Here is a 57671-nt window from a genome sequence, read left to right as displayed (position 1 = left end):
TACGACGCCCGCGGCCTGACCCGGATGTTCGAGCACCTCAGCGCGATATCGACGGCCATGAACACGCTGGGGTGGTCGAATTACGCCAACGATCACGAGGACGCCAACGGTCAGTTCGAGCAGAACTTCCAGTTCGCCGACGCGCTCACGACGGCCGATCGCGTGATCACGCTGCGCTACCTGCTGTCGATGCTGGCGTCCGAGCGTGGCATGGTGGCCACGTTCATGCCCAAGCCGTTCGCCGAAAAGACCGGCAGCGGAATGCATCTGCACCTCTCGCTGACCAGCGGTGGCGCACCGGTGTTCCCGGCCGACGAGGACGCCCGCGGGCTCGGCCTGTCCGAGACCGCCTACGCGTTCATCGGGGGCATCCTCGAGCACGCGTGCGCGCTGCAGGCGGTCGTGGCTCCAACGGTCAACTCCTACAAGCGCACCGGCGCCACCACGACGGCCTCCGGGGCGTCGTGGGCCCCGAGGATGCCGACGTACGGGGGCAACGACCGCACCCACTACATCCGGGTGCCCGATGCCGCCCGCATCGAGTTGCGCGGCGCCGACGGTTCCGCCAACCCCTATCTGGCCATCGCGGCGGCGCTCGGCGCCGGACTGGACGGCATCAAGCGCAGCACCGATCCCGGCGGCCTCGGTGCGCAGAACCGGCCGCCGTTACCGCCCACGCTGCTGCACGCCCTGGAGGATTTCCAGGGCGATCCCCTGGTCACCGGCGTGCTCGACGCCGCCGGGCAGGGCGTCGCCGAATATTTCGTCGGCCTCAAGCGCGACGAGTTCTTCGCCTACCACGGCAGCGTCACGCCCTGGGAGATCGAGCATTACCTGACCGCCTTCTGAGCTGGCCAAGGAGACAACCGATGTGTGGAATCGTCGGGCTGCATCTGCGCAACCCGGAACTGTATCCCCGGCTGGGAGAACTGCTCAGCGGCATGCTGTGCGAGATGGGCGACCGCGGCAGCGATTCGGCGGGTGTGGCCATCTACGGCGATCCCGTGCTGTCGCCACCGGGACACGGCTGCGTCTCGGTGCTGCAGGCCGATCCCGACGCCGCCGGCCTGGGCGCCGGTGTCCACGTGAGCCGGCGCGGCGACACCCGTCTGGTCACCGCCGATATGTCGCCCCAAGCGCTGCTCCAGAACGTGACCCGTGCCTACCCGCAGGCCCTGATCGCCGGGTTCGGCTCGGACATGACCGTGCTCAAGGGCGTCGGCCATCCGCGCCGCCTGGTCCGGGAATGGGAACTCGCCGCCGCGAGCGGTTGGCAAGGCGTCGGCCACACGCGCATGGCGACCGAATCGGCCGTGACGCCCGCCGGCTGCCACCCGTATGCGGTCGGCCCCGAGCAGTGCCTGGTCCACAACGGCTCCTTCGCCAACCACGCGACCATCCGCCGCGAACTGCGCGCCGCCGGCGTGCATTTCGACAGCGACAACGACACCGAGGTCGGTGCGCGCTTCGTTGCCAAGCAGCTGGCCGACGGCCGAGACATCGAGACCGCGCTCAAGGAACTGTGCGCGCGATTCGACGGCTTCTACACGCTGCTCGTGTCGAACCGCGACTCGTTCGCCGTCGTGCGCGACGCCATCGCGTGCAAGCCGGCCGTCCTCGCCGAAACGGACGACTGGGTGGCGATGGCCAGCGAATACCGCGCCCTCGCAGGGCTTCCCGGGGTCGCCCGGGCCAAGCTCTGGGAACCCGAACCCGAGGTGATCTACGCATGGCAGAAGTGACGTCCGCCCCGGCCTTCGACCTGCGGGCGACGCCCCTGCGCGAGGTGAACGCCGCCCTGCACGGCCCGAACGCACACGGCGAGTACACCATCGCCCACCCCGACGGCGCCCACAACGTCGCCGTCGGAGTCGACGCGCCGGCGCGGATAACGATCGACGGCCACGTCGGTTACTACGCCGCCGGCATGAACCAACAGGCGGAAGTCGTCATCATGGGCAACGCGGGCACCGGGGTGGCCGAGAACATGATGAGCGGGACCGTCTGGGTCAAGGGCAACGCGTCCCAATCCGCCGGCGCGACCGCCCACGGCGGGCTGCTCGTGATCGAGGGCAACGCCGCCGCGCGGTGCGGGATCTCGATGAAGGGCGTCGACATCGTGGTCGGCGGCAACGTCGGGCACATGAGCGCGTTCATGGCCCAGGCGGGACGGTTGGTAGTGCGGGGCGACGCCGGCGAGGCGCTCGGCGACTCCATCTACGAGGCGCGCATCTACATCCGCGGCGACGTCGCATCGCTGGGCGCGGACTGCGTCGCCAAGGAGATGCGCGACGAACACCACCACGAACTGGGCCAGCTGCTGAAGGCCGCCGGTTTCGACGGCGACGACACCGCGGCCTACACCCGGTACGGCTCCGCCCGCGAGCTGTATCACTTCCACGTCGACAACGCCGCGAGCTACTGATGACATACACCGCCGACGATCGCGCCCGCCTCGGCCTTCGGGAGTCCGCCACCTACGACCGCCACACCATCGCCGCCATTCAGCGCGCCGCCGAGACGGGCATCTACGACATCCGGGGGTGGGGCGCCAAGCGTCCCCTGCCGCACTTCGACGATCTCCTCTTCCTCGGCGCGTCGATGTCGCGTTACCCGCTGGAGGGCTACCGCGAGCGCTGCGGCACCGACGTCGTCCTCGGGAACCGGTTCGCCAAACACCCTCTGCACCTAGACATTCCGGTCACCATCGCCGGGATGTCGTTCGGGGCGCTGTCCGGGGCGGCCAAGGAGGCCCTGGGGCGCGGAGCCAGCGAGGTCGGCACGTCCACCACCACGGGCGACGGCGGCATGACGCCCGAAGAACGCGGGCAGAGCAAATACCTTGTCTATCAATACCTGCCGTCCCGCTACGGGATGACTCCCGACGATCTGCGCAAGGCGGATGCGATCGAGGTGGTGCTCGGGCAAGGCGCCAAGCCCGGTGGCGGCGGCATGCTCCTCGGCCAGAAGATCTCCGAACGGGTCGCCGGCATGCGCACGCTGCCCGAAGGCATCGACCAGCGGTCCGCGTGCCGCCACCCCGACTGGACCGGGCCCGACGACCTGGCCATCAAGATCAACGAATTGCGGGAGATCACCGACTGGGAGAAGCCCGTCTACGTCAAGATGGGCGCCACCAGAACGTATTACGACGTCAAGCTGGCGGTGCACGCCGGCGCGGACGTCGTCGTGATCGACGGGATGCAGGGCGGCACCGCGGCCACCCAGGAGGTGTTCATCGAGCACGTCGGGATTCCGACGCTGGCCGCCATCCCCCAGGCCGTCCAAGCGCTGGCCGACCTGGGGGTGCACCGCGAGGTTCAGTTGATCGTCTCCGGCGGCATCCGCACCGGTGCGGACGTCGCCAAGGCGCTGGCGCTCGGCGCCGACGCCGTCGCCATCGGGACGGCCGCGCTCATCGCGCTCGGCGACAACAGCCCGCGGTATGCCGAGGACTACGAACGATTGGGCAGCGCGGCGGGATTCTTCGACGACTTCCAGGACGGCACCGATCCGGCGGGCATCAGCACGCAGGACCCCGAACTGGCGGCCCGCCTGGACCCGATTGCAGGCGGGCGCAGGCTGGCCAACTACCTCCGGGTGCTCACCATGGAGGCCCAGACCATCGCGCGCGCGTGCGGCAAGGCCCACGTCCTGCACCTGGAGCCCGAGGATCTGGTGGCCGTCACCATCGAGGCGGCTGCGATGGCGCGCGTCCCGCTGGCCGGCACGGCCTGGGTTCCCGGCCGATGACGAGCACCGCGGACGTCGTGATCGTCGGCGGCGGCATCGAGGGCGCCGCCGCCGCGTGGGCGCTGAGCCGCCGCGGGATCACCGACGTCGTCGTGGCGGAACGGAGCACCGTCGGGTCCGGGATGACCGGCAAGTCCAGCGGCGTCGTCCGGTGCCACTACGGCGTCAGCTCGCTGGCGGCGATGGCCAACGCCGGGGTGGAGGTCCTCGAGAACGCCGAAGAGATCTTCGGCACCGACATCGGCTTCCACCAGACCGGGTACGTGGTCGGCGTCGGTGACCCCGACGCCGAGTCGCTGCGCAAGAGCCTGGCCGCGCAACAGGCCGTCGGCGTGCAGACCGAGGAGATCGACCGCTCCGAGGTGGCGCGCATGTGGCCATTCGCCGACCTGACGCCGTTCGCGGCGTTCGGCTGGGAGGCCCGCGGCGGCTACGGCGACGCCTATCGCACCGCGCAGGCCTTCGCGGCGTCGGCGCGCGCCGCGGGCGTGCGAATCCTGCAGGGCGCCAACGTGACCGGCTTGGCTGTCCGCGGCCGCAGGGTCACCGGCATCCGCCTCGCCGACGGCACCGAGATCGCGGCGGGCGCCGTCGTCGCCGCCACCGGCGTGTGGACCCGGCCGTTCCTTGCTCCGTATGGCATCGACGTCCCGATCCGCGTGGTGCGCGAACAGATCGTCACCATCGCCCCCGGGGTCGAAACCGGCCCGGTGCCGGTGTTTTCCGATCTCGTCTCGTTGCAGTACGTACGGCCGGAGGTCGGCGGGGACATCCTCTTCGGCAACAGCGATCCCGCGCTGATCGAGGACGCCGACCCGGACCACTACGCGAATCGGGCCACCGAGGCGTTCGTCGAAGTGACGGTGGACAAGGTGGGCACGCGATTCCCCGAGTTCTCGGCCGCGGCGGTCAGCGGAAGCTATGCGGGATGCTATGACATCACGCCGGACTGGAACCCGGTGATCAGCCGCACGGACCTGGACGGGTTGATGGTCGCCGCTGGCTTCAGCGGCCACGGTTTCAAGATCGCCCCCGCCGTCGGCAGACTGGTCGCCGACCTGGTCGTAGATGGCAGGAGCACCGACCCGCACGTCCCGGCCGACGACTTCCGGCTGTCGCGATTCGCCGAGGGCGCGCCCTTGAAATCTCCGTATCCCTATGTCGGTGCCAGCCAGATGCGCTAGACAGGAAAGCGATGAGCGACGTCCCCCTACTGCGCAACAAGTCGGGCACAGCCCGCGACCGCAACCCCCGGGAGCCGGTCGAGGACCTCGAGTTCGAGGCCGCGATCGGCCGGAACGTTCGGCAGCTGCGCCTGGCGCAGGGGCTGACGGTCGCCGACATGGCCGCCCGGGTGGGCATCTCGAAGGCGATGCTGTCCAAGATCGAGAACGCGCAGACGTCGTGCAGCCTCGGCACGCTTGCGTTGTTGGCCAAGGGTTTGGACGTCCCGGTCACCAGCCTGTTCCGCGGGGCCGACGTGGAGCGCCCGGCCGCCTTCGTCAAATCCGGAACCGGCGCCCGCATCGCGCGCGCCGGCACGATGGAGGGGCACGAATACCAGCTCCTGGGATCGCTGCGCGGCGAACACAAGCGGCTGGAGTGCCTGCACGTCACGCTGTCGGAAAAAAGCCAGACCTATCCGCTCTTCCAGCACCCGGGCACGGAGTTCATCTACATGCTGGCGGGGATCATGGATTACAGCCACAGCCGCTCGGTCTACCGGTTGCATCCCGGCGATTCGCTGCAGTTCGACGGTGAGGGCGCGCACGGCCCGGTGGACCTGGTCAAGTTACCGATCCGGTTTCTCTCGGTGATCGCGTTCCCCGACTCCCAGGTCTGACGGCGGCTGAAATCTCCGTCATCCCGCCCCGCTTGCCGACGTCGACGCCGGTTCGGCGGCGAGCAGAGCCAGCCGCTCGATGGCCCAGGCGGCTTCGAACTGCGCTGCCGGTTCCAGAATCGAATCGTCGAATGTCGCACGGGGCGAGTGATTGACGGGGGCACCAGACTTCGTCGATCGGCCCGCTCCCAACATCACGAAGGTCCCCGGCACTTGGTCGAGCACCCAGCAGAAGTCCTCGGAAAGGCTATAGGGGCGGTCCAGCGTTCGGATGTGCGGCAGACCGACCACCGCGGCGGCGACCGAGCGTGCGATTTTGGTTTCGGCGGCATCGCACACGGTCGAGATGGTGTCCTGCCGGACACCGATCTCAACGCGGACGCCGTGTGCCGTGGCGATTCCGTGCGCCACGTCATGCACGATCCGCAGCGCGTTTTCTGCGGTCGCCGCCGAGAACGTCCGCAGCGTCCCTCCTGCCATGGCGGTTTCGGCGATGACGTTGTGTTGCCGGCCTGCGGCAAGAATCCCGAAGGTCAGCGTCACCGGCTCGAACATGGAGATGCCCCGACTGAGCGCAACCTGCACCGACGAGACGAATTGTGCCGCGGCGGGTACCGGGTCGACCGCCAGATGCGGGGCTGAGCCATGGCCTCCGCGTCCGCGGAAAGAAGCGGTGACGATGTTCGATCCCGACAGCACCGCACCCGAACCGAATGCGAAGGTGCCCAGCGGCAGGTCGTAACTCAGGACATGTATCCCCAGTGCCGCGTTCACTCGTTGACCGGATGCTTCGAGAACACCTTCGTCCAGCATCAATTGCGCACCGCCGCAGGCTTCTTCACCCGGCTGGAACATGAAGACCACGTCACCGTGCAACTCGTCACGTCGCGCCACCAGTTTCCTGGCCGCGCCGACCAGGGCCGCCATGTGGAGATCGTGACCGCAGGCATGCATCGCGTCACCCGTCGCAGCGAAGGGCAAGCCGGTGGCCTCGGTGATCGGCAGGGCGTCCATGTCGGCGCGGATCAACACCGCCGGCCGCGGTTCGTCACGGTGCGGTCGGGCGCCCCGCAGGACGGCAACTATCGAGCTCAGCGCAGAACCCGTGCGCACGTCCACGCCGAGCCCACTGAGTTCGCGCAGCAGGATCGCCTGTGTCTGGGGAAGGTTGAGGCCGACTTCGGCACACGCGTGCAACTCTCGGCGCAGGGCCCGGAGTGTGACACTCACGATTGCGCAGTCCGGGTGGGCGATTCGCCACGGAGCACGACGGCGCCGGCGCCGGTCGCGATCTCGACCTGGTGTATGCCGCGTCCCTCACCGCGGCACAGCACTGACGGTTCGATTGGCTTACCCGCGAACCAATCGTTGAGGGCGTCTTCCGACTCGCCGATGGTGAGCGATTGCACGCCGTGCGGTGTCACGCGGTGGTCTGCGCGAAGGCCTTGCGGGTGCCCGCTGCCCGCCTCCCGCGCCAAGAGGAATGGCAGGCCGGGTGATTCACGGGCATCCTCCATACCGGCGTGGTCGATGCCGATTCCGCGACGGGTGAGCCGACCGGTGGTCAGACCACGAGTCTGGGCGGTTGCAGCCAGGCAGTCCGCGCTGACCTCGACCGCCCATCCGGCGAACGCCTCGTCCCGCTCGCGTAATGCGGCGAGAACCAGTCGTCCAAACGCATTGCTCTCCGCGAGCTTTCGATCGTGGACGGTAACCAACTCGAGGTAACCCCGCCCGAGCGGAACGATGTAGTTGGCCGTTCCCAGACCGTCATGGACACCGCCTTCCACGGCGACGAGGCCTGCGTGTTTCGCGAGGCTGCGCGCGGAGCGCACCGGCTCGTTGGTGGCAATGATGACGTGGTCAAGCCGCAAGTGCGGGTTACCTTTCTGCGGATCTTTGACGGCCCGGACGCAACAGCGATGGGCGGCTGTACCCTAGACGCCGGTTGCCGCGCCTGCCATCCCGTGGGGGTGGAAGGACGGAGCCGCGACAACCGGCGCAAGGAGCTACTTGTTGTTCGCCTCCTGGATCAGCAAGGCGGCAGTGCGCTTGAGCGCGTCGCGTTGCTTGGTCATGTCGGCGATCGCCCGGCGCAGCTGGTTGAGTTCGTCCCGTTCGCTCACCGCCTCGTCCTCGGCGGCCCTGCGGTCCTGCGCCACCCAGCGGTCCGCGAGATCGGTGTTCAAGCCCGACTCCCTATCCAGGGCGGCAACGACTTTGGCCCGCGCACCGGTCCGGGAGCCCTGGCCATCCCGAGGCGCGTTGACCACGCTCGCCACCGGTCCGCCCAGCGGGGGCATGCCCCCGTACATGCCGCCAAGCGGGTGGGCGGCCGCGCCGCCGAGGTCGGTGATGGGCAGTGCGGTGGCCGCGAGGCGGACCGCCGGCGACGCCCCGGTCCACGCCGGCGGCACCGACAACTTGCCGACCGAGGCCGCCTCCCCCACACCCGCCGACACCCCACTGGACGAACCGACCAGGGTCGACCCCGCGCCCGATCCGCCGGAAACCGAAGACGCCGCGCTGGCCGCCGCTGCGGGCGGCGTCAGGGCTGAGATCAGCGGGTTCCACGCCGTCGCCACCGGAGGCGCGAACGTCAACATGGCGCCGGAGGCGTCGAAGTTGAGCCCCTCTGAGAGGATCTGGGGTCCGACGGTGAGGGTGCTCAGCGAGTTGAACAGCTGCACCGGAGAGCTGTTCAACAGATCGAGAAGCGGGTTGTTGTCCAGGGTGAATCCCGACGACAGCCCTTGCAGCAGATTGGGAACACCGGACAGCGCGGATTGGGCGTTCGACTCGCCCGCCGCGGCGGTGGCTTGGGTGACCGCCGCGCTCTGCGCCGAGTCACCCGTCGGGTTGGTGGTCTGCGGTGGCGTGTCGAACGGCACCAGTCGCGTCGCGGTCGCCGATGCGCCCGCATAGCCGTACATCGCCGCGGCGTCCTGGGCCCACATCTCGGAGTATTGCGCCTCGGTGGCTGCGATCGCCGGAGTGTTCTGGCCCAACAGGTTTGTGGCCACCAACGCCGACAGCAGCGCACGGTTCACCTCGATCACCGGCGGGGGCACCGTGGCCGCGAACGCCGCCTCGTAGGCCGCGACCGCCGACTCCAGCTGACTCGCCGTCTGCTTGGCCTGCCCGGCAGTGGCGCTCATCCACGACACGAATGGCCCGACCGCCGACGTCATCATCATCGAGGACGGACCCACCCACGGTCCGCTCGTCAGCGCGGCAAGCACCTTTTGGTACGAGGTGGCCGCCGAGTTCAACTCCGCGGCCAGGGCCCCCCATGCCGTCGCGGCCATCACCATCGGCGCGGGCCCCGGGCCCGCGTACAAACGACCGGAGTTGATTTCGGGCGGCAGTCCCGCGAAATCCAGAGCGCTGGTCACAGCATCGCCTCCTTGATCAGTCGAGCTGCCGCGTCACGTTCGGTCGCCAGGTCGGCGATCTCCTTGCGCAGCTTGTCCAATTCGTCGCGTTCCTGGCTGCTCAAAGCGCTGGCGACATGGCGGCGGGCCGGTTGCTGCTGCGCTGGCCGACTCGCCGCGGCGCCCTCCCCGGCCTGTTGGTCGCCGGGCAGCGCCGGGACCACCTTCTGGGCCTGGCCCGTCCGGACCCGCGGTTGTTCACCCCGGGGCGCATTGACCAGGCTGCCCACCGGCGGAACGCCCCCGAAGAAGCCGCCCGGCGCAGCAGCGGCTCCGGCCGGCGCCAATCCGTCGAGGCCCGCGGTCGCCAATGGCGACGCGCTGCCGACCAACCGGATCGCGGGCGAGGAAACCCAAGACTCGGGCACCGACAACTTGCCGACCGAGGCCGCCTCCCCCAGGCCCGCCGAAACCGGCCCGCCCGAATAGGAACCGGCGAGCGTGCCCAGCCCGGCCGCGGGTGCGACGTCAGAGGCTGCCGCGACCGCTCCCAGGTCGGGGGCGACATCCGCAGCCGCGGCCGCCGGCAACGCGAGGCTGTACAGGCCACCCAGCAGCGGCGTGATGCCCGACGCGGTGAACAACGGGCCACTGACGACCAGGGTCCAGTTCCCCAAGTTCGTGCTGAAGACGTTGAGGGCCGCGCCGGTGGGCGAGGAAAGGACGGTCTCCAACCACGCGCTTGGATCGAACGCCCCACCCAGACCTAGGCTTTGGAGCGCGCTGGGGACGAAGTTGAGCAGCTGGCTCAGGCCCGAGTCCGCGCTGGGGCCTGCGGCGGAGGCCGCGGCCTGGCTGACCGCGGCGGCCTGGGTTGCGGCGCCGGCCTGGTCGGTGGTTTCGGGCGGCGCGGTGAACGCCGTTAACTTCGTCGCGGTCGCCGAGGCACCGGCATAGCCGTACATCGCCATGGCGTCCTGGGCCCACATCTCGGCGTACTGCGCCTCCGTGGCGGCAATCGCCGGAGTGTTCTGCCCGAGGATGTTGGTCGCCACCAAGGCCGCCAACAAGGCGCGATTCACCTCGATCTCCGCGGGCGGGACGGTGGCGGCAAACGCCGCCTCGTAGGCCGCAACGGCCGATCCCAATTGACTGGCCGTTAACTCGGCCTGGACCGCGGTGGTGCCGACCCAGGCCATATACGGTGCTACCGCCGCCGCCATGGTCATCGAAGACGGGCCCACCCAGGGCCCACCGGTTAGCTCGGAAATCACCCCGTGATAAGAGTTCGCCACTGAGCTCAACTCCGCAGCTAAGCCGTCCCAGGCCGCCGCGGCCGCAACCATCGGCCCCGCGCCCGCCCCCGCATACATCCGCCCAGAATTGATCTCCGGCGGCAACACCGCAAAATCCAACACCGGCTTCCCCATCTGACTAGATTCCTTGCGCCGGGCTTAACACCGTTTGGCAGCAATGATTTTCAGGACACACATGAGTTTGCTCTAGATCAATGTGTTGCAGTCACAGTATGTTTCACGTGTTGCAGCAAAGATGCCATCGGTAACGGCCAGATTAACTTTGATTCACGGCGGCGTCCGCGGCCGACTGAGCCGTTGAATCGTGTTGGTGTTCAACCATTTTGGATAGGCCTAAAATTCTTTCGATCAGCCGATAGATTTTGTATATCATCGCTGCAACAGACGGCGCGGGTCGCTGGATGACGGCTGCCCTCATTTGCCCCGCACGGTAACCCATGTCACCTCTATGGGGCATCGAACTTCGAGGCGCGGCGTGTGCGCAACAGCCCTGGATGGCCCATCGAGATTCCTCCCCCGCTTTTCGCACGGCGAGACACGGGCCTGCTGCGGGACTACGGCAGGACGGCAACGGCCCGGATGGGAGAGCCCGTGCCACCTACGATGTTCAGCGGCAGACCGTAGAACAGGAACCGTGTGTTGACCAGCTGTCCCAGATTCGCCAGATGCTCGGTATTCACCAACCCGTACTTCTTACAGACCATGTGACCGCTGAAGCTGCCGTCAGCGCTGTGGTCGATCGCGCTGCAGTCGGTCCCGATGTTGACCACACCTTTTTTCGCCAGGTACTCGAGCCCGTCCCAGGAAAAGCCGGGGTTGTGGTTGATGTACTGGGGAGTCGGAAAGTGACGATCGCCGTAGTCGAACCAAGCCAGCACGATGTCACCTGGCCTGATCGCCTCGCCCGCCGCGACGAGTTTGTCCTCGGCGCGCCTGACGACGTCCTCGGTTGCCCAGCCCCGAAAGTCGGGATCGGGGTCGATGAACTGAGCTTCAGACATGTCCAGGCAGACCGCCGAGCCCCAGTACATCTCCAACGGAAGCCGGTCGATGGGCATGCCCGCGGGATCGTATTCGACAGTCGCATCGGTGTGTGTTCCCGCGTGCTCACTGATGATCAGATTTCTTGCGTAGAAGCCGATCTCGGTCTGGTGCAGCTCCTTGAAGCGTTCGTGGTCCTGGTTCACCGGGGTGAACGTCTTTTGATGACCGAACCACATGGGCATGCCCTCGTATAGGGGCCGGGTCAGATCGACGATCGTGTGTGGCCGGTCGAGTAATACGCCGCCCAGCAGCGGAGTGCTTGCCGGCGGCGTCGCCACCCGGGATTCCGTCAGCGCACGCCGTTGACCTTCGGCGATCAGTTCGGCTCGGGTGGTCACCGTCATGGGCCTGGCCCTCCTTAGGCTTGACTGTCCAGCGCTCGAAACGACTGGTTGAAATAGAGCAGCGGGTCGTGCTGGGGGCCTGACTTCGACCACCGCACCCCGCCGACCACGAGATCGTGATCGACGATTCGTATGCGCGAGACCACGGTGCAGTCCAGGTTGTACAGCGCGTCGGCGATCTGCGGAGTGGACACCTCGGGGTCCTCACGATGGATCAATATCGCCCGGTCGAGGAATTTCGGTGTGCCGGGCTGGGCCGACGTCGCGGCCAGTTCGGCCTGCGCGGCGGACAGGATGTTGATCCCGAACCGGCCGTGTTCGGCAATGGCCGCGGCCGCGGCCGTCCTCGACTCCAGCGAGCACACCAGCCGGGGCGGATCGGCCGACAGTGACGAGCACGAACTGATCGTCACACCCCAGGGTTGGCCGTCCACTTCTACGGTGATGATGACCACGGCGCTGGCCAGCACCCGCATTGCGGCGATGAAGTTCGGCGTCTGCTCGGATGTGTCGTGCGCGGCGCTCGGGGTAGGCCGACGGCTCTGGTCGCGAGGCGCGTGTCTCATCCCCACCCTCAGGCAATCCCGACATAGTCGCGAACGAGGCGGGCAGCCGAGCTACGGTCGGTCTTGCTGTACACCAAGCCTTTCACGAATGCCGGTGGGGTGGCGTTGACGTTCTCGAACAGCGCAACGCGACCGGCATGGGCACCGCTGAGGAGGTCGAACACGAAGTTGAAGAAGGTGTTCTTCTCGCGCGCGGTGACGCCGGTTCCCGGGAAATACTCGTCCATACGCGGTCCGAATTCTGGGTGATCCCAGACCTTTTCGGGCCAGCGTGCGATCAGCGCCTGACCGCACAGATCCTGAACCTGATAGGTGATGCGCGGGTAGTTCTCGATCGAGTACAGGCGCCCGGCGGTCACGAGACCCGGATTGGGCACCTGGACGCCGTTCCACTCCACCGATTCGTGGATTGTGGCCAGCGCATAGGCTTTCAGTGTTTGCGCGTACAAGGTGACGTCGGCGACGGCGTTCTGCACACCCGGCACCTTGTCGGTGCCCAGAATCTCCGTGATCACCTGTGCCACGCCGGCGAAGATCTCCGCCCGGAAAGCCAGACGCGTCATGATTGACCACAGCGAGAACGCGCAGCTTTCGTAGTACAGCGTCAGCAATTCCAGGTTGTGGGCGCTGAAGACGTATTCGCGCGGCAGAAAGACGTTGTCGAACATGATGATCTGGTCCATCTCCTCTCCGGCATGGTCGAGGGGATGGTCCGCCCGCGCCGAGTGCATGTTCGCGGTGGGTTCGCGCAGCAGCAGAGCGACTCCGGGACTGTTGACCGGGATTGCCGCCCAGATCGCGGCGTCGGCCCCCAGGCCCGCTCCCAGGGTGGTCGACAACGTGAAGAAATGGCCGAGCGCGCCCATGCTCCCGGCCACCTTGGCGCCGTTGAGCACGATTCCGTCGGGGCTTTCATCGACGATCCGGAGCTGCGAGGGCCGCTCGTTACGGGGGATGTTCTTGTCGGACTGCGGATCGGCGATCAGGTCCGTGCTCAGCAGGTTGTGGTCCGCGGACAGCGTCACGAAGTTCCGGATATTCTGCGCGAATGCGGGGTTCTCGGCCTCGATTCGGTCGATCGTGGAGAGAAATCCCAGCGCCATCATGGCGCCATAGTCAACGGGGCGGCCGTAGACACCCATGGTCCGTTTCGTGATGAACTCGGTGCCGGCTTTCTTTGCCAACAGGTGATCCCGCGTCGTCGGCACCTGCCAGCCGACCCCGCGGCGTCCACCGTCCTCTCCGGTGAAGGTCAGGATGTCACGTGATTCCGGCGCGAACTGCGCATCCAGGATCGCGGCGGTCGTCTCGACCGCGCGCAGATCGGGATGGGTAGTGACGTCGGCGATTTCTTCGCCTCGGCAGTCAATGACGCGGCGTCCGTCGCGCAGCGTTTGCTTGTAGAGGTCGCCGGTGAGAAGGTGCGGCTCCGGGCTCTCTTTGAGCGCCTCGACGACCTTGTCGATGCGGAGGCGTTCCGCGTCAATCGGTGCAGACATCGGTGTCGGTCCCTTCGGTGATCACGGCAATGGCTTCGGCCTCGATGAGGAACCCGTCGTACATGAGTCCGGAAACACGCACGGCAGTGCCGCATGGTCCGGGATTCGGCAGGTATTGCATGCGGACGTTGGTCATTTTCGTCCAGTTCTCCTGCACCTCGTCGCCGGTTCCCTCGAAGCAATAGAAGGTGTTCAGCTTGACGACATGGCTCCAGTTGGCGCCGGCCGCGGCCAGCGTTTTGGTGATGTTCTCGAATACGTTCCGGGTCTGGACTTCGATGTCGTCCTCGCCGATGACATTGCCCTGCGCGTCGGCGGACAACTGGCCGCCGATGAAGACCACATTGCCGATCTTCCATCCCTGAGAGAACGGCGTGGGCATATGCCAGCTCCACGTGTCATCGGGCATCAGGCGTTGCCGAACAGCGTTGCTCGGGATGTCAATGCGGGTCATCGGAATTCCTTTCTGTTGGGTGCCGGCGCCATCAGGACGGTGTGTCGGTCGCCGGGCGGTAATGCGGACCCAACAACAGCGATTCCGGTACCGGGCGCCGAAGAGTACCGTCCCGGTGAGGGCCGTCGCGGCGCATGAGGAGGAAGTAATACACCGCGAAGGACACGAAAGTCCCGACAATCCAGGCGATGTCGACACCGTCCAGTCGGCGCGCCACAATCCCGGTGTAGAGGTTTCCGGACATGAAGGGAACTTGCACGAGCACGCCGATCACGTAGGCGACCACGGCCGCGGTGTTGTAGTGCCCGTAGATCCCCCCGTCGGGCCGGAAGAACGACTCGACGTCGTACTCCGCTTTCCTGATCAGGTAATAGTCGACGAGATTTATCACGCTCCACGGGATAAGGAAGTACAGCAGAATTTGGATGAAGTTGCTGTAGCTGACCAGGAAGTCGTCGGAAAACGCAGCGGCGATGTAGACCGACGAAAGCGTCACGATGCCTGCGATCGTGATCCGACTGCCCGCCCCGGGCAGCCAGCTGGTCTTGAACGTCTGAATGGTGGTGGCCACGCACAGCGCGGGCCCATAGAGATTGACGGTGCACGCGTCCAGCGCCCCGAGGAAGAAGACCGCTATGACGAACACTCCGGCGCCGGTGGGCAGCAGGGCATTCAAGCTCTTGAGGCTGCCGTCGGATATCTGGCCGAGTAAGGCCCCGATCACCATCATCGGGATCGCGCCGGCGACCGAGCCGAGATAGGTCGCCCAGAATGCGCCCGACGCCGATACGCCGACGGGAAGGTAACGCGAGTAGTCCGAGACATAAGGGGCATACGCCAGCTGCCAGATGGCGGCCACCGACAGCATCCCCATGAATCCGTGGACGGTGAACTGCCCCGATGTGGCTGCGGGCGAATTGGATACGCCCTGCATGAGCAGGTATGTGAGGCTGATGATCGATGCAACCGCGAACGCCGGCATGAGGAGCCGGTTAACCTTGTGGATCATTTCGTAGCCGAAGACGACCAGTAACAGCGTGATCGTGCCGCTGATGATCAGCGCCGGCGTCGATCCCAACCTCGGGAATATCACCTGCAGCGACGAGGCGGCCAACACGAGGATCGAGGCCAGAAATCCGACATACATCAAGACCACGACCGCCAGCACGAGTAGTGAGCCGCGCAGTCCGAATTGGCCACGGCTCTGCACCATCTGCGGTACGCCGAGCCTCGGGCCCTGAACCGAATGGAGAGCGACGAAGACCGCTCCGATCAGGTTGCCGGTGGCTATGGCCACGATCGTCCACGCCGCGGACAAACCATAGACAGTTGTCCCCAGCACACCCGTCACCAGGGTGAGCGGCATGATCTGCACGCCGAACCAGATCGGAAACAAGGCGCGTGCGCGGCCGCGACGCGCGGCCTGCGGGACCGGAGTAATGGTTACTTGTTCGACTTGCACGGTGCGGGTGGTCGATTCCATCAGACAACTGCCCTTCTGCGCAGAAGTTGAAGTGGCACAGCAAAACCCAGGGTGAAATCGCTGTGTGAAGCGGGCTGAGCCGTTCCGCCCAGGCCGCACATCATCGGTGAGCGTGCAGTTAGGGCGCATCGAAACCCGCATGACCACGCTGCCTTCACGGGTTCCCGGCGTGTACGGCAAGGTTAATTTTGTCCGGTCAACGGGTAAAGCCTGCATAATCCGGATGCAAGCCCCGTAACAAGACGTAAACAACCGATACAACGTCGTTCATATTTAGTTTGGCGAGTGCCCAGCGGCGAAACTGCCGTTGGCGCCATTTCAGATCGTTGGCGGTGTGTTGACCCACACGATCTGGGCCACCTTTGAACCACGATTGCTATAAGAGTGCTCGCGCATGCTGTCGAATGTCATCGCGTCTCCAGCGTGCAGGTCGTACACCTGATTTCCGTCGAGAATCAACTCGATCGAGCCTTTGATGACATAAAGGAACTCTTCGCCGTCGTGTTGCAGAGTTCCTTCGGTGCCGGCTCCGGGTTGGACCGTCACCATCAGCGACTCGAGCACCGAGTCGCCGCTATACAGCTTCTCCCAGGCAAGACCCGGCGTACGCATCGGCAGCAGCACCCGCTCGCCCTTGCGCACCACGAGCGACGCGCTGGGTTCATCGGCCTCCAGCATGCTTGCCAACGTCATCCCGAATGCGCGGGCGAGCTTGTGCAGCGTTCCCACCGAAGGCATCGATTGCCCACGCTCCAAGCTGTTGATCGTCGACACCGCCAAACCTGATCTATTTGCCAGATCCCGCAACGACCACCCTGCTTCGCCACGCAATTCGCGGATACGTTGGCCGATTGCGTTTGCCGGCGAGACCTTATCCGGGAAATGGGCGTTGAGATTAGCCTTTATCGCGGTGGCCGACCACCCTTCCTGGTCAACCAGGCGCTTGAGTTCCCGCAATCGGTCGACTTCGGCCGCCGAATACAACCGGTGGCCCGACGGCGTCCGCCGCGGGTTGAGCAAACCGTCCCTTTCCCACATGCGGATGCGGCTCGGTGACGTGCCGATCAGCTTGGCAACCTCTCCGACGTACCGGGGTCTTTCGACGGACATATGACGCTGCTCTTCGAAGGAATGTTGAAAAATACGGGGCGCACACCAGCCTAACTTCGCGCAGCCGGTGGTGTCCTGCCCGGGCGGCGAACCCCACGGGCGGTTCGCACAGCAACCTTGCGACTGGGCTTACCGATAGAAACACCGCTGCCGGCGCGTGACGCCCGCGGCCACGCAGCAACTCGTACGGCGCTGCGGCCCAGCATGATTGATGTACGGAGTATGCGCCAACGCCGAAACGTGTTCGAAACACCACGATCATCACGGCGATCCAAACTCTCGCTACTTTTCGATCAAGCGATAGAAACAAGGCGGTGAAGTTGAGCGGCAGCAGGGCACCAACGGTGGAAGACCTCTGCGGAGTCTGGGCGCGACGTTCGTTGGAGTGGGCTGACGGCCGCTCGGACACCACCACCCGCGTCACGTGGTTGCAGGGTTGGCCATGGTTCGTCGACCTGCGCCAGCCCGCGGTCGTGGCGCGGGCGGACGTCCCGGATGGCACGACCATGCCCGAGTTGGAGGCGTTCGCCGGGCGGCTGGTGCAGACCTGTCGGGCGTCAGCCGAATTCACCTGGGAGCGCATGGTCGACTGGTCACCCCAGAGCCCGCCGGACGTCGGGCGACTGAGTTGGGACGGCGACACTCTCATCGAGGAGGGTGTCCTGCAGCCCTACCGGGAGGTGTGGGTCCGCACGGAGCGGCACGATCCCGGCGACTCGGCCACCGCGTTGCTCCAGGATGACGCCGGCCGCGAGGTGCTCCTGCTGCGCTCGGCCTGCTTCTTCGGGTTCGCGGTAGGGCGTCCTCCGGGCACCGACACCCGGGCGACGGGCGGCGGACCGGACTGCGAGATCTCGATCGGCGCAATCAGCGAAGGCCACTGGCGAATCCGGTTTTCCACCCGAAGCGCAACCGAAGGCATTCCCATCTCGGTCCAGATCGACGACCAACGAGCGCGGGCCATCGTTGCCGCCCCCGTCGGTCCCCGCTGCCTGCTCGCCGGCACCTGGCGGATCAGCGGCCTCACCGGCGACCCGGCCCTGCTTCAGACACACCAGGAGTGATCATGCCCAATCCAACGTCTTTCGATACGGTGCCCGAGATCGACATCTCGGGCCTGTCCTCCCAAGATCCGGCGGTGAGAGCCGCCGTCACGCGAGAGCTGGGCGAGGCCGCGCGCCACGTCGGCTTCATGTACGTCAGCGGAGGCGGCGTGCCGGATGCGGTCTTCGACCGCATGCACGAGGCGTCACAGGCGTTCTTCGACCTGCCGATGGACGCGAAAATGGCGGTCCACATCGGGAACTCGACGAATCACCGCGGATACGTGCCGGAAGGCGGAGAGGTGTTCGCGGGTGGAACGGCCGACAAGAAGGAGGCCTACGACTGCGCACGGCACCGCCCCGATCGCGCCGGCGCCACCGCGCTCAGCGGCCCGAACCAGTGGCCGACGCTACCGGGCTTTTCCGACGCCGTCAGCGAGTATTACGAGGCGGTGTTCGAGGCCGGGCGGGCGATCATGCGCGGATTCGCCCGGTATCTCGCCGAGCCGGAGGACTTCTTCGATCGGGTGCTGACGGATCCGCCAAGTCAGTTGCGGCTCATCCACTATCCGGTGGACGAGAGCGCCGTCGACCGCCCCGGAATCGGCGCGCATACCGACTACGAGTGCATTACTCTGTTGAAGGCCACACAGTCCGGCCTCGAGGTACTCAACGGTGCCGGTCAGTGGATCGACGTGCCGCCCCGCCCCGGCTGCTTCGTGGTCAATATCGGCGACATGCTGGAGCTCTGGACCAACGGGCTGTTCGTCGCGACCACCCACCGCGTGCGCAAGGTGGTCGCCGAACGGTACTCCTACCCACTGTTTTTCAGCGTCGACTACGACACCGTCGTCGAGCCGTTGCCGAAGCTGCGGTCACCCGGTCAACCCTGCCGCGAAGGGCTCCGCGCGGGTGACCACCTCTTCGCGCAGACGGCACAGAGTTTCGTCTATCTGCGCGCCCGCATCGACGCCGGCGAGCTTTCCCTGCCGGCAGGGTCGCTGGCGTTGTCGTCGTTTGGCCATTCCGAAACCACACCCTGAAGGGACGCCCCATGACAACCGATGTGATCGAACCACCCACCGTCGACGAAGGCCGTGACCTCGCCACATTCGGCTACAAACAACAGCTGCACCGCAAGATGGGCCGGTTCGCCTCCTTCGCGGCGGGCTTCTCCTTCATCTCGGTGTTGACCGCCGTCTTCCAGCTGGCCGGCCTCGGCTTTTCCTTCGGTGGACCGGCTTTCGTGTGGACGTGGCCGGTGGTCCTCGGTGGCCAACTCCTCGTCGCGCTGTGCTTCGCCGAACTCGCCGCGCGCTATCCGCTTTCGGGTGCCATCTACCAGTGGTCCAGCCGCCTGGCCAATCCGACCTTCGGCTGGTTCGCGGGTTGGATCATGATCGTCGGCCAGATCGTGGTCATGACCAGCGCGGCCATCGCCCTGCAAGTGGTGCTGCCTCAGATCTGGAGTGGCTTCCAGCTGATCGGCGGAGACCCCTCCCCCACCTCCACGTCAGGTGTGCACAACGCAATTCTGTTGGCGTGCATCCTGATGACGCTGACCACCGTCATCAACATCATCGGCATCAGGTTGATGGCCCTGATCAACAACATCGGTGTGGTGTCGGAGATCAGCGGTGCCACCGCCATCATCGTCCTGCTCATCGCACACGGCGGACGGTCGGGCGGTGTCCTGGTCACCACCGGCACCGTCAGCCACGCGGGCTACTTCGGCGCCCTGCTGTGCGCTTCCTTCACCGCCGCCTACGTCCTCGTCGGATTCGACAGCGCCAGTGAGATGTCTGAGGAAACCCGCAACGCGCGCCGGATCGCGCCCCGCACCACCCTGCGCGCGCTGTCCGCGGCGGGGCTGCTCGGATTCGGGATCATCGTCGCGATGGTCCTCGCCGCCCCCAGCCTCACCGACGGCAAGCTCGCCGACGAGGGGCCTGCCTACGTGGTCGCGACCGTGCTGTCGGGGACCACGGGGAAGATCTTGCTGACCATGGTCGCTATCGCGATCTGCGTCGCGACGCTGGCGATACAGACCGCGGGGTCGCGCATGCTGTTCTCCATGGCCCGCGACGGGCGCACGCTGTTCCACGGTGTGCTTTCCCATGTTCCGCAACGCACCGGCACTCCGGCGGCCGCCGCCATCACGATCGGAGTCAGCGCCACCGCCGTCCTGATGCTGAACCTCGGACCCCAGGCTGCCTTCGTCGCGATGGAGTCGACCTGCATCATCATCATTTATCTCGCTTACCTGATGGTCACCGGCGCGATGCTGGTGAAGCGCCTACGCGGCCAACGGGTGTTCAACGCCGACGCCGTCGACGACGACGGTCGCCGCGCCTTCACCATGGGACGCGCCGGCGTGTGGCTCAACGCGGCGGCGGTCGCCTATGGCGCCGCGATGTTCGTCAACCTGATCTGGCCCCGCCAGTCGATCTACGACCCTGCGGGCGGTCACTGGTATCTCCAGTATTTTCCGCTGATGTTCACGGCCGGAACGGTTGTCGTGGGCGCGGTGATCTACGCCGCCGTCCACGGGACGCCAAACCCCTTGAGAATCCGGCAGTGGACGCTGGCGCCGTCCGTCGACTGAGACGCGGCGCGCGCATCGCCACCGGACAACAACCTGCAGAAGCACGTTCGGCCTGGAGAGCACGTGCGTGGGCGGCGGCCAGTTGAGCTCGCGCAAGCTCTCGCGAGCAGACGCAAAAGCCTGCCGACACGCCGCACGGCGTGAGCTTTTGCGTCTGCTCGCGCGAGGAAGTGGCGCCCCCGGGCATCAAAAAGCGCGGGCAGACGCGCGCAAAGACGGGCACGCCGATCGGCGTGCGGTCCGACAGGATTCGTGTAGCCTGAGTCGCTGAAACGTTCCTGCACTCGCTGTGGAGGCCCCGGTGAAACGCCCCGAGGTCAACGCTGTCCGGGTGGCGAGTCAGGGCCGGGTCACCATCAAGGACATCGCGCGCGTCGCCGGTGTCTCGGTGACGACGGTGTCGGATGCCCTCTCGGGCAACGGCCGGCTGACGGCCGACACGCGCCTGCGGGTGCGCGGCATCGCCGACGACCTCGGCTACCGGCCGAGCGCGGCGGCGCGCAGCCTGGTGGGCGCCCGCACCGGCCTCCTGCTGATGTCGGTGGGCGCGTCGGGAACCGAGGCCTCCTCGCTCTGGAACATCGACTTTTTCGCCAACCTGATGACCGCGGCGGCCATCCGATCGGCGGAGCGCGGGTTCGCGTTGGCGCTGTCGCCGGCCTCGGCGCCACCCAACCTCTCATACGACGGCGCGATCGTCGTCGATCCCACCGCAGGCCACGACGGCTTGCTAGCGCAGGCCGCGCGCGACGGCAGCCCGGTGGTGACCGTGGGCCGGACACCGGCCGGGCACCCGTGGGTGGACAACGACTACCCGACCCTCGTCCCGGCGATCCTGGACCACTTTCGGGCGGCCGGCGCGCGCAGACCCGCACTGCTGGCGGGCGACCCGGCGACCTCGTACGTCCGTGACACGGTCGAGCAGTACACCCGATGGTGCGAGGCCCATCGCTGCGCCGCGCGCATCGCCTACGTTGACGACGGAATCACCGAAGAGTCCGGGCGGGCCGCCGCGAGACGGTTGCTGTCGCGCCGCACGCGCTCGGACGCCGTGCTGGCCACTCTCGACCGACTCGCGCTGGGCGTCACGGCCGCCGTCGAGGAACTCGGGTTGTCGGTCCCCGACGACGTCTTGGTCGCCGCGCTCGGAGACAGCGCGACGATCGAGCACTCCAAGGTGCCGATCACCGCGATCGACCTGATGCCACAGCAGATCGGAGCCGTGGCGGTCGATTCGCTGATAGCACGCATCACCGGCGGCCGCGACGTACCCAATCAGGTTGTGCCCGGCCGCCTTCGGCCCCGGGCGAGCACCGATCGCCGGCGCGGCGCGTCATGATCGCGGTATAGCTCCGGCCGCAGGTACCTCAGATAGTCGACATCGGCGGGCGGATCGGCCCGCAGCGGCACCTCAACGACGGAGACGCGGCGCCCGCCGCCCAGATCTTCGACGATCCGCCCGCTCGCGTCCACCACCCGTGAGCCGCCGACAAATTCGAATCCGGACTCCGAGCCCACGCGGTTCACATAGACCAGTGGGGTGCGGTTGTCCAGCGCCCGCGCGCGCGCGGCGACCAGGTGATCGGCGTGGTAGGGCGCCATGTTGGCCGCAATGGCGAAGAAGACGTCCGGCCCCTGAAAGGCAAGGGTGCGCGCCACTTCGGCGATCTCCAGGTCGAAGCAGATCATCGGGCCGATGCGCGCCGCGCCAACGTCGACGCAGGCCAGGCGCTCACCCGCGCCGAAGGCCGCGGCTTCGGTCCCGAACAGGTGTGTCTTGCGGTAGTTTCCGGCGACCGAGCCGGCGGAGTCGACGATGAGCATCGAGTTGTACACGGCCCCGTCGTCGCCGCGCTCGAGATAGCCGCCGGCGAAAGCGGTCCGGAACTCCGCGCAGACGCGGCGGATCGCCGAGATCGGGGCCGCGTCGAGCCCCATGGCCAGCCCCCCGAGACGGTGCAACTGATAACCCGTCAGGAACAGCTCCGGGAAGACGGCGACGTCGACGGCGGGCCGCTCGGCGAGGAGGACCCGGACTCGCTCGACGTTTGCGTCGATATCGCGCGAGGCCGGGCTCTCCTGCACCAGCAGGGCGAGCAGCCGGTCCGGTCGGCCGCCGGTCATCGGTCGGTCGTCAGCCGTCCAGGCCGTAGCCCGCTGGCGAAAGCCTGCGGACGCCATCGCGTTCGACGACGTAGTTGTCTTCGAGCTTGAGCAACAGGAAGCGTCCGTCGACGTCGAGCCCGGTCTCCGGCTCCAGGGCGATGACGCTGTTCTCCACCAACACCTGGTCGCGGTCAACCATGGATCCGCGGTAGATCGTGGGCAATTCGCAGGCGCGCAAGCCCACCCCATGCCCGATCGCGTAAGGGGTGGTGGGCAACCCCTCCGACCGCAGGTAGTCGTTCACGGCGTCGTCGATCTGCGACACCCGGACACCCGGTTTGGCGGCATCGGCGGCAACCTCGTGCGCTTTCAGCAGCTTCGCGTACACCGCCTTGATCTCGGCGCGGGTGTCACCGCCCACGAACCCGGTCCGCGCGATGTCGGAGGCGTAACCGTGGCGACCATAGAGTCCGACGTCGAAGAAATACGGGTCGCCCTCGGCGAGCACCGTTCCCTCGGCGAACCAACCGCCGTCTCCGCGGCCGTGGTTGCACAGCGAGTGGCTCAAGAACTCCGGGCCGCTTTCCTGCAGGCTCGCCATGATCGCGGCCAGCACGTCGTGATCGGTCATTCCCGCCTCGGCGGCCTTGAAGCCCGCCTCGGCGCCCCGCGAATTGACGATGCTGGCGTCTTCGAGCAGCTTGATCTCGTCGGGTGTCTTGCGGATGCGCAGGTCATAGAGCTCGCAGCCGACCGGGACGAATTCCGCCCCGGGGAGCGCGGTTTCGAGCCGCCGGAGAACGGCGGGATCGATCAGTTCGAACCCGACCTTCTTGGCGCCCGTCAGTGCGCGGGCCAATCCCGCCGTCCACGTCTCGGGATGCCCGACCATCGGCGCCCAGGACGGCATAGGATGGATCGTGCTGATCCAGGGCAGCTCGTCGAACGGATCGGCTTGGGTCTGGTCGACCCACGGCGCGAAGATCTCGGCCCGGCCGTCCTGGTCGACCACGGCGGCGAACCAGTCGAATGCTTCCGAGATGATCTGGGTGCGGTAATCCGTTGCGTACCGGATGTGGTCGAAGCCGGTCAGCAGCAGGTGCGACAGGCCCTGCCGCCTCATCAGATCGGCGATTCCCTCGCGACGATCGTTGCGCAGCCGATCGACGTCGACGGCGGACCAGTCGTACATGATGGCGGACTCCTCGTGATTCTGACCGCAGATCGCCGGGCGCGATTCCGCGTGGACGGACGTCTCCAGGCGCCGCGGCGGGAACGATCGGGCTCGTGCAGGAACGTTTCTTCACCGACGAAGCGCCATCCCGACTGGACACGGGCGGGATGGACGCAATGATTGCAGAAACGTTCCTTCATGTCCACCAGCACGGACCGTGGTGACGCGAAAACTGTTGGGGAACAGCCCAATGCGTCGGTTACATCGGCGAAATATGACAGAAATGGTGGCGACACGTCCGCCGCTTAACGTTCCTGCCAGGTTCCCGAGGGGAATCTGCGCCTAGGGTTCCGCTCGCACGAGGCCTGGACCGAGGGGCCGCACCCGCACCACCCGCGGGCACACCAGGGGACAAAAGCCCGGAAGGATTGCGGAGCCTTCGCTCCGAAATTTCGGAGGGCAGCAATGCCTCTGGTCAGCGGTGGGCGCCCGGCGCACCTTTCGCACATCCCGAGAATGCCTCCATCGTGAGATGGGGTGAGTGCACCTCGGTGCAGCTCGGCCGGCTCAACTTGGCGGATCGGGTCGGGCTGGTCCCGGTGGGCGCCATCGAGCAACACGGGCCGCACCTACCGACCGACACCGACACCCGAGTCGCGCAGGCGATCTGCGACGCGGCCGCCGCGCAGTGTGAGGCCGCGATCGTGCTGCCCGCCGTGTCGATAGGGTGCAGCCTAGGCCACGGGACGGCTTTCCCGGGAACGCTGTCGTTGTTCCCCGAAGAGCTGACGCGGCTTCTGATTCGCGTCGCCGAGTGGGCTGCCCTGAGCGGCCTCAGTCGCCTGATCTTCGTCAACGGGCACATGGGCAACGTCGCCGCCCTGGGAGCGGCGACCGATAGGTTGCGGTTCTCCCGCCCCGACCTGAAATCCAACTGGATCGACTGGTGGAACGCCAGCCGCGAGATCACCGCCGAGGTGCTGGTCGACGGCGAGGACATCCACGCCAACCGGGCGGAAACCTCCCTCGCCCTGCATGTCTTCCCCGAACTGGTCGACCGCGAGGCGATGGCCGGCGCCGACGACCCGGACCGCACCGGCGGCCTGACCTTCCGCTACACGGCAGAGGTGTTGTCGGGCAACGGCGTCACCGGTTGTCCCTCGCGGGCCACCGCGGCCTTGGGCGAAACGCTGTTCGAGGCGATCGTGGATGTTGTTGCCGCCAAGGCCCTTGCCGGGATCGGCGAAGGGCCGCCGCGACCGCGGCCGCACGGCCGAAACCCCGCACTCATCGAATCAGGAGGCAGTTGATGGATACGGTCAACGTCGTCGAGCCCACCCACCGGGAACTCGCGGAATCGCTCGCGCGCCGCGGCGTGAAGTATGCGCTCGGCTCGTGGATCGATGTGCACGGCCGGCCCAAAACGAAGGCGGTGCCGATCGATCACCTGCCCAACATGCTGGCCGGCTCGGAGCGCTTCACCCCCCGGGGCATCACCGGTTTCGGCGCGATGGACCCGCAGGAGGAGGAGTCCGTCGCGATACCGGACCTCAGCACGCTCCGGCAGCTGTCGTGGGACAAACGGTTCGTCTGGATGGCCGCCGACATCATGTTCGGCGGGACCGAGCCGCTCGATCAGTGCCCGCGCAGCATCCTCAAGGCCCAGCTGAACAGGGCACGCGAACTGGGATTCGAGTTCAAACTCGGCGTCGAGACCGAGGTTTTCGTGTTCAATCCCGACCAATCCTATGACGCGACCGGCTACCTGACACCGCTCGCCGCCAGCGGCGGACTCAAACCGTGCCCCGCCTACGATGCCGAGGCCACGCTCGACGCGTCGGAGTTCCTCGACGATTTCGTGACCGCCCTGCGTGACAACGACTTCGGCGTCTTCAGCTTCGATCACGAGGGTGGTGACGGGCAGTACGAGTTCGACTTCGAATACGACGGTGCGCTCGAGATGGCCGACCGGATCACGTTCTTCCGCCTGATGATCCGCCAGATCGCCAAGCGGCACGGCCTGGCGGTCACCTTCATGCCCAAGCCGTACACCGAAGCGTGGGGCTCCGGGCACCACTACAACATGAGCCTGGTATCGTCCGACACCGGCGCGAACCTCATGCGCGACCCCGCCGACCCGCGAGGGATGGGCTGGAGCGCAACGGCATACGCGTTCGTCGCGGGACTCATGCGACACGCCGACGCCCTTGCCGCGATTGTGACGCCGACGGTCAATTCGTATAAGCGGCTCAACCCCAAACTGGCCGATGGCACGCCCTCGTGGGCACCGGTATGGTCGGCCTACGGCGAACAAAACCGATCGTGCATGCTGCGGCTGCCCAGAAACCGCCCGGCAGTGGAGAACCGCGTCGTCGATTCGGCGGCGAACACCTACCTGGCGGCGGCGTTTTCGCTGGCCGCCGGGCTCGACGGAATCGAACGCGGCTTGGATCCCGGGGACCCGGTGGACGTCGCGCTCGTCGACACGCGGGCGGACCCGACGCTCAACGCCGTTCGGCTGCCGCGAAATTTGCTCGAGGCGACCGATGCCTTCGCCCGCAGCGAGCTGGCCGGCCGTGTCTTCCCCAAGCGTTTCGTCGCCGAATACGTCGACATGAAATACTCGGAATGGCATTCGTACCACAGCACGGTGAGCGATTGGGAGCGTGATCGCTACCTGTTCGCGCTGTGAGGAGGGGACGGTTTTGACGCAGTCTCGAAGCCCGTCGACGCGATCGAACCACCGCAGGCGCGCGGTGCTGCGTTCGACGGCCGCCGTGCTGCGCCGGCGGGGATTCGACGCGGTCACGAGCCGGTCGGTCGCCGCGGAGGGGGGCCTGCCGGAACAGACCGTGCGGGCCTACTACCCCTCTCGCGACGACCTGCGCGCCGCCGGGCTCGAGTTCATGCTCAACGGCTGGATCGAGCGGGCCAACGACTTCATCAAGCGCCTGCCCACGAGTCTCGATCTCGAGGAGACGGCTCGCCTCATCATCGAGGTCGCCACGGTGCATGCCGCCGAGGACGAGTCCTTCACCCGCGCAACCATCTCCAGTGTCTACGAGCGGTACCTGCAGGCCGGCAAGCACGCCGACCTGACCTCGTTGATCAGCGAGTACAACGACGTCCTGGCCGATCTGGTCGGCCACGTGCTGGCACGCAACGGCCGGCAGGCCGGCCCCCAGGTGTGTCGTGCCGTCCTGGCGGTCGCGGACGGAACGGTCATCTATGAACTCGCGGCCGGGGAAAATCCCGTCCGCCGGGCGATTCAAATGCTCGAGTTCGCGATCCCGCAACTCTGCGCGCCCCCGGGCGATCGCCAAACCCGATGAGAACCCCGCGGCGGAGGATGGCATCCTCTGTGGAATGACCTCACCCCGCCGCGGACGCCCCAGGATCAACGATCAGCGCAGGCCTGGCGACACGCCCCGGGAGGAGATCCTCGACGCCGCCGCCGAGCTGTTCACCGAATGTGGGTACACCGCAACATCCACGCGGGCCATTGCCGACGCCGTCGGCATCAGGCAGAGCAGCATCTACCACCACTTCGAGACCAAGGACGACATCCTCGACAACCTACTGGTGCGCACGGTCGACGCCTCGGCGACGCTGGCGCGCCAGCTCCTCGACCACCCGGGTTCCGCGGCAAGCCGCCTCTACGTGATGGTCTGGTACGACTCGCACCAGTTGCTGGCCAGCCGCTGGAATCTGGGTGCCCTGTATCAACTTCCGGAGAGCCGGGGTACCAAGTTCCCCCACTTCGAGTCCCGCCGGGAGTACTTGCGAAAGGGCTATCGTCAACTCGCACGTCAGACCTGCGCCGAGTCGAGCGCCTGGCAGCGGCGCCCGAAGATCGAGACGACCGTCGCGACCGAGTTGCCGTTTCACTTCGTCGAGACAGCGATCCAGATCAGGCTCGATACTCCGGGGTGGTTGGACAAGGTGGGGGCCGAGTGCATCGCGACGGGCATCGCCGACTCGTGCCTGCGTGCGCTGACCGCCACCAGCGGGACGCGATTGAAGGCGCAAGCCCATCGCATACTCGACGAGTTGGCGGCGCCGCAACAGGAGTGACGGCCAGCGCGCGAATGGCGATGCGGTCAGGCCGATGTCGCCTCCGCGGCGGACTCCAGCGCCCGCAGGTAGGTCGGCCAGTCCCCGTATTGGGAGATATCCTCGCCGTCCCGCCAGGCGTCGAGGGCGCAGCCGAAGCCGACCGCCTCGACCCCGTCGGCCAGCGTGACCGGTCCCAGCGCCATCGGCGCGGGTAGGGCCGCGAGGAATTCGCCCAACATGGCCGTGCCGACGAGCCATAGTTCGCCGCGGATGGGCACGCCGGCGCGGACGCCGACCCGGACCAGGCCCGGCTTGGCCGGCGTGGTGTCGAGGCGGGCGAGCCGGTAGAGCGGCGCGGTGACGGCGGGGCCCATCCAGCGGGCCCCGCGACCGGTGAGTTGATGCGCCAGGGGCTGGTCACGCAGATGCGCACCGACGACGAAAAGTCGGGTCGCGGCCACGCCGGCCCGTACCGGCCACGGGGCGGGGGCATCCTCGGGTTCCCTCTGGGGCAGTGCGACCGCGCCCGACCGGGCCACCGGCGGCGTCGGGGCGATGGCCAGCCGCGCCAGGTCCAGTGCGACGGCGTCGGCCCCCGACCTGGCCACCACGGTGACCCCGAATTGGGATCCGTCGGCCGTTCCCGCCGGAACCGCGACGGCGCACAAGTCCATGAGGTTGCAGAAGTTGGTGTAGACACCGAGCGCGGAGTTGACCGCCACGGGGTCGGCGGCGACCTGCGCGATCGTCGGGTGATGTGTCGTGGTGGGCACCAGCAACGCGTCGCAGCCGCCCAATTCGACGAGCGCCGCCGCGGTGAGCTCGGCCAGCCGGACGCGGTCCGCGAGCAGGTCGGTCGCGCGCACCGCCCCCGCGGCCGACACGATCGCCCCGACCGTCGGGTCCACCTCGGCTCGGTGGGCGTCGACGAATGCCCCGACGGCTTCGTGCCTTTCGGCCACCAGCCCGCCGTCGTAAAGCAGCCGCGCCGCGTCGAGGAAGGGCGTGAGATCGATTTCCTTCAGCTCCACACCGCGTTTCGCGAGGCGGTCGCGGGCATCGTGGAACGCCGTGCGCCATGGCCCGGACAGTCCCGGCAGCTCCCGCGGGACCGCTACGGTGGCCTTCGGAGGCGCGGCCAGCGGCGCACCGGGCGGAAACGGCCGGGCGCCACCGGCCATCACCCCCATCGTGGCGTCGGCCGTGTCGATGTCGCGCGCCAGCACAGTCACACAGTCGTAGGAGCGGCACGCGGGAACCACACCGTCGGTCGGCACCACGCCGGGCGTGGGTTTGATGCCCACGACGCCCTGCAGCGCCGCGGGCACCCGCCCGGATCCCGCGGTGTCGGTGCCGACGGCGACATCGGCGAGCCCGAGGGCGACAGCGACCGCCGAACCGGAGCTCGAGCCGCCCGAGATGTACTCGGGCCGACGGGCATCCCGCACCGCGCCGTGTGGGCTGCGGGTGCCGACCAGACCGGTCGCGAACTGGTCGAGGTTGGTGGCGCCCAGGATGACGGCACCGGCGTCGCGCAATCGCGCCACCACGGGGGCGTCCGCGGCCGCCGGTGCGGACGCGTAGGCGGGACATCCGGCGGTGGTCGCCAGCCCGGCGACGTCGACGTTGTTCTTGACGGCGGCGACGAGCCCGGCGAGCGGCCGGTCCGCACCGTTCGCGACGGAGTCGTCGACGGCGGCCGCCTCGGCCAGCGCATCGGCCATGGGCCGCAGGAAGATCCAGATCTCCGGGCGGTCGACGGCCTCGATGGCCGCGTACGCCGCGCGCACCCGCTCGACAGCGCTCACGCCGACACCTCCATGACGTCCCTCTCCGATACGGGCGGGGCCACGACCACCAACGGGGTGCCCGGGTCGACCTGGTTACCCGCCTCCACCAACACCCGGGTGACGACACCGTCGACGGGGGCGGTCAACACCGTCTCCATCTTCATCGCCTCGAGCGCGAGCAGCGCCTGACCGGCGACCACATCGTCGCCGACCGCGACGTCGACCCGCCACACGTTTGACGAGAACGGCGCGTCCACCCGCTGCTCGTCGCGGTCCAGCACCAGGTCCATGTTGGCCGCCGCAGAACGGGTTTCGGCCCGTTCGGCGCGGTCGAACTCCCCCGCCGCGGCCCACGCGTCGCGTTCGGCCGCGAACGCCACGCTCTGGCGCGCGCGGAACTCCGCGATCGAGTCGGCATGCTCGGCCAGGAACCGCTCATGGTCGGCCAGTGAGAAGGTTCCCGGGGCGATATCGACCGCGCCCCGCCCCGCGGCAAGGTCGGCGCGCAGATCCAGCAACTCTTCGGCGGAAACCGGATACCAGCTGATGCGGTCGAAGAACCGCAGGAGGCAGGGGTTTTCGGGCTCGAACGGCGCGGTGTGCCGGTAACTGCTCCACACCTGAGTGGTGCGCCCCACGAATTGATAGCCGCCCGGCCCCTCCATCCCGTAGATGCACAGGTACGCCCCGCCGATACCGACCGAATTCTCGGCAGTCCAGGTGCGTGCGGGGTTGTATTTCGTGGTGACCAACCGGTGCCGGGGGTCCAGCGGCGTCGCCACGGGCGCGCCGAGGTACACGTCGCCGAGGCCCAGTGTCAGGTACTCCGCCGAGTACACGATGCCCATGACGTCGTCCTGCGACGCCAAACCGTTGACACGCCTGATGAATTCGATGTTCGACGGGCACCACGGCGCGTCGTCACGCACCCCCGACATGTACCGCGCGATCGCCTCGCGGGTCGCCGGGTCGTCCCAGCTCAACGGCAGCCGGACCGACCTGCTCGGGACGACGACGTCCGAGGTCGCCGGTAGCGCTTCTTCGATGTCCGACAGCAACCCGAGCAACCGGTTGACCGATAGCGCGTCGGGATCCACGTGCACCTGCAGCGAACGGATTCCCGGCGTCAGGTCGACGATTCCGGACACGTCGCCGTCTCGGCGCAGCTCGTCCAGTCGGCGGTGCAGGGCGTGAACGCGGACGCGCAGCGCGAGGTCGAGGACCATGTCGCCGTACTCGACCAGCACGTTGTCGTCGCCGCTGCGGCGGTAGGTGACCGAAGGACCGCCGTCCCCGGCGTGGCGGCCCAGCACCCCGTCGTCGCCGTCTCCCCCGGTGCGGGGCACCAAAGTCGCTGCGCCGCGCGTGGACCCGACATCCCGGCGCGACGGCACATCAGCGGCGCGGACGGGAACGAACCGGACCGTGTCACCCGGGCGCAGTTGCCCCAGCTTCCAGCGATCGGCCGAGGTGACGGTGACGGGACAAACGAAACCACCCAGGCTCGGGCCGTCGGGTCCGAGCAGGATCGGGGTGTCACCGGTGAAATCCAGCGCGCCGACGGAATAGGCGTTGTCGTGGATGTTCGACGGGTGCAGTCCGGCCTCCCCGCCGTCGGGCCGCGCCCACTCCGGCTTGGGCCCTTCGAGGCGCACCCCGGTGCGCGCCGAGTTGAAGTGCACGCGGTACCGGCTGTCGACGATGGTATCGATGTCTGCGCGGGTGAAGAACTCCGGTGCGCCTTGCGGACCCTCCGTGACGGCCAGTTCCCAGTCGGACCGCATCGCCGGGCGATGCCCGGGCGGCACCGCCGCGGCACGCCCGTGGCGCACTGCGGGATTGACGCGCAACACGTCGCCGGCCACCAGCGGACGTCCGCCGTGACCGCCGAACCGCCCGAGCGTGAAGGTGGACGCGCTGCCCAGATAGGCCGGCACGTCGAACCCACCCGCGATGAGGACGTATGTGCGCAAGCCTTTTTCGGCGGCCCCGACGTCGAGCACGGCGCCCGCCGGGACCTCGACCGGCTCCCACATCCGCACGGGCGCCCCGTCTACCGTCACGGGGCAGTCGGCGCCGGTGACACACACCGTCGCCGCGTGCGTCACGCGCAGCGCCGGGCCCGTCGACGTGCACTCGAGTCCCGGCGCCCCGTCGGCATTACCGAGCGCACGGTTGCCGAGGCGGAACGACAGGTCGTCCATCGGCCCGCTCGGCGGCACCCCGACGTCCCACCTGCCCAGCCGCCCCGGCAGGTCCTGAACGGTGGTCAGCAGGCCCGGGCGCTCGACGGTGATGCTGGGATGCGGGTCCGTGACCCCGGCGAAGGTGGCGGTGCTGTGCGTGGCGGCGCGCACGTCGTGCTGATCCAGCGCCGCGCGGGCCGCGCCGATGTTCACCTCGATCCCCCGCAGGTCGGTGGCGGCCAGGGCGGCACCGAGCCGATCCAGAGCGGTGTCGCGGTCGGGCGCCGCGACGATGACCTTGGCCAGCAGCGGGTCGTATGACGCCGTGACGTCGGTGCCCGCCTCGACCCAGGTGTCGACGCGGACCTCGCTTCCGTCGGCGAGCCGGTCGGGAAAGGTGACCGCAGTGAGGGTTCCGGTGCTGGGGCGGTAGTCGAGGGACGGATTCTCGGCATACACCCTCGCCTCCACCGCGTGTCCCCGGGTGGCGACGGCGCCGCTGGTGGCGCCGTCGCGGAGGTGTTCGGACAGCATATCGCGTTCGCCGCCGGCCAGTCGAAACATCCAGCCGGGCAGGTCGATTCCGGTGACCGCTTCGGTGACGGGGTGCTCCACCTGCAGGCGCGCGTTCACCTCGAGGAACGACGCCTGCCCGCGGCGCGTGTCGTAAACGAATTCGACGGTGCCCGCCGACCGGTAGTTCACCGCCGCGGCCAACGCGCGCGACGAGGAATGCAACAGCTCGCGCAGGTCATCGGGCAGGGCGGGTGCCGGCGCCTCTTCGATCACCTTCTGGTTGCGGCGCTGCAGCGAACAGTCCCGGTCGCCGAGCGACAGCACCCGACCGGAGCCGTCGCCGAAGATCTGCACCTCGACGTGGCGCGCGTCGTCGACGAAGCGCTCGACGAATACGCCCGCCGATCCGAAGCTGCGCTCCGCGAGCCGGGACACGCGGTCGAACGCCGAGCGCACCTCGTTGCGGTCGCGGCACACCTGCATGCCGATCCCGCCGCCACCGCCGGTGGCCTTCAGGATGACCGGATACCCGATGTCGTCGGCCCCCCGGGTGGCCGCGGCCGCGCTGTCGAGCAGGTCCGACCCGGGAAACACCGGCACGCCCGCCGCCACGGCCGCCGCGCGGGCCGTGTGTTTGGTGCCGAACACCCGCAGTTGGTGCGGGGTCGGGCCGACGAAGGACATGCCGGCGTCTTCGACGGCGGCAGCGAAATCGGCATCCTCGGAAAGGAACCCGTACCCGGGGTGGACCATGTCGGCGCCGGCCTCGCCGGCGGCGGCCAGGATCGCGTCGACGCGCAGGTAGCTTTCGCTGGGCGCGGCGGGGCCCAGCCGCACTGCGGCATCGGCCATCCGGACATGGGGGGCGCCCCGGTCGGCGTCGGAGAACACCGCGACGGTGCGCATGCCCAGCAGCCGCGCCGAGCGCAGCAGCCGGACGGCGATCTCCCCTCGATTGGCGATCAGGACCGTGCGCGCCGCGCTCACTCGCCGTCCGCCTGACCCGGCCGCGTCACGATCATGCGGACCGGTGTCGGGTCGAATGCGTTGCAGGGGTTGTTGATCTGCGGGCAGTTCGACACCAGGACCAGCGTGTCGATGTCCGCGCGCAGGGCGACCCGCTTGCCCGGCGCGGAGAGGCCGTCGACGATGCCGAGCGCACCGTCGGGGTCGACGGGCACGTTCATGAACCAGTTGATGTTGCTCGCGAGGTCCCGGGCGCCGAGGCCATAGCGTGCGCCCTCGATCAGGAAGTTCTCCATGCAGCCGTGCTGGGCGCGGGTGTGTTGGCCGTAGCGCAGGGTGTTGGACTCCTTGGAGCAGGCGCCGCCGAGGGTATCGTGGGCGCCCACCTCGTCGGCGACCACGGTCATCAGTGCGGCACCGGTGTCCGCGCGCAGCACCGAGCCGGTGGTCAGCGTGATGCGCCCCTGGCGCGCAATGGTTTGCGGCGCCGAGTAGCGGACCGACGTGTCGGCGGCGGAATAGAGCAGGCAGTCCACCGCCTGGTTGCCGGCGAGGTCGACGATGGTCAGGACGTCGCCGGCGGCGACCACCGCCGACCACGCCGCGCGCGGGGCGACGGTCTGGTCGAGGAGCACCGTTCCATGGACGAGCGCGTCGGTCGGGCGGGTGGTGGTCACAGCACTCCTCGGGCGGCCAGGTCGGCGTCGGTGTTCGCCACGGCCTGACGGTGCTCGGGGCCCAGCGGGCCGACGAGGTCGCCGGCCACCAGTCCGTCGAGGTCACCCGGCGCGGACCATGCGTGAATTCGCAAGGGCGAACACGTGAATTGGGGCCTCGGGTCCAGGGGGTGAGCGGTGTTGGCGACCAGGACGATCGCGTCGACATGCAGGAGCACATCGACATGGGTGCCCGGCCCCGACGACCCCCGCCAATCGAACGTGCCGTCCGCGCCGACGCGAACACCCTGGAAGAACGACAGCGACGGCGGCAGGTCGCGTTGGGACAGGCCGTGTTTGAGCGCACCGAGCAGGAACAGCTGGCGGCCCGCCGGGGACGCCGACTCGGGCGCGCCGGACCCGTATTTCTCTTCGTTGCCCGCGAGCGTCGTGGCGCCCGTGAGGGCGTCGTGGGCGCCCGAGGTGTCGGCGACGATCGTCGCCAGGACCCGGCCGAAGCCGCTCAGCAGCGGGTGGCCCGTACCGAGGTACGCCTGCCACGGCACCTTGACCGTATCGGCGATGTTGAGCCGCTCGTGTGGGGCGTCGGCCCGGTGGAGCAACAGGTGCGCGCACGCGTCGCCGTCCGGGTCGGCCAGCCGGACACGGGTGCCCCGCGATAGGACGGCGGTGGTGTAGCCGCCCGGCGCCACCGTCTCCGACCACACCAACCGCTCGGCCGGTACGTCCAGCGGGCGGATGGGGCTTTCGGCGGCCGGGATGTGGCGCATGAAGTCCGCCCTCCGCCCGTGCTGCGCCCGCGCATGGGCGCGGGCGCCCGCCGTCGTCGCGGTCTGCGACGCGCCGTGGGCCTCGGTCGTGTTAGCGGTCACGGTCAATCCCTCGATCTCTCGCGGGCGACGCCGCCCCGGGGCCAATATCTATCAGTTGACAGTTTTGTCTTCACCATTTAGCGCGCCCAGTGGCCTCGGAATCAACCGCACAAGTGCCGCGTGCGAATTTGCTTACGCGAACGTAACATCCACCCCACAGTGGGGAGGCGGCCCCGAAGTGCCCGCCTCACAGCAACAACCGCGCCTCGCCGGAACATTTTCGCTCCGAGGCGGGCAACAGCGGTACCCCCGGCTACGGGGAAACGCGTCCGCCCGTACCGACCACCGCCGGAATCCAGATGGTCGAGCAAACCGCGTCCGCCCCGCCTCGTAAGGTGACCGCATGCAGAGAGCCCGAACGCTTCACCTCGCCCGGCAGATCGGGTCGCTCGGCGTCACGGCGGTCACCGCCATGTCGACGCTGAACGCCTACCGGCCGCTGGCCCGCAGCGGGTACCTGTCGATCTTCTCGTGGATCTTCGGCATGGTGGTCACCGAGTTGCCGTTGCAGACCCTGGTGAGCCAGCTCGGCGGGCTGGCGCTGACGGCCCGCCGCCTGACCCGGCCGGTGCGGGCGCTCGCCTGGCTGGTCGCCGCCGCGTCGGCGCTGGGGCTGATGAATTTCAGCCGCGCCGGCCACCGGGCCAACATCCCGCTCAACCAGGCCCTCGACGACGCCCTCGGCCCCGACCGCCGGACCGAGTCCGCGGACCTGTGGCGCCGGCCGCAGGGTGCCGGCACCGCCAAGACGCCGGGGTTGCTCCGCATGCTGCGGATCTACGGCGACTACGCCCACGATTCCAACATCAGCTACGGCGAATTCGGCAGCGCCAACCACCTGGACATCTGGCGGCGCCCCGACCTCGAGCCGAACGGCAAGGCGCCGGTGCTCTTCCAGATCCCCGGCGGGGCCTGGACCACGGGAAACAAACGCGGGCAGGCGCATCCACTGATGAGCCACCTCGCCGAGCTGGGCTGGATCTGCGTGGCGATCAACTACCGGCACAGCCCGCGCAACACCTGGCCCGACCACATCGTCGACGTCAAGCGCGCCCTCGCGTGGGTCAAGCACCACATCGCCGACTTCGGCGGCGACACCGACTTCATCGCAATCACCGGCGGTTCGGCCGGCGGCCACCTGTCCTCGCTGGCGGCGCTCACCCCCAACGTCGCACAGTTCCAGCCGGGCTTCGAGGACGCTGACACGCGGGTGCAGGCCGCGGTGCCGTTCTACGGCGTCTACGACTTCACCCGGTTCAACGACGCCATGCACCCGATGATGCCGGGCCTGCTGGTGAAATCGGTGATGAAGCAACGGCCCTCGACAAACCTGCAGGTCTATCGCGACGCGTCGCCGATCAACCACGTGTCGCGGGACGCTCCCCCGTTCTTCGTGCTGCACGGCCAGAACGACTCGCTGGTCCCGGTGGAGCAGGCCCGCGCCTTCGTCCGCGAGCTGCGCAAGGTGAGCAATCAGCCCGTCGCGTACGCCGAATTGCCTTACGCGCAGCACGCTTTCGACATCTTCGGCTCGGCGCGGGCGGCGCACACGGCGGTCGCCGTCGAGCAGTTCCTCGCCGAGGTCTACACGGCCAAGACGGCTACGACTTAGGGCGCACCCCGGCCGCGAGGTACACAAAAGAGGGTTCCACGCGGTACCGCACCGACGTCGCGGGCAGTTCCCGCAAAACCTCGTCGGGAACGCGCTTGCGGTAGTTGAGCTTCAGCGATCCGCTGAAGGCGGGATCTACCCCGCGGAGGTCGATGTCGATCTGCAAGCCCTTGCCGGTGATCGTCGCCCGCGCCGGGCCCTCGGAGCTCCCCCAGGGACAGTCGACGGACCGCAGCTTGTCGTCGCCGCGGGCGGGAAAGGTGGCGACGACCCGCGCCGCGCTGAGCCCGAACCCGCCCGTATAGCGGGAGACGCCCGCGGCCGAGTAGACGCCTGGCACGTGGCCGCTGAAGCGGCGGCTCACCCCGACCTTGCCGGCGGTGAAGAGGATCCCCTCCGCCTCGAGTTCCGCGCGGAGGTCGGGGGGCAGTTTGCCGATCTCGGAAAGGTTGCGCAGGAATCCGAACACGTCCCGACCGTAACCGCCGCGGACCAGGTTTGCTAGCGCACGGTCACGGTCGCTGTGTAGATGCACGTCGGCTTGGTGTCTTTGCCGACGATGCTGGCGTAGGACGTGGTGATGGTCGTGATGCCGGGCTTCTGCGCGGTGAACGTCCAGACCTCGGTGCCGGGCGCGCCCAGCGCGTCGGTGGTCGGCTGAACGAATGCGTGGCTCTCCTGCTTGAGCACCGACGGCTCGGCGATCTTCATGTCGGGCTTCCACCGATACGGCGTGGTGTAGTTCGAGCCCAGCTTGACGGTCAGCGTGTTGCCAACGGTCAGGTCGATGCTCTGGGTGATCGCGCTCTGCTTGAGCACATCCTCCATCGGGGCCTGCAGGATCTTGTCCGACGGCGGATTTCGGGAAGCGAAGTGGCAGCCGGCCACGGTCGACGAGGCGAGTAGGACGACTGCCACCAGCAGCCTGATCTTCACGCGAGTCCCCCTTCGGTTCGGCTCAGAACCTAATATTCCAGGCCGACGGGCCCGCAAGGGGCCACCGTTTGGGCGCGGCGTTTGCTGGCGGTCGGGTAACTTCTGTGCATGTTCGGCATCATCCGGCCCTGTCGGCACCGCCTCGGCGGCGAGCTGGCGGCCGCTTGGACGGCCCAGTTGTGCGGATTGTGCCTCGCCCTCCGCGACGACTACGGCCAGGCCGCGCGGGTGGCCACCAATTACGACGGGCTCGTCGTCTCCTTGCTGGTCGAGGCGCAGTCGACCGGAGGCCCGAGCCGCCGGAGGGCCGGGCCGTGTCCGCTGCGCGCGATGCGCCGCGCCGACGTCGCGACCGGCGAATGCGTGCGGCTGGCCGCGGTGGTGTCGCTGGCGCTGGCCGCGGCGAAGGTCCGCGACCACGTCGATGACCGCGACGGCGTGGCGGGCGTGGCCGCGGTGCGGCCGGCGGCGCGCCGCCTCGCCGAGCGCTGGGTCCGCCAGGGCGCCGACGCCGGCCAGAGCCTGGGATTCGACACCGGCGTGCTCGTTGCGGCGATGGACCGGCAGGCCGACCTCGAGGCGGCGGCCCGCCCCGGCAGCCCGTTGCTGGCGGTGACCGAGCCCACCGAGACCGCCGTGGCCGCCGCCTTCGCGCACACCGCCGTGCTGGCCGGCCGCCCCGGCAACCAGGCGCCGCTGCGGGAGGTGGGTCTGCTGTTCGGCCGGGTGGCGCACCTGCTCGACGCGGTCGAGGATTACCGCGACGACGTGGCGCGCGGCAAGTGGAACCCCGTGGCGGCGACGGCGACCCCGGTCGAGGCGGTCCGCTCGCTGTGTGACGACGCGGTATTGGGCGTCGAGTTGGCCCTCGCCGAGGTCGAGTTCACCGACCGGCGGCTCGTCCACCGGTTGCTGACGGGCGAGATCCGGCGCGCCATGTCGCGCACGTTCACGCGGGCCGGTTACCCGGGCGGCGTCGAGGACCCCAATGCCCGCAAGACCCGGCGCGGCCAGCAGGACCCGATCAACTTCGCCGACCAGCCGGGTGCCGCGGGCGAAACCCCGGACCCCGGCCCGAGCGGCCGCAAGCGGGGCGGCGACGGAAGCACCTGCATCTGCTGCTGCGACACCTGCGACTGTTGCTGCTGTGACGACGCCTGTTGCGAGTGTGGTGACTGCTGCGATTGCACGTAGCGATAGCACATCCGCTATCGCTTTCGGCGGTCACATAGCACCCTCCAGATTGGTGCCATTGGGGCCAGAGTGGCCGCTGCACCGCCGGCATGATCGAATCCCCAAGACGCGCAGGTCGAGCCGGTCCGGCAGGATGGGTTCGGTGTTCGGCCTCGTCCTCATCGTCTCGCTCGTGTCCACCGTCATCCTGGGGACGGTCATCGGCCGGCGCTACCGCGTCGGCCCACCGGTGCTGCTCATCCTGCTCGGCACGTTGCTGGGCCTGATCCCCGCGTTCGCCCACGTGCAAGTCAACGGTGAGATCGTCCTGCTGTTGTTCCTGCCGGCCATCCTGTACTGGGAGGGTCTGGGCGTCAGCATCCGCGAGATCCGCAAGAACCTGCGCATCATCGTCTTCCTGAGCGTGGCCCTGGTCATCGTCACCGCGGTCGCGGTGTCGTGGACGGCGCGGGCGCTCGGCATGGAGTCGCACGCGGCGGCGGTCCTGGGCGCCGTGCTCTCGCCCACCGACGCCGCGGCCGTGGCCGGCCTCGCCAAGAAGCTGCCCCGCCGGTCGCTGACCGTGTTGAAGGCGGAGAGTCTCATCAACGACGGCACCGCGCTGGTCCTGTTCGCCGTGAGCGTCCACGTCGCCATCGGCGGGGCCGCGATCACCCCGTTCGACCTCACCATCCGCTTCGTCGTCTCCTACCTCGGCGGCATCGCCGCCGGGCTGCTGGTGGGCGCGCTCGCCACCCTGGTCCGCAAGCGGATCGATGCCCCGCAGGAGGAGGGCGCGCTGAGCCTGTTGACGCCGTTCGCGGCGTTCCTGCTGGCCCAGGCGTTCGACTGCAGCGGCGTCGTCGCCGTCATGGTGTCGGCCCTGGTGCTCGCCTACGCCGGGCCGATCGTGATCCGGGCGCGCTCCCGGCTGCAGGCCTACGGATTCTGGGACATCACGACGTTCCTGCTCAACGGCTCGCTGTGGGTGTTCGTCGGGGTCCAGATACCGGGCGCGCTGCGCGGGGTGTCCAATATCGACGGCGGGCTGCCCCACGCCGCCTTCCTCGCCCTCGCCGTCACCGCCGTCGTCATCCTCTCCCGGATCTTCTGGGGCGAGCTCACCACCATGTTGCTGCGCGCCATCGACCGCCGCGAGGTCCAGCGCGCCCGTCGCGTCGACTGGCGGATGCGGTTCGTCACCGTCTGGGCGGGCTTCCGCGGGGCCGTTTCGCTGGCCGCCGCGCTGGCTGTGCCGATGACCACGCTGAGCGGTGCCCCTTTCCCGGACCGCAGCCTGCTCATCTTCATCGTCGTGTTCGTGATCCTGGTGACCGTGCTGGTGCAGGGCAGCTCGCTGCCGGCCGTGGTGCGCTGGGCGCGCATCCCCGAAGACGTGGCCCACACCGAGGAGCTCCAGCTCGCCCGGACGCGGGGCGTTCAGGCCGCGCTGGACGCGCTGCCCGCCGTCGCCGACGAAGTGGGCATCAGCGACGAGCTGCGCCGGCGGCTGCAGAAGGAATACGAGGAGAAGGCCGCGGTTGCCGTCGCCACCGAGAACGACTCACCGGACAACCGGCTGCTCAAGGGCAAGGAGAAGGTGCGGCGGGTGCGGCTGGGCGTGCTCGAGTACAAGCGCCGGGAAATCACCACCCTGCGTAACCAGAACCTCATCGACGACATCGTGCTGCGCGAGCTGCAGGAAGAGATGGATCTGGAGGAAGTGCAGCTCCTCAACGCGGCGGACAGTGACTGATAGCGGCTAGCGCATGTTGCAGACGGTCGCCATCCGCGGGTACCGCTCGCTGCGCGAGGTGATCGTGCCGCTGGGGCGGCTGTCGCTCATCACGGGCGCCAACGGCGCCGGCAAGTCGTCGCTGTACCGGGCGCTGCGGCTGCTGGCCGATTGCGGTCGCGGGGAGGTGATCGGCTCGCTGGCACGCGAGGGCGGCCTGCAGTCGGTGCTGTGGGCCGGGCCCGAGCAGACCAGCGGCGCCCGGCGCACCGGCAAGACCGAAGGCACCGCCCGCACCCGACCGGTGTCGCTCGAATTGGGCTTCGCCGCAGACGATTTCGGATACCTCGTGGATCTCGGCATTCCGCAGATGGCCGGCCCCGGCTCGGAGTTCGCCCGCGACCCGGAGATCAAGCGGGAGGCCCTGTTCGCCGGGCCGGTGCTGCGCAACGCCACCACACTGGTGCGCCGGACCCGCGATTACGCCGAGGTGAGCTCGGAATCCGGTCGCGGCTTCGACGAGCTGTGCCGCAACCTGCCGTCGTATCGCAGCGTGCTCACCGAGTACGCCCACCCGCAGGCGCTGCCCGAACTGGCGGCGGTGCGCGCACGGCTGCGCGGCTGGCGGTTTTACGACGGCTTCCGCGTGGACGCGGGCGCGCCCGCGCGCCGCCCGCAGATCGGCACCCGGACCCCGGTGCTCGCCGACGATGGCAGCGACGTGGCCGCCGCCATCCAGACGATCATCGAGGCCGGCCTCGACGACCTGCACCGCATCGTCGCCGACGCTTTCGACGGCGCGACCGTCTCCGTCGCCGTCAACGACGGGCTCTTCGACCTCCAGCTGCGGCAGCGCGGCATGCTGCGCCCGCTCCGCTCCGCCGAATTGTCCGACGGCACACTGCGTTTCCTACTCTGGGCGGCCGCGCTGCTGAGCCCGGAACCCCCCTCGCTGATGGTCCTCAACGAGCCCGAGACCTCCCTGCACCCGAGCCTCGTGCGACCGCTGGCCGCGCTGATCCGCGCCGCCGCCCAGCAGACGCAGGTCGTGGTGGTCACCCACTCCCGCGCGCTGCTGACCGAGGCCGCCACGAGCGATGCCGCCGAGATCGAACTGTTCAAGGAGTGGGGCGAGACCCGCGTGGCCGGCCAGGAGCTGTTGACCACGCCCCCCTGGGACTGGGGCAAGCGCTAGAAGTTGCCCGCCATGCAATCTTGCCCGATGTGCAAGTTTTGCCCTATGGTGGTGGCATGGCCGATCAACCACCCGGATTGCGGGAACGCAAGAAGGCTGACACCCGGCGCGCACTCAGCGACGCCGCACTCCGGTTGGCGTTCGAACACGGGATGGAAAACGTCACGCGCGAGGACATCGCCAACGTGGCCGGGGTGTCGTTGCGCACCTTCAACAATTACTTCACCGGCAAGTACGAGGCGCTGGCCTACCGGCAGGCCGAGCGCATGCGCCGCAGCCTCGCCGCGCTGCGGGCGCGTCCGGCGGACGAACCGCTGTGGACGTCGATCACCCACGCCGCCCTCGAGCCACTACGACAGGACATGAGCGACGAAGACCTGATACCCAGCCGCCGAGAGCTTGTGGAAGCGCGCAAACTCCTGATGAACCCCCAGGTGCGTAAGGCGTTGCCGGAGCAGTTATTTGACGAATGGCTGGAGGTGATCGCGGAGCGCACCGGCACCGATCCGGAACGCGACCTGTATCCGCGGCTCGTCGTGGCGGTCGTGCGGGCCGTCGGCGACGCGGCGGCGGAAGCGTACGTGCGGGCCGACCCGCCCGTGGCGATCGCCGACCTGATTCGCGAGGGCTTCGCCGCGGTGAGCGTCGGCCTACCCGAGCCGGCCAAGAACCAGGAGGCATGTCATGGCTGACGAACACGCCAGCATCGTCATCTCCGGCGCCGGCCCCAACGGGTTGATGCTGGCATGCGAGCTGGCGCTGGCCGGCGTCCGGCCCGTGGTGCTCGACGCCCTGCCGGGCCCCAGCTCCGAACCCAAGGCCAACGGCCTTGTGGGGCAGGTGGTTCGGATGCTGGACATGCGGGGCCTGTATCGGGCGTTCACGGGCGACCCCGAACCGCCCCGACCGTCGTCCGGTTGGATCTTCGCGGGCATGACACTGGACTTCGCGTCCGTGCCCGACAACCCGATGTACGCGATGCTGTTGCCCCAGCCCCGGCTGGTGCGGCTGCTGGAAAAGCGGGCACGCGACCTGGGTGTCGACTTGCGCTGGGGCCACGAGCTCGTGGACTTGCGGCAGAACCCCGATTTCGTCGCCCTGACGGTGTCGTCGACGGAAGGGGCGTACCACATCGCGGCCGGTCACCTGGTGGGCGCCGACGGTGGCCGCAGCCCGGTCCGCAAGGCGGTGGGCATCGGCTTTCCCGGCACCACGTCGCCCCGGGTCGCCCGCATCGCGCACGTGTACATGCCCGAGGACATCCGCCGCGAGGACGGCAGCATCGATGTGCCGAGGTTCGGGCGAATCCCGTTTGGCCACAACCGGTTCGAGCGCGGCCTGGTGATCAACGCCGCGCTCGAGCCGGAACGAGCGATGTTCGGCACCATCGAGTCCGGCCCTCCCACGGAGGACCGGTCGATGAGCGTGGCCGAGCTGCACGAAAGCGTGCGGCGGGTGCTCGGCGTCGATGTCCCGTTCGAGGAGCCCAAAGGGCCGGGGCCGCATGCCCTGCGCCGGATGGACGACCTGAACACCCGCCACGCCGACCGCTACCGCGCCGGGCGGGTGTTGCTGCTCGGTGACGCCGCCCACGTGCACAGCCCGCTGGGTGGGCCCGGGTTGAACCTCGGCCTGCAGGACGCCGTAAACCTGGGCTGGAAGCTCGCCGCCCACACCACGGGCCAGGCGCCCGAGGGACTGCTCGACACCTACGAGTCCGAGCGCCGCCCCGTAGGCGAGCGCGTGATGATGCACTCGCTCGCCCAGACCGCGCTCGTGGCACCCGGCGCCGAGATCACCGCGCTGCGAACGCTGCTGGGCGAGCTGTTCACCATGCCCGCCGCCGCCGAGCACATGGCCGCGCTACTCGCCGGCTCCGACGTGCGGTACGACGTCGGTGACGATCACCGGCTGTCGGGATGGCCGGCTCCCGAGCTGACCCTGGCCGACGGCCGACGGCTCGCCGAACTGCTGCGCGACGCGCGTCCAGTCCTGCTCGACCTCGGCGCCGGCGTCGGGACCACGGCGCGGGGCTGGGCGGACCGGGTCGACGTCGTCACCGCGAGCGCCGCCGACCCGCCCGCCGCGGCGCTGCTGATCCGGCCCGACGGATACGTCGCCTGGGCGGCCGACGCCATCGGCCCGGAACAGAAAGCCGGCCTGCGAGCGGCGCTGCGACGCTGGTGGGGAGCCGAGGTGGGCGCGTAGCGCCGCAATCGGCCAGACTGGCCGGATGGCCCCCACCAGCCGCGACGAACCCGTACGTAGCGCGCAGAGGATCGTCGACGTGCTCACGGCGCAGGGTGTCGAGTACGTCTTCGGCGTGCCCGGCGCCAAGATCGACGCCGTCTACGACGCCCTGGCCGACTCTGGCCCGCAGCTGGTGGTGTGCCGCCACGAGCAGAACGCCGCATTCATGGCCGGGGCGGTCGGCCGCCTGACCGGCATCCCGGGCGTGGTGCTGGCGACGTCCGGGCCCGGCACCGCGAACCTGGCCACCGGCCTACTGACCGCCAACACCGAACAGGACCCCGTGGTCGCGCTGTGCGGGGCCGTGCGCCGCGAGGACCGGCTCAAGCGCACCCATCAGTCGATGGATGCGGCGGCCCTGCTCAGGACGGTCACCAAGTTCACCGGCGAGATCAACGATCCCGACAACGCCGCCGAGGCCACCGTGGGCGCCTTCCGCGCCGCGGCCGGCGAGCCGCGCGGGGCCGCCGCGGTGGTGCTGCCGGCCGACGTCCTCGCCGCCCCCACCACGGCGGGCATCACCGCCCGGCTGCCGATCCCCCCGCTGGCGTCCGCGCCCACGCCCGCAATCGCCAAGGCCGGAGAGCTGATTCGCGCCGCGCGCCGCCCCGCCCTGCTCGTCGGCATGCGGGGCGCCGACCGCGACAGCTGCCAGGCGCTGCGCTCCCTCGTCGCCGCCACCGGGCTGCCCGTGGTCGAGACCTTCCAGGCGGCCGGGGTCATCTCCCGCGCGCTGGAGGCCAACTTCCTGGGCCGGGTCGGCCTCTTTCGCAACCAGCCCGGCGACATCATCGTCAGCCAGGCCGACGTGCTGGTCACGATCGGCTACGACGCCGTCGAGTACGACCCGGAGTTGTGGAACAACGACGCCGAACGCACCGTCGTGCACATCGACTCGCTCCCGGCCGACGTCGACAACCACTACCAGCCGGCGCTGGAATTGCTCGGCAGCGTCGCCGCCACGCTCACGGGGTTGACCGACATCCTGATCGGGCTCACCCTCAGGGAGGACTACCAGAAAGAGATCGCCACGCAACGAAACGCGTTGGCGGACATGCTCGACACCGCGCGCAATCACCCGCCCGAGGGCCCCGGCCTCGATCCGGTGGCCGTCGTACTGCGGTTGCGCGACGCACTCGACGACACCGCCACCGTCGCATGCGACATCGGCTCGGTGTACATCTACATGGCACGCCACTTCCGCGTCTACGAACCCAGGAGGCTGCTGTTCTCCAACGGCCAACAGACCCTGGGCGTCGCGTTGCCCTGGGCGATGGCCGCCTGCCTGGTGCGTCCCGGCACCCCCGTAGTGTCCGTCTCCGGAGACGGCGGATTCCTGTTCTCCGCCCAGGAACTCGCAACGGCGACCCGGCTCGGCCTGACGTTCACACACGTGATCTTCCGCGACAACAGCTACGACATGGTCGGCTTCCAGGAGGTTCTCAAGTACGGCCGCAAGTCCGGCGTGCAACTCGCCGACTACGACATCGTCTCCTACGCCGCCGCTTTCGGCGCGCGGGGCTATCGCGTGCAGACCCTCGACGAATTCAGCGCGACCCTGCGAAAGGCGCTGGCCGAAGACGGGCCCTCGCTGATCGACGTCGCAGTAGACTACAGCCGCAACACCGACCTGGCCGCCCACCTGCACGACGACCCCTTCGAATGAGGATCATGGACACGCATCCGAACCCGTACGAACGCTTCCGGCATTGGGCCACTTCGCTTCTCCGCCACCACGACGGCGAAGAAGTGTTCCAGTTCTCGACGATCGGCGCTTTGCTTGGAGGCGTTTACGACGGCGACGTCACCGTCGCCGACATCCTGCGCCACGGCGACTTCGGGTTGGGCACCTTCAACCAGCTCGACGGCGAGATGGTGATCCTCGACGGCGTCTGCTACCGGTTGCGCGCCGACGGGAGCGCCGGGCGCGCCGCGCCGACCGACCGCACTCCGTTCGCGGCGGTCACGCGGTTTCACAGCGACTTTGAGATCGCCGTCGACACCCGCACCGACCGCGCCGCGGCGATGGCGGCGATCGACCGTCGAATCGAGAGCCCCAACCTGATTTACGTCGTCCGCATCACCGGACACTTCGCCGAGTTACGCACCCGCACGGTGATGGCGCAACAACAGCCCTATCCTCCCGTGATGCAGGCGATCCAGGAGCAGGCCGAGACCACCTTCACCGACGTGTCCGGCACGGCGGTCGGATTCCGCACCCCCGACTTCGACCAAGGCATTTCCGTGGCCGGTTACCACCTGCACTTCCTCAACGACGAGCGCACCGCCGGCGGCCACATCCTGGACTTCGCGCTCGATCGCGGCACCATCGCCATCAGCGGAGCCTCCCAATTGCACCTGAGCCTGCCGACCTCGGGCCCATTCCTAGGCGCCCAGTTGTCCCGCCCCGACCTGGCGGAACTGATCACCAAGGCCGAAGGCAGCAGCCGCGAACCGGATTCGAACTAGGTCCACGTCACCAGCGGATCTCCTCCCGGCACAGCGAATCCGGGAGCGACGCAGGCGAGCGCGCTTCCACCATTGCCGGCGGCGAATCGCGCAACCCCGTCATGAGGACATGATTAGCTCCGCGCCCCGGGCGTGGGCGGGCGAAATTTCATGGAGTGTTCAGGCACGCGTCGGTCCACCATCGTTGACTGCACATGCGCGCCGCGTGTCCTCACCAGTATGCGTGTAGTGCAGGTCGCCAACTTCTACGGCCCACGTTCCGGGGGGCTTCGCACGGCGGTGGACCGGCTCGGCGCCGAATACTGCGCCAACGGGCACGAGGTGTTCCTCATCGTCCCGGGTCAGCGCACCGAGCGCGCCTGCCTGTACAGCGGTGTGGTGCGAATCACGTTGCCCGCAAAGCTGATTCCGTTCACCGGCGGCTACCGGGCGGTGCTGCCCGGGCCGGTGAAGGCGCTGCTGGAAGCGCTGCAACCCGACGCACTGGAGGTGTCCGACCGGCTCACGCTGCGCTCGCTGGGGCGGTGGGGCCGCGAATACGGCGCAACCACAGTCATGATCTCCCACGAGCGACTGGATCGCCTTGTGGGCCAGGTGCTTCCGCGTCGGCCGGCGCAGAAGTTCGCCGATTTCGCCAACGCGCGCACGGCCGCCGATTACGACACCGTCGTGTGCACCACCGCCTTCGCGCGCGAGGAATTCGACCGCATCGGCGCCACCAACACCGTCACCGTGCCGCTGGGGGTCGACCTGCAGACCTTCCATCCCCGGCGGCACTCTCATCTGGTGCGGCGGCGCTGGGCCGCCCCGACGCAGATGCTGCTGGTGCACTGCGGCCGGCTGTCCGTCGAAAAGCGCGTCGATCGGAGCATCGACGCGCTGGGGGCGCTTTACCACGCCGGCGTCGACGCCCGGCTCGTCGTCGTGGGTGAAGGTCCGCTGCGGGCCAGGCTGGAGCGCCAGGCGGCGCGGCTCCCCATCGACTTCACCGGCTTCATCAACGACCGCCACACCGTGGCCGGCCTGCTCGCGTCGGCCGACGTCACGCTGGCGCCCGGCCCCCACGAGACGTTCGGGCTGGCCGCCCTCGAGTCACTCGCCTGCGGGACGCCCGCGGTGGTCTCGCGCACGTCGGCATTGAGCGAGATCGTCACCCCGGACAGCGGCGAGCTGGCCGACAACCACCCCGCCGCCATCGCGCACGCCGTCGGCGCCATTGTCAGCCGGCCCGAGTATCACCGTCGCTCCTCCGCGAGGCGCCGAGCCGAAGACTTCACCTGGCACCGGGCCGCGGCGGGGATGCTGGCCTCACTGGGCGCGCCGGGGGATCGGCCCGACGGCTCCGAACACACCGCGTAGAGCGGCGGCGGGTCAGCTGGGCTTGTTGGGGCTGTGCTTGCCGGGGCAGTAGTCCGCGGTGGCCGCGCCGATGAACGTCTCGGCCTGCGCCTGGCTCAGCTTGGCCGAACCCGTCAGCTGGTCGACCTCGTCCTTCTGGGTGTAGCCGGCGTCGAGGTCCTGGCACATCACGTGCGCCATGTTGACGGCATTCCCAAGGTGGATGCCGTGCGACTCGAGGTATTGGACGAAGTCCGAGTCCGTCGAGTCGGCGCGCGCCACGGTCGAGGGGGTCGCCATGGCCGCCAGTGCCACGCCAACGGCGAACGCTGCAAGTTTCTTGGTCATTTCGCTCATCACTCCCCGAAGCTCCACGTCAGCTCGGACCCAACACAAAGGTCCGAGGAATTACCCCCGGATGTGCGTAATACTTCCGTGCGAGCGGGTCGACGGTCAATAGCCCGCTCGGGGCATGCTCGTGGAAACCCAAAGCTGCACATGCCGTTAACGTTTAGTTCGGTTGGAGTTTAACTTTGTCTTAGGGAGGTTTCGGCGGTGGATGTTCGCGATCGGGTGCTGATCTCGGCCACTGAGTTGGCCGACCTCATCGACTTCGGCCGCCCGGTGACCATTCTCGACGTCCGCTGGCGGCTCGACGAGCCCGACGGGCGCGCCGCGTACCTGGAGGGCCACCTCCCGGGCGCGGTCTACGTGTCGCTCGAGGACGAACTCAGCGACCACACACTGACCGGCCGCGGCCGTCATCCGCTGCCCTCTGGGCGCAGCCTGGAGGCGGCGGCGCGCCGGTGGGGTGTCCGGCAGGGCGAGCTGGTGGTGGTCTACGACGACTGGAACAGGGCCGGGTCCGCCCGCGCCTGGTGGGTGCTGACGGCCGCTGGGCTCGAGAACGTGCGCATCCTGGACGGCGGCTTGCCCGCCTGGCGGTCGGCCGGACGGCGGCTCGACGACGGCCCGGTCAATCCGAAACCGGGCAACGTCGTTGTGCCACATGACGATCTGTACGCGGGGGGACGAGCGACGTTGACGGCTGCGCGGATTGACGCGGGCGGCGTGGCCTTGCTCGATGCCCGGGCGCCCGAACGCTTCCGGGGCGACGTCGAGCCCATGGACCCGGTGGCCGGGCACATCCCGGGTGCGCGGAACCTGCCGAGTGGCGCGGTGCTGGCCGGCGACGGCACATTCGTCGGCGACGGCGAGCTGGGGAAGCTGTTGTCCGAGCGCGGCATCGATCACGACGGCGAGGTGGGTGTCTATTGCGGGTCGGGCGTCACCGCGGCCGTCGCGATCGCGGCCCTTGCGGCCAGCGGCCGTGACGCCGCGCTGTATCCGGGATCATGGTCCGAGTGGTGCGCGGACGCGGGCCGACCGGTGAGTCGGGGCGCGGAATAGATCAGGAGCCGCCACGGCTGGAGCTGTGGTATTTCGGGCAGTACTCCGCGGTCGCGGCGCCGACGAAGAACTCCGCCTGGGCCTGACTCAGTTGGTGTTCCGTCAACTGCTTCACCTCGTCGGACTGGTTGTAACCCGCCTCGAGGTCCTGGCACATGGTGCGCGCCATGTTCCCGGTCTGGGATGCCGTACCGAGGTGGATCCCGTGCTCGGCCAGGTAGTTCGCGAAGTCCGCATCCTTGTCGTCGGCGTGGGCCATAGCCGCGGTCATGAACATTGCGGCCGCCAGCGCGCTGAACCCGTACGTGAAGAATCTCTCCGCCGATCTACCGGTCACCGCCGAAGTCTCACACCGGGTCGGTGCCGGCGACGAGGGCCGGAAGTAACACGCCGCAGAGCCCGAGGTCCCGACCGATCTCCCCGGGGTGCGACCGGATGCCGCCGATTGTTCTTCTTCGTGAGGTCTTTCCAGCTAGTCTCAGCGGCGGTAGAGGTGACCACCGAAGGAGCCGGTCGCATGCTCGAAGTCATCGACAAAGGACCCCGCACCGAATCCGACAGAACGCCGTTGCTCTTCGTGCACGGCGCCTGGCACGGCGCCTGGTGCTGGGACGAGCACTTCCTCGACTTCTTCGCCGGGCGGGGCTACCGGTCGGTCGCCGTAAGTCTTCGCGGCCACGGACGAAGCGCCGCACCGAAGCCGCTGCGGCTCTGTTCGATGGCCGATCTGGTCGAGGACGTCGCGTCGGTGGCCGACGGCCTGCCCCGGCGGCCCGTCGTCATCGGCCACTCCATGGGCGGCTTCGTCGTGCAGAAGTATCTGGAGTCCCACGACGCGCCGGCGGCCGTCTTGCTCGCGGCGGTCCCCCCGAGCGGCATCACTTTGTTCCTTGGCCGCAGATTTCGGATGCACCCCTGGCGCTTTGGCCTCGACCTGGCCCGGGGCAGATCGCAACGCAGCATCTGCGGCACGCCCGACCTGGCTCGCGAGGCATTCTTCTCGGGTGGGACACCCGAGGCCGACGTCGCCCGGTTCGCCACGTACTTCGGCGAGGAATATGTGGGCAGGCACGTGTTCGACATGCTCGTGTTCGACCTGCCCAAGCCACACCTCGTCACCGCCCCCGTGCTCGTCCTGGGAGCCGAGCACGACACCTGTTTCTCGGCGCGAGAGGTCCACAAGACCGCGGCCGCCTACCAGGCTGAGGCGGAAATCGTCCCGGACATGGGCCACGACATGATGCTCGAGCGGGGGTGGTCCGGGGTCGCCGAACGCATCCACGCGTGGCTGCAGGCGCGGGAGCCGGCCAGGAGCTAACCCGTGCTGCACGGCAGGCGTTTGATGCCATGAAAGAACGAGGAGCGCAACCGGTCCGGCGGCCCGGTGGCCGTCAGAGCCGGCACGTTCGGACACAGCTCCTCCAGCAGCACGCGCAGTTCGAGACGGGCCAGCTGCGCGCCGAGGCAGAAATGCACCCCCGCCGCCGGATGCGGCGTGGCCCGCGTCCGGGCGCGTGACGTCGAACCGTTCGGCGGCGTCGAACACCTCCTCGTCCCGGTTGGCCGACAGGTAGTGCATGAGCGCGAAAGTCCATCACCGGAGTTGCCCAGCGCAGCAATTCCTCCACGGCCGGCTTGATCGCGTCGGGCCGGCCTGCCAGTAAGGCCCGCTGGTCGGGATGGCCGGAAAGCGCGAGGATGCCGTGACTGAGCGTGTTGCGGGTGGTCTCGTTGCCGGCGATCGCCAGCAGCAGGAAGAACTCGTTGAGCTGATCGCGGTTGAGTTTCTCGCCGTCCACCTCGGCGGCCAGCAACGCCGACAGGATGTCGTCGGTGAGGCCGTGCTTGCGCCGGCATTCCACTAATTCGCCGCATTAGGCGAACATCTCGGCCGCGGCCTGGCCCAGCGCCTGCGGCGTGGGCGCGTAGTCGGGATCATCGATGCCCAGGCTTCCGATGGCGCTGCTCCACCGGAACACGTCCATGCGGTCCGCGGCGGGCACCCCGACATCTCGGCAGAAATCTCGGTGACGGAGTCGAAGTCGCGCTTGTCGGCGATGGTGGCGACGATGCCGCGGGCGACCTCACGCATCGACGGCTCGAGGCGCTGCACGGTGCGGACAGTGAAGCCCTGATTGATCAGCTTGCGGTAGTGCACGTGGCGGGGCGGGTCGATGCCGGGCAGCATCGCGGAATTGGATGTCGCCTCCACCTCCACGAGGGTGTTGCCCCTGCTGCTCGTGAAGGTCTCGGTGTCGCGGCTGACCGAGCGGACGTCGGCGTGCTTGGTCAACAGCCAGACCCTGGGGAGGCCCGGAAGGTGAAACCGGGTGCACCGGCGAGGTCACCCGCAGCCGGGTGAGCGCCTCGAACGGCGCGCCGCTGACGAAGGTGTCCGGGTCCAGCACCGCCGCGGCGTCGCGGTCGGCGCGGCTGGTCAGGTTCTCGGCGACAACGGATCCCACCAGCGTCGGCTTGGGAACGTTCATCGGTCCTCCGCTCATTCCTGCGCGAATGACTCGATGCCGGCGACGATCACCTGAAGTCCGGCCCGAAATCGTTTCATTCCTTGGCGTTTGCCATGTAGTGCCCCGGCCTTCCGACGTGATTCCTCGAGGCTCACCGAGCCCAGCAGGTAGGTGTACAGGACCGCATGCGCCGCGGCCACCTCGGACTTGGCGAGTCCCGCCTCGGCGATCAACGAGCGGCTGAGACGGTCGAGCCGACGCGCGGCCTCCGTCTCGCCGCTGGTCTGCAGGATGCCCGCCACACCCGGCACGCTCAGGATGACTTCCCTTGCCTCGCAATAGAGGTTCGTCAGCCGCGCGTCCCAGCGGCCACCGCGGGGCTCGGGAATGTCGTCCAGCACCGACGCGCCAAGTAGTTCGAGAGCCGCCCGCTTCCCCGGCACGTGGTAGTAGACCGAGGGCACCGCGGCGCCGAGTTCGGCCGCGAGCTCCCGCATCGTCACACCGTGCACGCCGACGCGGCTCGCCAGGTTGCGCAGGGCCGCCACCACTTCGGCGCCGTCCAGCTCACCGTAGGCGCGCCGCACTGCGGCCGGCACGGCGACTTGCCTGCTCGCTGCGGGCACGGGCACTCCCCATTTGTGAATTCGAGCGTTGTTCGAATCTACCTCCGGGCTATCGCGCGCCGACCGGCGGCCCCGCCCCGGTAGCATTGCCGCAATGACGGGCCGGCTCGACGGCAAGGTCGCCATCATCACCGGTGCGAGTACCGGCCTGGGGCCCGTACTCGGCGCGGTGTTCGCGCGGGAGGGCGCCAAAGTGCTGCTGGCCGCGCGGCGCGAGGAGCTGGTGCGCGAAGCGGCCCTCGCGGCCGGTCCGGACGCGATCGCGATGCGCGCCGACGTGACCGACGAGGCCGACGTCGCCGCCCTGGTGAGCCGCGCGGTCGACGAGTTCGGCCACGTCGACGTGTTGTGCAACAACGCCGCGGCGCCCGGCGAGGATCGCTGGATTTGGGAACAGAACCTGGCCAACTAGAACGCGACCCTCGCCATCGACGTCACCGCCGCCATGCTGTGCACCCGCGAGGTGCTCAACCGGTCGATGCTGCAGCGCCGCAGCGGTGTCATCCTCAACTTCTCGTCGACCGCCAGCTACGCCGGCATCGTCCGCAAGACGCACTACGTGACCGCCAAGGCCTCGCTTCGAGCGTTCACCAAGGCGGTCGCGCTGGAGGTCGGCCCGTACGGAATCCGTTGCAACTGCATCGTGCCCGGCGCCATCGATACCGAGCTGTGGCGCCGATGGGTGCAACGCAGCGCCGACGAACAGGGAGTCGACTTCGCAGCCCTGCGCGCGAGGCTTTTCAAGGGCGTTGCGCTGCAAGATATCTCGTCGGCGGAGGACGTCGCCAACCTGGCGCTGTTCCTGGCCGGCGACGAGAGCCGCACCATCACGGGACAATCCATCCCCGTCGACGCCGGAGGATATATGCAGGGATGAGCACCAATCGGGTCAAGACCGGCATCTTCAGCCTGACCGCAGCCGCACCGGCCGACGACGACGGCGGCTATCTGCGTTGGCACCTGCTCGACCACATGCCCGAGCGGTACCAGCTGCCCGGCATCGTGCACGGACCGCGCTGGATAGCCGACGGCGACTACCCCGGCCACCGCCTGGCGGCCGACGGGCCGCTCGGACAGGTCGGCAACGCGGTGGACTACCTGGTCGGCGACCCCGTCGAGCGGACGTTCGGTTCCAGCGCCGGATGGACCCATCTGCCCACGGGCTGGAGCACGGATCACCAGTACATCACCGTCGTCTACCTCGACGGCGACCCGCTTACCACGACCGGCGCGCTCGCCGCCCACGTCAAGGAGCGGTGGCGATCGGGCGCCGTGCGGCCCGTTTTCGCCGGGCCGCTGCGCAGCATGGTCAGCTGGGAGGCCCGGCCGTAAGTTCTCGATTTGATTCGTCGCCGGAGAAATGGCAACTTGCGGACACGAACACGACCTATAGTCCACGCGGCGTTCTACCAGAGGAGGTGTGATGACGAATTCGGGCCCTCGCCTGCCCCGTAGGCGGATCGTCCTCGCGGTGGCCGGTGTCGGGGTGGTGCTCGTCGGGGGCTGCTCGGGCAACGGCGGCAACCCGACGTCCGCTCCCAGCTCGACCACGGCCTCGGTGACCGCAACCGTCATGATGGACGGGAACAAGCACACGATGATCGTGCCGGTGAAGTGCACCAGTGCGGCGGCGCAACCCAACGCGACGCCGGCGGAGTCGGGGGACCTCACCACCCGCATCGAAGTCCAGGACGAGTCGGCGTCGGTGTCGATGGCGATCTCGGACGAGAAGCCGCCGAGCGTGGACGGCTTCGGAATTTCGCTCAAGGTCAGCTCCGGGGAATACCGGCTGCCCTATCAGGCGCCCCAGTCGGCGACCCAGGTGCAGGCCACCAAGGACGGCAAGAGTTATACGGTGACCGGGACGGGCCAGGGCGTCTCGCCCAATCAAGGTGACGTGCACGCGGTGACGTTCGGCATCCATGTGAACTGCCCCTGAAAGCCGCTGCCGCCCGGCGGATTACTCGCCACACTTCCCCCCGCGAGAGGGCCGGCTTTTTGCCCGCCTCATAGCGACAACGTCGGGCGCGCGGGTACCCACGCCACCGGTTGTCGCTTCGAGGCGGGCAGATGAGACAGACCGGAAAATTTGTGAAGCAGCGGCACCCACCCGTCCGTTGTCCGATTGCGGCCCCGTCTGCGATGCTGACGGCTTGGACATCTTCGCGGAATGGCAGAGCGGCGGCACCGAACTTCGCTGGCGGTCGACGACTTCCGCCAACGAAAGTCGCGAGGTGGCGGTGTTCAGCCGCCGCTGCGGCACCCCCGGGGCGCCCGCCCTCGTGCTGGTGCACGGCTTCCCGACATCGAGCATCGACTACTTCGCGCTGGCCAAGGAGTTGCATCCCGAATTCGACATCTACGTGCTCGACTTCCCCGGCTATGGGCTGTCCGACAAACCGCCCGAGCCATACGTGTACTCGCTCTACGACGACGCCCGCCTGCTCGTCCACGCCATCACCCAGGTGTGGAAGCTCGGCGATTTCCGCATGCTCACCCACGACCGCGGCAGCAGCGTCGGCATGGTCACCCTCGGCATGCTGGCCGCGCTGGACCCGCCCGCCGCCCCGCTCGACCTGATCCTGACCAACGGCAACGTCTACCTTCCGCTGTCGAATCTCACCGCGTTCCAGGCCGCGCTGCTAGACCCGGCGACTGCGCGGCCCACCGCGGCGGCGACCACACCGGAGATGCTGGCGGCCGGCATGGGCGCCAGCACCTTCATGCCGCGCCGCACGCTGGACGATCCGGAGATTGCGGCGCTGGCACAGTGTTTCGCGCACAACGACGGGGTCCGCGTGCTGCCCGACACCATCCAGTACCTCCACGAGCGGGCCGCCGACGAAACCAGTTGGCTCGAGGCGCTTTCCGCAAGCCCCGTCAACACCACCGTGGTCTGGGGGCTGCACGACAACGTCGCGCCCCTGCGCGTGCCCAATCACGTGTGGCAGACATACCTGAAGAACAAGCCTGGACGCAACCGGTACTGGGTGGTGCCCGGCGCCGACCACTACCTACAGTGCGACGCCCCCGGCCAATTGGCCGAGATCGTGCGCCTCACGGCCCAGGGCGACGACGTCGCGCTGCAAACGCTGGGCAACCGTCCCGACGGCGCGGTCCTGGTCGACATCAGCGCTCCCTAGCGCCCGCAGTCAGGCTGCGTCGAGTTGCCGGGTGGAGAGCGCCAATTCGGACGCGTCAACCCGACGTTGGACGCGAACTCGCCAGGCGCGCGGCTTAGTCTGCCGGGGTGACACCGAACCCCCTCGAAGAACTCAGGCTGAGCCAGCTGCGCCTCCGCACCAGCATGAAGTGGCGCGCGCACCCGGCCGACGTCCTGCCGTTGTGGGTGGCCGAGATGGACGTGCCGGTGCCGCCGACGGTGGCCGAGGTGCTGCGCCGGGCGATCGACCGCGGCGACACGGGTTATCCCTGCGGCACCGCACTCGCCGAGGCCGTCAGCGAATTCGCCGCTCGCCGCTGGCAGTGGCAGGACCTGGACATCGACCGCACCGCGGTCGTCCCGGACGTGATGCTCGGCGTCGTCGAAACGCTGCGCCTGGTCACCGACCGCGGCGACGCCGTCGTCGTCAACCCGCCGGTCTACGCACCGTTCTACGCGTTCGTGTCGCACGACGGCCGGCGCCTGATCGAGGCACCGCTCGGGTCGGCCGGCCGCATCGACCTCGGCGCCCTGGAGGAGGCGTTCACGCGCGCCCGCGCCGCGGCTGGCAAGGTCGCCTACCTGCTGTGCAATCCGCACAACCCGACGGGCTGCGTGCACACCCTCGAGGAGCTGCGTGGGGTAGCCGAGCTGGCGCGGCGATTCGGCGTCCGGGTGGTCTCGGACGAGATCCACGCGCCGGTCATTCTGTCCGGGGCGCGGTTCGTCCCCTACCTGACCGTTCCCGGCGGCGAAGACGCGTTCGCCCTGACGTCGGCGTCCAAGGCGTGGAATCTCTCCGGCGTCAAGGCGGCCCTGGCCATCGCGGGTCCCGAGGCGGCGGCGGACCTGGCCCGCCTGCCCGAGGAGGTCAGCCACGGCCCGAGCCACCTGGGCGTCATCGCGCACGCCGAAGCCTTCAGGAGCGGCGCAAGGTGGCTCGACGCGCTGCTGAGCGGCCTCGACGAGAATCGAACGCTGCTGACCGAACTTGTCGCCGAGCACCTGCCCGAAGTGAAACTGCAACGGCCGCAGGGCACCTATCTCGCGTGGTTGGACTGCCGGCTGCTTGGCATCGGGGAGGAAGCCCACACCGACGAGCTCGCGGTGGTGGCCGATCTCTCCGGACCCGCCCGCTGGTTTCTCGACAACGCCCGCGTCGCGCTCAGTTCCGGCCATGTGTTCGGAACGGGTGGGGCCGGCCACGTGCGGCTGAACTTCGCGACTTCGAAAGCCATTCTGACCGAGGCCGTATCCCGCATGGGCCGGGCCCTCGCCGACGCGCGCTAGGCCAAAACCACTCGAAATCGCATGTTTTCATGTCCCTGACTTGCGGCCCCCTGCGAGCCCGCCGGATGCGCTGAAACTGCCCCTAGACGAAATCGCGACGGGGAGAGAGGCTTACCCGGTGCCCGCTCACCTGAGGAGCTGAATATGGATGTGCTGCGAACCCCAGACTCCCGATTCGAAAACCTCGAGGGATACCCGTTCGTAGGGCACTACCTGAGCGTGGCGGCCGGCGACGGCCAGCCGTTGCGCATGCACTACCTCGACGAGGGCCCGGAAGACGGGCCGCCCATCGTGCTCCTGCACGGCGAGCCCACGTGGAGCTATCTGTACCGCACGATGATCCCGCCGCTGGCCGACGCCGGCAATCGGGTGCTCGCCCCCGACCTCATCGGCTTCGGCCGCTCGGACAAGCCCACCCGGCCCGAGGATTACACGTACCTGCGGCACGTCCAGTGGGTCACGTCGTGGTTCGAGCGCCTCAACCTGACGGACGTCACCTTGTTCGTGCAGGACTGGGGGGCGTTGATCGGGCTGCGGATCGCCGCCGAACAGGGCGATCGCATCGCGCGCCTGGTGGTGGCCAACGGCTTCCTGCCCACCGCACGGCGGCCCACTCCGCCGGCCTTCTACCTCTGGCGTGCCTTCGCCCGCTACTCCCCCGTGCTGCCGACAGGCCGCATCGTCGCCACGGCCACTGTGCGCAGGGTCCCGCCCAAGGTGCGGGCCGGCTATGACGCGCCGTTTCCGGACAAGAGGTACCAGGCCGGGGCTCGCGCGTTCCCACAGTTGGTGCCCACCTCGCCGCACGATCCGGCAATTCCTGCCAATCGAGCGGCGTGGGATGCACTGGGCCGCTGGGAGAAGCCGCTCCTGGCTATCTTCGGTTCTCGCGACCCGATCCTCGGCCGCGCGGACCGCCCCCTGATCAAGCACGTTCCCGGCGCGGCCGGCCAACCGCACGCCCGGATCAACGCCGGCCACTTCATCCAGGAGGACAGCGGTCCCGAACTCGCCGACCGCATCGTTTCCTGGCAGCAGGCGATTCGCTGACGGCGGTCACCGCGTGCTCAGCAGCCGGGCCACTCCGCACACGACCGTGTGCGGCCCTGTCCATCATGTGGACTCACAAACCACTCACACAGCGTTGATCGCTTGTTGGCGCTCTCGCCCGTGTGAGGCGTTTCCGCAATGGGCGTTTTGCGAGAGAGCCGATGGGCTCGCGCTACTTA

Annotated in this window: 53 protein-coding genes and 1 pseudogene (1 of these 54 running past the window's edge); 31 read left to right on the top strand and 23 right to left on the bottom strand. The window is 68.5% G+C overall.

From position 1 onward, the window contains the following. The 6 genes in view from glnT to SKC42_RS23955 are tightly spaced (at most 20 nt apart) and all read left to right on the top strand, a layout consistent with a single transcriptional unit that may run on beyond the window. Positions 1–849, top strand: the 3' portion of a protein-coding gene (glnT, locus tag SKC42_RS23980; protein ID WP_330966733.1) for a type III glutamate--ammonia ligase. The gene continues 453 nt to the left of window position 1, outside the view; 849 of the gene's 1302 nt are visible here — the last part of the coding sequence; the start codon falls outside the window, past its left edge; it ends in the stop codon at positions 847–849. A gap of 20 nt (positions 850–869) precedes the next feature. Then, positions 870–1742 (top strand): glutamine amidotransferase, encoded by an 873-nt coding sequence (locus SKC42_RS23975; protein ID WP_330966732.1) that lies wholly within the window; start codon positions 870–872, stop codon positions 1740–1742. Beyond that, entirely contained in the window at positions 1730–2425 is a 696-nt protein-coding gene (locus tag SKC42_RS23970) for a protein glxC (protein WP_330966731.1), read from the top strand. The genes SKC42_RS23975 and SKC42_RS23970 overlap by 13 nt, the downstream gene beginning before the upstream one ends. Beyond that, positions 2425–3753, top strand: a complete 1329-nt coding sequence (locus SKC42_RS23965) for an FMN-binding glutamate synthase family protein (RefSeq protein ID WP_330966730.1) — start codon at positions 2425–2427, stop codon at positions 3751–3753. Before SKC42_RS23970 ends, SKC42_RS23965 begins: the two co-directional genes overlap by 1 nt. Beyond that, positions 3750–4937 carry an NAD(P)/FAD-dependent oxidoreductase gene (locus SKC42_RS23960; RefSeq protein WP_330966729.1) on the top strand — a complete coding sequence of 396 codons (1188 nt, stop codon included), beginning with the start codon at positions 3750–3752 and terminating at the stop codon, positions 4935–4937. Before SKC42_RS23965 ends, SKC42_RS23960 begins: the two co-directional genes overlap by 4 nt. An 11-nt stretch (positions 4938–4948) precedes the next feature. Beyond that, positions 4949–5596 (top strand): helix-turn-helix domain-containing protein, encoded by a 648-nt coding sequence (locus SKC42_RS23955; protein WP_330966728.1) that lies wholly within the window; start codon positions 4949–4951, stop codon positions 5594–5596. Between the two features lie 18 nt (positions 5597–5614). On the opposite strand, the gene SKC42_RS23950 is transcribed toward SKC42_RS23955, so the two are convergent. From SKC42_RS23950 to SKC42_RS23905, 10 genes are all read right to left on the bottom strand, one after another. Next, a complete protein-coding gene (locus SKC42_RS23950) occupies positions 5615–6826 on the bottom strand; it encodes a M20 metallopeptidase family protein (RefSeq protein WP_330966727.1) in 1212 nt (403 codons plus the stop codon). Further along, positions 6823–7470, bottom strand: a complete 648-nt coding sequence (locus SKC42_RS23945; RefSeq protein ID WP_330966726.1) for a VOC family protein — start codon at positions 7468–7470, stop codon at positions 6823–6825. Before SKC42_RS23945 ends, SKC42_RS23950 begins: the two co-directional genes overlap by 4 nt. Before the next feature lie 135 nt (positions 7471–7605). Next, on the bottom strand, positions 7606–8979 hold the full coding sequence (locus SKC42_RS23940) for a PPE family protein, SVP subgroup (protein ID WP_442932238.1): 1374 nt from the start codon (positions 8977–8979) through the stop codon (positions 7606–7608). Between the two features lie 8 nt (positions 8980–8987). Further along, positions 8988–10385: a PPE family protein, SVP subgroup gene (locus SKC42_RS23935; RefSeq protein ID WP_442932237.1), complete on the bottom strand. Its 1398-nt coding sequence runs from the start codon at positions 10383–10385 to the stop codon at positions 8988–8990. Between the two features lie 455 nt (positions 10386–10840). Beyond that, a complete protein-coding gene (locus SKC42_RS23930; RefSeq protein ID WP_330966723.1) occupies positions 10841–11608 on the bottom strand; it encodes a cyclase family protein in 768 nt (255 codons plus the stop codon). Positions 11609–11688: 80 nt separating this feature from the next. Continuing rightward, positions 11689–12240 (bottom strand): flavin reductase family protein, encoded by a 552-nt coding sequence (locus tag SKC42_RS23925; RefSeq protein WP_330966722.1) that lies wholly within the window; start codon positions 12238–12240, stop codon positions 11689–11691. Positions 12241–12248: 8 nt separating this feature from the next. Then, a complete protein-coding gene (locus SKC42_RS23920; protein WP_330966721.1) occupies positions 12249–13739 on the bottom strand; it encodes a 4-hydroxyphenylacetate 3-hydroxylase N-terminal domain-containing protein in 1491 nt (496 codons plus the stop codon). Beyond that, positions 13723–14193 (bottom strand): RidA family protein, encoded by a 471-nt coding sequence (locus SKC42_RS23915; RefSeq protein WP_330966720.1) that lies wholly within the window; start codon positions 14191–14193, stop codon positions 13723–13725. The genes SKC42_RS23920 and SKC42_RS23915 overlap by 17 nt, the downstream gene beginning before the upstream one ends. A gap of 31 nt (positions 14194–14224) precedes the next feature. Next, entirely contained in the window at positions 14225–15892 is a 1668-nt protein-coding gene (locus tag SKC42_RS23910; protein ID WP_330966719.1) for a purine-cytosine permease family protein, read from the bottom strand. Positions 15893–15994: 102 nt separating this feature from the next. Continuing rightward, entirely contained in the window at positions 15995–16786 is a 792-nt protein-coding gene (locus tag SKC42_RS23905) for a helix-turn-helix domain-containing protein (protein WP_330966718.1), read from the bottom strand. Positions 16787–17106: 320 nt separating this feature from the next. Between SKC42_RS23905 and SKC42_RS23900 the strand changes: the two genes are divergently transcribed. The 4 genes from SKC42_RS23900 (at position 17107) to SKC42_RS23885 (ending at position 21773) form a co-directional block, all read left to right on the top strand. Then, positions 17107–17850 carry a hypothetical protein gene (locus tag SKC42_RS23900; protein ID WP_330966717.1) on the top strand — a complete coding sequence of 248 codons (744 nt, stop codon included), beginning with the start codon at positions 17107–17109 and terminating at the stop codon, positions 17848–17850. Between the two features lie 2 nt (positions 17851–17852). Continuing rightward, entirely contained in the window at positions 17853–18872 is a 1020-nt protein-coding gene (locus SKC42_RS23895; protein WP_330966716.1) for an isopenicillin N synthase family dioxygenase, read from the top strand. Positions 18873–18883: 11 nt separating this feature from the next. Then, positions 18884–20434 (top strand): amino acid permease, encoded by a 1551-nt coding sequence (locus tag SKC42_RS23890; protein ID WP_330966715.1) that lies wholly within the window; start codon positions 18884–18886, stop codon positions 20432–20434. A gap of 301 nt (positions 20435–20735) precedes the next feature. Beyond that, positions 20736–21773: a LacI family DNA-binding transcriptional regulator gene (locus tag SKC42_RS23885; RefSeq protein WP_330966714.1), complete on the top strand. Its 1038-nt coding sequence runs from the start codon at positions 20736–20738 to the stop codon at positions 21771–21773. Here the strand turns inward: SKC42_RS23885 and SKC42_RS23880 are convergent. Both SKC42_RS23880 and SKC42_RS23875 read right to left on the bottom strand, forming a co-directional pair. Beyond that, on the bottom strand, positions 21710–22558 hold the full coding sequence (locus SKC42_RS23880; protein WP_330966713.1) for a carbon-nitrogen hydrolase family protein: 849 nt from the start codon (positions 22556–22558) through the stop codon (positions 21710–21712). The two genes, SKC42_RS23885 and SKC42_RS23880, sit on opposite strands and share 64 nt — an antisense overlap. 10 nt (positions 22559–22568) lie before the next feature. Continuing rightward, positions 22569–23732, bottom strand: a complete 1164-nt coding sequence (locus SKC42_RS23875; protein ID WP_330966712.1) for a M24 family metallopeptidase — start codon at positions 23730–23732, stop codon at positions 22569–22571. 509 nt (positions 23733–24241) lie between these two features. Between SKC42_RS23875 and SKC42_RS23870 the strand changes: the two genes are divergently transcribed. Genes SKC42_RS23870 through SKC42_RS23855 form a run of 4 tightly spaced genes read left to right on the top strand, consistent with a single transcriptional unit; the run spans position 24242 to position 27788 of the window. After that, on the top strand, positions 24242–25024 hold the full coding sequence (locus tag SKC42_RS23870; RefSeq protein WP_330966711.1) for a creatininase family protein: 783 nt from the start codon (positions 24242–24244) through the stop codon (positions 25022–25024). Further along, positions 25024–26406 (top strand): glutamate--ammonia ligase, encoded by a 1383-nt coding sequence (locus SKC42_RS23865; RefSeq protein ID WP_330966710.1) that lies wholly within the window; start codon positions 25024–25026, stop codon positions 26404–26406. The genes SKC42_RS23870 and SKC42_RS23865 overlap by 1 nt, the downstream gene beginning before the upstream one ends. Before the next feature lie 13 nt (positions 26407–26419). Then, positions 26420–27046, top strand: a complete 627-nt coding sequence (locus SKC42_RS23860; RefSeq protein WP_330966709.1) for a TetR/AcrR family transcriptional regulator — start codon at positions 26420–26422, stop codon at positions 27044–27046. A 34-nt stretch (positions 27047–27080) separates the two neighbouring features. Beyond that, positions 27081–27788, top strand: a complete 708-nt coding sequence (locus SKC42_RS23855) for a TetR/AcrR family transcriptional regulator (RefSeq protein WP_330966708.1) — start codon at positions 27081–27083, stop codon at positions 27786–27788. Positions 27789–27814: 26 nt separating this feature from the next. On the opposite strand, the gene atzF is transcribed toward SKC42_RS23855, so the two are convergent. The 4 genes from atzF to SKC42_RS23835 are packed head-to-tail and all read right to left on the bottom strand — an operon-like array spanning position 27815 to position 34777. After that, entirely contained in the window at positions 27815–29578 is a 1764-nt protein-coding gene (gene atzF, locus SKC42_RS23850) for an allophanate hydrolase (protein WP_330966707.1), read from the bottom strand. Next, on the bottom strand, positions 29575–33249 hold the full coding sequence (uca, locus tag SKC42_RS23845) for an urea carboxylase (protein ID WP_330966706.1): 3675 nt from the start codon (positions 33247–33249) through the stop codon (positions 29575–29577). The genes atzF and uca overlap by 4 nt, the downstream gene beginning before the upstream one ends. Then, entirely contained in the window at positions 33246–33905 is a 660-nt protein-coding gene (locus tag SKC42_RS23840; protein WP_330966705.1) for an urea amidolyase associated protein UAAP2, read from the bottom strand. The genes uca and SKC42_RS23840 overlap by 4 nt, the downstream gene beginning before the upstream one ends. Next, on the bottom strand, positions 33902–34777 hold the full coding sequence (locus SKC42_RS23835) for an urea amidolyase associated protein UAAP1 (protein WP_330966704.1): 876 nt from the start codon (positions 34775–34777) through the stop codon (positions 33902–33904). The genes SKC42_RS23840 and SKC42_RS23835 overlap by 4 nt, the downstream gene beginning before the upstream one ends. A gap of 343 nt (positions 34778–35120) precedes the next feature. Between SKC42_RS23835 and SKC42_RS23830 the strand changes: the two genes are divergently transcribed. Continuing rightward, positions 35121–36389: an alpha/beta hydrolase gene (locus tag SKC42_RS23830; protein WP_330966703.1), complete on the top strand. Its 1269-nt coding sequence runs from the start codon at positions 35121–35123 to the stop codon at positions 36387–36389. Here the strand turns inward: SKC42_RS23830 and SKC42_RS23825 are convergent. Together SKC42_RS23825 and SKC42_RS23820 are read right to left on the bottom strand one after the other, a co-directional pair. Next, positions 36379–36858 carry a hypothetical protein gene (locus SKC42_RS23825; protein ID WP_330966702.1) on the bottom strand — a complete coding sequence of 160 codons (480 nt, stop codon included), beginning with the start codon at positions 36856–36858 and terminating at the stop codon, positions 36379–36381. The two genes, SKC42_RS23830 and SKC42_RS23825, sit on opposite strands and share 11 nt — an antisense overlap. A 32-nt stretch (positions 36859–36890) precedes the next feature. Continuing rightward, complete coding sequence (locus SKC42_RS23820) at positions 36891–37325, bottom strand: protease inhibitor I42 family protein (protein WP_330966701.1); 435 nt, start codon at positions 37323–37325, stop codon at positions 36891–36893. A 108-nt stretch (positions 37326–37433) separates the two neighbouring features. Here SKC42_RS23820 and SKC42_RS23815 point away from each other — a divergent pair, with 108 nt between their 5' ends. The 8 genes from SKC42_RS23815 to SKC42_RS23780 all read left to right on the top strand — a co-directional run bounded on the left by SKC42_RS23815 (position 37434) and on the right by SKC42_RS23780 (position 47506). Beyond that, positions 37434–38519 carry a DUF5685 family protein gene (locus SKC42_RS23815; RefSeq protein ID WP_330966700.1) on the top strand — a complete coding sequence of 362 codons (1086 nt, stop codon included), beginning with the start codon at positions 37434–37436 and terminating at the stop codon, positions 38517–38519. 142 nt (positions 38520–38661) lie between these two features. Continuing rightward, on the top strand, positions 38662–40254 hold the full coding sequence (locus SKC42_RS23810; protein WP_330966699.1) for a Na+/H+ antiporter: 1593 nt from the start codon (positions 38662–38664) through the stop codon (positions 40252–40254). 13 nt (positions 40255–40267) lie between these two features. Then, on the top strand, positions 40268–41428 hold the full coding sequence (locus SKC42_RS23805) for an AAA family ATPase (protein ID WP_330966698.1): 1161 nt from the start codon (positions 40268–40270) through the stop codon (positions 41426–41428). A 56-nt stretch (positions 41429–41484) separates the two neighbouring features. Continuing rightward, complete coding sequence (locus SKC42_RS23800) at positions 41485–42120, top strand: TetR/AcrR family transcriptional regulator (RefSeq protein ID WP_330966697.1); 636 nt, start codon at positions 41485–41487, stop codon at positions 42118–42120. Beyond that, positions 42113–43636 carry an FAD-dependent monooxygenase gene (locus SKC42_RS23795; protein WP_330966696.1) on the top strand — a complete coding sequence of 508 codons (1524 nt, stop codon included), beginning with the start codon at positions 42113–42115 and terminating at the stop codon, positions 43634–43636. Before SKC42_RS23800 ends, SKC42_RS23795 begins: the two co-directional genes overlap by 8 nt. 25 nt (positions 43637–43661) lie before the next feature. Continuing rightward, complete coding sequence (gene alsS / locus SKC42_RS23790) at positions 43662–45344, top strand: acetolactate synthase AlsS (protein ID WP_330966695.1); 1683 nt, start codon at positions 43662–43664, stop codon at positions 45342–45344. A 5-nt stretch (positions 45345–45349) separates the two neighbouring features. Continuing rightward, positions 45350–46147, top strand: a complete 798-nt coding sequence (gene budA / locus SKC42_RS23785) for an acetolactate decarboxylase (RefSeq protein ID WP_330966694.1) — start codon at positions 45350–45352, stop codon at positions 46145–46147. 219 nt (positions 46148–46366) lie between these two features. Then, on the top strand, positions 46367–47506 hold the full coding sequence (locus SKC42_RS23780; RefSeq protein WP_330966693.1) for a glycosyltransferase: 1140 nt from the start codon (positions 46367–46369) through the stop codon (positions 47504–47506). A 12-nt stretch (positions 47507–47518) separates the two neighbouring features. Here the strand turns inward: SKC42_RS23780 and SKC42_RS23775 are convergent, their stop codons facing one another. Continuing rightward, positions 47519–47833, bottom strand: coding sequence for a DUF732 domain-containing protein (locus SKC42_RS23775; protein WP_330966692.1), 315 nt, complete (start codon positions 47831–47833; stop codon positions 47519–47521). A 207-nt stretch (positions 47834–48040) separates the two neighbouring features. Between SKC42_RS23775 and SKC42_RS23770 the strand changes: the two genes are divergently transcribed. Then, complete coding sequence (locus tag SKC42_RS23770) at positions 48041–48895, top strand: sulfurtransferase (protein WP_330966691.1); 855 nt, start codon at positions 48041–48043, stop codon at positions 48893–48895. A 1-nt stretch (position 48896) separates the two neighbouring features. On the opposite strand, the gene SKC42_RS23765 is transcribed toward SKC42_RS23770, so the two are convergent. After that, positions 48897–49232 carry a DUF732 domain-containing protein gene (locus SKC42_RS23765; RefSeq protein WP_330966690.1) on the bottom strand — a complete coding sequence of 112 codons (336 nt, stop codon included), beginning with the start codon at positions 49230–49232 and terminating at the stop codon, positions 48897–48899. Between the two features lie 180 nt (positions 49233–49412). Between SKC42_RS23765 and SKC42_RS23760 the strand changes: the two genes are divergently transcribed. Continuing rightward, complete coding sequence (locus SKC42_RS23760; protein WP_330966689.1) at positions 49413–50213, top strand: alpha/beta hydrolase; 801 nt, start codon at positions 49413–49415, stop codon at positions 50211–50213. A gap of 73 nt (positions 50214–50286) precedes the next feature. Here the strand turns inward: SKC42_RS23760 and SKC42_RS23755 are convergent, their stop codons facing one another. The 3 genes from SKC42_RS23755 to SKC42_RS23745 form a co-directional block, all read right to left on the bottom strand. Next, complete coding sequence (locus SKC42_RS23755; RefSeq protein ID WP_330966688.1) at positions 50287–50757, bottom strand: hypothetical protein; 471 nt, start codon at positions 50755–50757, stop codon at positions 50287–50289. After that, positions 50757–51188 (bottom strand): hypothetical protein, encoded by a 432-nt coding sequence (locus SKC42_RS23750; RefSeq protein ID WP_330966687.1) that lies wholly within the window; start codon positions 51186–51188, stop codon positions 50757–50759. The genes SKC42_RS23755 and SKC42_RS23750 overlap by 1 nt, the downstream gene beginning before the upstream one ends. A 207-nt stretch (positions 51189–51395) precedes the next feature. Then, positions 51396–51989 (bottom strand): TetR family transcriptional regulator, encoded by a 594-nt coding sequence (locus tag SKC42_RS23745; RefSeq protein ID WP_330966686.1) that lies wholly within the window; start codon positions 51987–51989, stop codon positions 51396–51398. A 94-nt stretch (positions 51990–52083) separates the two neighbouring features. Between SKC42_RS23745 and SKC42_RS23740 the strand changes: the two are divergent. From SKC42_RS23740 to SKC42_RS23715, 6 genes and pseudogenes are all read left to right on the top strand, one after another. After that, a pseudogene (locus SKC42_RS23740) lies at positions 52084–52866 on the top strand (SDR family NAD(P)-dependent oxidoreductase). Continuing rightward, entirely contained in the window at positions 52863–53321 is a 459-nt protein-coding gene (locus SKC42_RS23735; RefSeq protein ID WP_330966685.1) for a hypothetical protein, read from the top strand. The pseudogene SKC42_RS23740 and the gene SKC42_RS23735 overlap by 4 nt, the downstream one beginning before the upstream one ends. Before the next feature lie 91 nt (positions 53322–53412). After that, positions 53413–53928: a lipoprotein LpqH gene (locus SKC42_RS23730; RefSeq protein WP_330966684.1), complete on the top strand. Its 516-nt coding sequence runs from the start codon at positions 53413–53415 to the stop codon at positions 53926–53928. A gap of 214 nt (positions 53929–54142) precedes the next feature. Beyond that, positions 54143–55132: an alpha/beta fold hydrolase gene (locus tag SKC42_RS23725; protein ID WP_330966683.1), complete on the top strand. Its 990-nt coding sequence runs from the start codon at positions 54143–54145 to the stop codon at positions 55130–55132. A 107-nt stretch (positions 55133–55239) separates the two neighbouring features. Continuing rightward, positions 55240–56442 (top strand): MalY/PatB family protein, encoded by a 1203-nt coding sequence (locus tag SKC42_RS23720; protein ID WP_330966682.1) that lies wholly within the window; start codon positions 55240–55242, stop codon positions 56440–56442. A gap of 144 nt (positions 56443–56586) precedes the next feature. Continuing rightward, the gene (locus tag SKC42_RS23715; protein WP_330966681.1) at positions 56587–57492 is read left to right on the top strand and encodes a haloalkane dehalogenase; all 906 of its coding nucleotides are present in this window, start codon (positions 56587–56589) and stop codon (positions 57490–57492) included. Positions 57493–57671 lie beyond the last annotated feature (179 nt).

It is taken from the genome of Mycobacterium sp. 050134 (assembly GCF_036409085.1).
In the GTDB taxonomy this organism is placed as follows: Bacteria; Actinomycetota; Actinomycetes; order Mycobacteriales; family Mycobacteriaceae; genus Mycobacterium.
The sequence above is the reverse complement of the archived record's forward strand: the minus strand, read 5'-3'. Positions and strand labels throughout refer to the sequence as shown.

Coding starts and splice junctions, on each gene's coding strand:
- SKC42_RS23975 (WP_330966732.1), top strand. CDS start 870: ATGTGTGGAATCGTCGGGCTGCATCTGCGCAACCCGGAACTGTATCCC.
- SKC42_RS23970 (WP_330966731.1), top strand. CDS start 1,730: ATGGCAGAAGTGACGTCCGCCCCGGCCTTCGACCTGCGGGCGACGCCC.
- SKC42_RS23965 (WP_330966730.1), top strand. CDS start 2,425: ATGACATACACCGCCGACGATCGCGCCCGCCTCGGCCTTCGGGAGTCC.
- SKC42_RS23960 (WP_330966729.1), top strand. CDS start 3,750: ATGACGAGCACCGCGGACGTCGTGATCGTCGGCGGCGGCATCGAGGGC.
- SKC42_RS23955 (WP_330966728.1), top strand. CDS start 4,949: ATGAGCGACGTCCCCCTACTGCGCAACAAGTCGGGCACAGCCCGCGAC.
- SKC42_RS23925 (WP_330966722.1), bottom strand. CDS start 12,240: ATGAGACACGCGCCTCGCGACCAGAGCCGTCGGCCTACCCCGAGCGCC.
- SKC42_RS23920 (WP_330966721.1), bottom strand. CDS start 13,739: ATGTCTGCACCGATTGACGCGGAACGCCTCCGCATCGACAAGGTCGTC.
- SKC42_RS23915 (WP_330966720.1), bottom strand. CDS start 14,193: ATGACCCGCATTGACATCCCGAGCAACGCTGTTCGGCAACGCCTGATG.
- SKC42_RS23910 (WP_330966719.1), bottom strand. CDS start 15,892: ATGCAGGCTTTACCCGTTGACCGGACAAAATTAACCTTGCCGTACACG.
- SKC42_RS23905 (WP_330966718.1), bottom strand. CDS start 16,786: ATGTCCGTCGAAAGACCCCGGTACGTCGGAGAGGTTGCCAAGCTGATC.
- SKC42_RS23895 (WP_330966716.1), top strand. CDS start 17,853: ATGCCCAATCCAACGTCTTTCGATACGGTGCCCGAGATCGACATCTCG.
- SKC42_RS23890 (WP_330966715.1), top strand. CDS start 18,884: ATGACAACCGATGTGATCGAACCACCCACCGTCGACGAAGGCCGTGAC.
- SKC42_RS23880 (WP_330966713.1), bottom strand. CDS start 22,558: ATGACCGGCGGCCGACCGGACCGGCTGCTCGCCCTGCTGGTGCAGGAG.
- SKC42_RS23875 (WP_330966712.1), bottom strand. CDS start 23,732: ATGTACGACTGGTCCGCCGTCGACGTCGATCGGCTGCGCAACGATCGT.
- SKC42_RS23865 (WP_330966710.1), top strand. CDS start 25,024: ATGGATACGGTCAACGTCGTCGAGCCCACCCACCGGGAACTCGCGGAA.
- SKC42_RS23855 (WP_330966708.1), top strand. CDS start 27,081: ATGACCTCACCCCGCCGCGGACGCCCCAGGATCAACGATCAGCGCAGG.
- SKC42_RS23830 (WP_330966703.1), top strand. CDS start 35,121: ATGCAGAGAGCCCGAACGCTTCACCTCGCCCGGCAGATCGGGTCGCTC.
- SKC42_RS23815 (WP_330966700.1), top strand. CDS start 37,434: ATGTTCGGCATCATCCGGCCCTGTCGGCACCGCCTCGGCGGCGAGCTG.
- SKC42_RS23805 (WP_330966698.1), top strand. CDS start 40,268: ATGTTGCAGACGGTCGCCATCCGCGGGTACCGCTCGCTGCGCGAGGTG.
- SKC42_RS23800 (WP_330966697.1), top strand. CDS start 41,485: ATGGCCGATCAACCACCCGGATTGCGGGAACGCAAGAAGGCTGACACC.
- SKC42_RS23795 (WP_330966696.1), top strand. CDS start 42,113: ATGGCTGACGAACACGCCAGCATCGTCATCTCCGGCGCCGGCCCCAAC.
- alsS (WP_330966695.1), top strand. CDS start 43,662: ATGGCCCCCACCAGCCGCGACGAACCCGTACGTAGCGCGCAGAGGATC.
- budA (WP_330966694.1), top strand. CDS start 45,350: ATGGACACGCATCCGAACCCGTACGAACGCTTCCGGCATTGGGCCACT.
- SKC42_RS23780 (WP_330966693.1), top strand. CDS start 46,367: ATGCGTGTAGTGCAGGTCGCCAACTTCTACGGCCCACGTTCCGGGGGG.
- SKC42_RS23775 (WP_330966692.1), bottom strand. CDS start 47,833: ATGACCAAGAAACTTGCAGCGTTCGCCGTTGGCGTGGCACTGGCGGCC.
- SKC42_RS23760 (WP_330966689.1), top strand. CDS start 49,413: ATGCTCGAAGTCATCGACAAAGGACCCCGCACCGAATCCGACAGAACG.
- SKC42_RS23735 (WP_330966685.1), top strand. CDS start 52,863: ATGAGCACCAATCGGGTCAAGACCGGCATCTTCAGCCTGACCGCAGCC.
- SKC42_RS23730 (WP_330966684.1), top strand. CDS start 53,413: ATGACGAATTCGGGCCCTCGCCTGCCCCGTAGGCGGATCGTCCTCGCG.
- SKC42_RS23715 (WP_330966681.1), top strand. CDS start 56,587: ATGGATGTGCTGCGAACCCCAGACTCCCGATTCGAAAACCTCGAGGGA.